This window comes from Streptomyces europaeiscabiei, assembly GCF_036346855.1.
Taxonomy (GTDB): Bacteria; Actinomycetota; Actinomycetes; order Streptomycetales; family Streptomycetaceae; genus Streptomyces; species Streptomyces europaeiscabiei.
Genome location: NZ_CP107841.1, coordinates 2,360,001 through 2,414,995 on the forward strand (window position 1 = coordinate 2,360,001; position 54,995 = coordinate 2,414,995).

Sequence of the window (54,995 nt, forward strand, 5' to 3'; positions counted from 1 at the left end):
ATCCAGCTGGGCTTCCGCTTCAAGAACGCGGACCTGGAGCGCGGTCACATCCGGGGTACGCGGCAGAAGCTGCCGTTCTACCAGGAGATCGAGTTCTACCCGCCGCAGCAGTACCACGGCCTGAACCAGGTCGAGTTGAGCTTCGTCGCCGACGACCGCGAGATGGACGTCGTGCTGGAGATGGACAAGAAGCCGGGGCTGTTCAGCGAGGGCAGCGACTCGTTCCGTTCGTTCAGGGTGGGGCTGCACGACTACCAGAGCACGGACTGGGCCGCGTACCTGAACCAGTGGCTGTCGGAGGTCGGCAGCAAGCGCAGCTGGTTCTAGGCTCGACGTATCTGGAACCACACCTACCCCGGATCCATCAGGAGGTACCGAGGTGACCGAGCCGAAGAGGCCGCCGCTCCCCCACGATTTCCACCCGGCCGTGCCGTCCTTCACGGTCACGAGCGAGGACGTCGAGGCGGGTGCGACGCTCAAGGACGCTCAGGTCCACGCGGAGGGGAACACCTCGCCGCAGCTGCGCTGGGAGGGCTTCCCGCCGGAGACCAGGAGTTTCGCCGTGACCTGCTACGACCCGGACGCCCCCACGGGCAGCGGGTTCTGGCACTGGGTCGTGTTCGACATCCCGGCGTCGGTGACGGAGCTGCCGACGGGCGCGGGCACGGGGAAGTTCGAGGGGCTGCCCGAGGGCGCCGTCCAGGTGCGCAACGACTACGGGACGAAGGACTTCGGTGGGGCCGCGCCGCCGCCCGGGGATCCGGCGCACCGGTATGTGTTCACGGTGTACGCCGTGGATGAGGAAAAGCTCGGCCCGGATGCGGATGTTTCGCCCGCCGTGGTCGGTTTCAACCTGCGCTTCCACACCCTGGCGCGCGCTCAACTCGTCGCCGAGTACGCCGCCGTGGCGGAATAGTAACGAAGCCGGACGTTCATAGAACGTTTGCCCGTCTCTGGTCTTGGAAGTGATCAGAGACGGGCATTTTTTATTGCGTTGTCCATCTCGGCGTGCCCGGCCAGAGTTGATCCAAGCCCGCCGGGGGGTGGGCTGGCACAGGAGGTGGGCTGGGATGCGGGACACGCTGGTACTGAACGCGAGCTTCGAGCCGCTGTCGACGGTGACGCTCAACCGAGCCGTCGTTCTGGTGCTGCAGGACAAGGCCGTCGTCGAGCAGACCCACCCCGAACTGCGCATGCGCGGGGCCGTGGTCGACATACCGGCGCCCCGGGTGATCAGGCTGTGCAGGTATGTGCGGGTGCCGTTCCGAAGACAAGCGCCGTGGTCAAGGCGGGGTGTCCTGGTACGGGACAGGCACAGGTGCGCGTACTGCGGCAGGCGGGCGACGACGGTCGACCATGTGGTGCCAAGGTCGCGGGGCGGTGGTGACACCTGGCTGAACACGGTCGCGTCGTGCGCCGAGGACAATCACCGCAAGGCCGACCGGACTCCGGAGCAGGCGGGTATGCCGCTGCTGCGGCAGCCCTTCGAGCCTACGCCGGCGGACGCGATGCTGCTGTCTCTGGGGCACGATGACTTCGACGCGCTGCCGGCCTGGCTCTCGCAGGGGGCCGCGTAACGGCGTTGGGGTTGCTGTGATGCGCGGACTGCGGGTGCGTTGTGGCTGATCGCGCAGTTCCCCGCGCCCCTGAAGACGTCTGGGCCCGCCCTTCTTGCGAAGGCGGGCCCATTGTCGTGTGCTCAGTCGATGGCCGGCTTCTCACGGCGCTCGCTGTTGCCGTCGGCGGGCCTGGGCACCGACGGGCCGCCGCCGCCGAAGTTGCCGAAGTTGCCCATGGCGCCGGAGAGGCCCTTGAGGGCGTCGCCGATTTCGCTGGGGACGATCCAGAGCTTGTTGGCGTCGCCCTCGGCGATCTTCGGGAGCATCTGGAGGTACTGGTAGGAGAGGAGCTTCTGGTCCGGGTCGCCGGCGTGGATGGCCTCGAAGACCGTACGGACGGCCTGGGCCTCACCCTCGGCGCGCAGGGCGGCGGCCTTGGCCTCACCCTCGGCGCGCAGGATCTGGGACTGCTTCTCGCCCTCGGCGGTGAGGATGGCCGCCTGGCGCGTACCTTCGGCGGTGAGGATCGCGGCGCGCTTGTCACGGTCGGCGCGCATCTGCTTCTCCATCGAGTCCTGGATGGAGGTGGGCGGCTCGATCGCCTTCAGCTCGACGCGGTTGACGCGGATGCCCCACTTGCCGGTGGCCTCGTCGAGGACGCCGCGCAGGGCCGCGTTGATCTCCTCGCGGGAGGTCAGGGTCCGCTCCAGGTCCATGCCACCGATGATGTTGCGGAGCGTGGTGACGGTGAGCTGCTCGATGGCCTGGATGTAGCTGGCGACCTCGTAGGTGGCGGCGCGGGCGTCGGTCACCTGGTAGTAGATGACCGTGTCGATGTTCACGACCAGGTTGTCCTGGGTGATCACCGGCTGGGGTGGGAACGGCACGACCTGTTCACGCAGGTCGATGCGGTTGCGGATGGAGTCGATGAACGGGACCACGATGTTGAGGCCCGCGTTGAGTGTGCGCGTGTAGCGGCCGAACCGCTCGACGATCGCGGCGCTTGCCTGTGGAATCACCTGGATGGTCTTGATCAGGGCGATGAAGACCAACACCACCAGAATGATCAGGACGATGATGATCGGTTCCATCGTTTGCTCCCCGTGCCCTTCTCTGCCGTGGCGCTTCCTGAAGATCTTATGCCTGTCGGGACTGTTGAAGATCTTGCTGGTCGAGTCTGGCAGAACACCGCCTGCCAGGTGGGTCGTTCAGGTCATAGCGTCATCGCGTCGTGACCACGTCGTGCGAGGTCACATGACGATCGCCGTGGCTCCCTCGATCTCCACGACGTCCACTTCCTGACCCACCTCGAAGGCCTGGCCGGTGTCGAGCGCGCGGGCGGACCAGACTTCGCCGGCCAGTTTGATACGACCGCCCGAGCCGTCGACCCGTTCCAGGACGACGGCGTGTCTGCCCTTCAACGCGTCGATTCCGGTCGCGAGTTGGGGCCGTTGGGATCTGTGCCGGGCCGCGATGGGCCGGACGACGGCGAGGAGCGCGACGGAGACGACCGCGAAGACGATGACCTGGAGTACGACTCCGCCTCCCAGCCCCGCGGTCACGGCGCCTGCGACGGCGCCCAGGGCGAGCATTCCCAACTCGGGCATCGCGGTCACCACCAGGGCGATCCCGAGCCCGGTCGCGCCGATCAGCCACCACACCCATGCGTCGATGCTGTCCACATCGGCCATGGTAGAACCGCGATCGGGCCGCCGAACAGGGCGCACGGTCAAAGATCGCGTACTGAAAGCTCCCAAGTCGGGTGCTCCTGGGCCCTGTTGTTGTCCCGGGGCGCCCGACCGGCGGGATATCGGGAGAAGTTGGAGGTCAGTTGAGCGGCAGGCCGTGGGCGGTCCAGCGCTCGCCGAGCTGATCGACGACGAGCGGGAGGCCGAAGCAGAGGGAGAGGTTGCGGGAGGTGAGCTCCAGCTCCAGCGGGCCCGCGGCGAGGACCTTGCCCTGGCGGATCATCAGGACGTGGGTGAAGCCCGGGGGGATCTCCTCGACATGGTGCGTGACCATGATCATGGAGGGGGCGATCGGGTCGCGGGCCAGGCGGCCGAGACGGCGTACGAGGTCCTCGCGGCCGCCGAGGTCCAGTCCGGCGGCGGGCTCGTCGAGGAGCAGCAGCTCGGGGTCGGCCATCAGGGCGCGCGCGATGAGGGTGCGCTTGCGCTCGCCCTCGGAGAGGGTGCCGAACTTGCGGTCGACGAAGTCGGTCATGCCGAGGCGGTCGAGGAAGGCGCGGGCGCGCAGCTCGTCGACCTCCTCGTAGTCCTCGTTCCAGGTGGCGGTCATGCCGTACGCGGCGGTCAGCACGGTCTGCAGGACGGTCTGGCGCCTGGGGAGCTTCTCCGCCATGGCGATGCCGGCCATGCCGATGCGGGGGCGCAGCTCGAAGACGTCGACCTTGCCGAGGGTGTCGCCGAGGATCGTGGCGGTGCCCTTGCTGGGGTAGAGGTAGCTGGACGCGATGTTGAGGAGGGTGGTCTTGCCCGCGCCGTTGGGGCCGAGGATGGCCCAGCGCTCGCCCTCCTTGACCGACCAGGAGACCTGGTCCACCAGAGCCCGGCCCTCGCGGACCACGGATACGTCCTCCAGCTCCAGAACATCGCTCATGAGCGCGCTGTCTCCCCTTGCAGTGTCGGCCTGTCTCGGCTGGCGCGTACGCCTGTGGTCGGAGCCACCGCCGGATGGGCGCAGCCCTCAGGGAAATCTACGCCACCGGTCGGGCCGTCCATCCCCTCGGTCGGTCCTTAGGGTGGGGGCATGCTCTCGGAACCACGCTCAGGGCGCCTCGCCCCATGGGGTAATGCCCTTCTTGCCGGACTTGTCTCTCCGGATGACGCGGTGCTCGCGATCGTCGGGACGGACTCGGTGCACCGGGTGGAGGGGTTGCCCGGCGAGTCGGGGCCGGTCGGACTGACGCTCGCGCTGGGGCGGTTGCGGGCGCTCGGGGTGACCGGGCTGCGGGTCGCGCTGCCCGCGGCGGGGCATCCGCTGGGGCTGAGCGGGCCGCCGGAGTTCAACAAGCGGGCGCTGGAGGCGGAGGAGGCGGTCGTCTGCCACGGGGGTGCGCTGGGGCTGGTGCCGGAGGTGTACTCGGTGGGGCCCGCCGGGGACGAGCATGTGGAGGTCGTCTGGCACTGCCTGGAGGTGCGGGAGGCTCCGCCCGCCGATGTGCCGTCCCTCGGGGAGGCCGAGCGGGAGTTGGCCGAGGCGTTGCGGGATGCCACCGCGGTGTTGTCGCGGCTGGACATCGCGGCGTCCGGGCCGGTGGCCGAGGCGGCGATCGACGCGTACCGGGCGCGGGCCGAGCGAGGGCGCGAGGTGCTGGCGCCCGGGTATCCGCCGCGTGCAGTACGGGTGCTGGAGCTGGCGCAGCGGGTGGGGTTGCTGGTCTCCGTGGCGTTCGAGAACGGCCACGGTGGCGCCGTGAGCGCCTCCGAGATGGCCTCCCGGACCGCCGCGCTGCGTCCGGTCGAGCGGACGGCTCGGCGGGCGCAGGTGGCGGCGTACAACGCGTTCGTGGAGGAACGGGAGCGGGGGCGCTAGCCGACCGGGGGTGCACTGCCCTCTTCCGGTGCGCTGTCGCCCGGCGGCTGCGCTGGACGCCTGGCGGCTGCGCTGGACGCCTGGCGGTGTGCCGCCCCGGCGGCCGGGCCCGGGAGAGCGGGGTTTCGCTCACCGGCGCCTGCCGGGTGCCGCCGCGCCCACCCGTGCCGCCCCAGCGACAGGACTGCCCGCAGCCAGGACCTCCGGTGGCACGGCCGCCCGCGGCTGGGCACGACGGAGGGCGGCGAACGGGCGCAGCCCTTTCAGGGGCGCGGGGAAACCCGTGCGATCGGCCACCTACGAGCCGCAGTCGCCGAACGCACCGCAGCCCCGAGCCATCAGGCGCTCCGGCACTGCCGCCGCCGCACGGCCGAGGGCTACACGAACCCGGAAGGCTCGCGGGGCCCTCGATCACAGCGCGGCGCGGCTCAGTGGTCGGCCGTGCTGTTGCCGCATGTGGGGTTGGGTGCCGCGACAAGATTGCCGCTGAGGCCCGTGACCCTGAAGGGGTCGTCGACGGGGTCCTGGACGTGGAGGCCGGAGGCGGCGCCCGGGGAGCCCACGGCCTCGCTGTCCGGCGATAACTGACGAGTCGGCGACGGCGGCACCGGACGAGGCCTCTGCGGCGAGACCGGCGGCACTGAAGGTCGGGGCGCCTTCTCGGCGAGGTTCATGAGTTGCGCTCCTCCCGCGTCGTGCGTGTCCGACCCGCCCGCGGGCCGTGCGCTGATCAACGCCGGGCGGGGACGCGCTGGCACCAACGAGGGGCGGGAACTGCTCGTTCGCGCATCGGGCGGTGGAACGACGACACGGGGAACTGGAGAGGCGAGAGCCTGACCGGCCTCCCAGGAGCGCCTGGAAGGCCGGTGGTCACTGTGCTCCGGGGCGGGAACGTCAGTGGTTGACACCCAGGTTGCCGAAGGCCGGGTTCAGGATGCCGACGACGTTCACGCTGTTGCCGACCGCGTTCACGGGGATGTGGACCGGGGCCTGGATGACGTTGCCCGAGACGACGCCCGGCGAGCCGATGGCCTTGCCGTCGGCGTGCGCCCCACCGTCGGTGGCGGATGCCATGCCGGCACCGGCGGCGACGAGGCCACCGGCCACCATCGTGACAGCGGCGGCCTTCTTCAGGTTCTTCACTTTAAGCCCTTCCTTGCGATCACTGCGGCGGTCGCACGCAGCACGCACTGAAGAACGACGGGGATTCCCCGAGGATGCGCCATCCGGGGGACATACACCCGACAGTATGAATCTCAGCCCGGAGAGGAACCCTCCATGTTGCCGGACAATCCGCATGTCATCCGGCCACACCGTGGCGTACCGCCCAGAGCGCGGCCTGGGTGCGGTCCGCCAGGTCGAGCTTCATCAGGATGTTCGAGACATGGGTCTTCACCGTCTTCTCGGAGAGGACCAGGGCGCGGGCGATCTCGCGGTTGGAGCGGCCGTCGGCTATCAGGCCGAGCACCTCGCGCTCCCGCTCGGTGAGTGAGCCGCCTCTCCCCTGGCCGGAGTTGGCCACCTCCTGGGACAGGAGCGCGTCGGCGACCTCCGGCTGGAGGAGGATGTGGCCGGCGTGCACCGAGCGGATGGCGCCGGCGAGGGCGTCGGGGTCCACGTCCTTGTAGACGTACCCGGCGGCGCCGGCACGCAGGGCCGGGACGACCGTGCGCTGCTCGGTGAAGCTGGTGACGATGAGCACACGCGCGGGGTTGGCGAGTTCGCGGAGCTTGCGCAGCGCGTCGACGCCGTCCATGCCCGGCATCTTGACGTCCATGAGGACGACGTCGGGCCGGAGCTCCTCGGCGCGGGCGACACCTTCGGCGCCGTCGGCGGCCTCTCCCACGACCTCTATGTCGTCCTGAACCTCCAGGAAGGTGCGCAGGCCGCGTCGGACCACCTGGTGGTCGTCGACGAGGAGCACCTTGATTGCGTCAGCCACCGGGGACCTCCATCTCGATCGTGGTGCCCTTTCCGGGCGCCGATTCCACGGTCAGCCGGCCACCGACCCCGCTCGCCCGGTCACGCATGGAGACCAGGCCGAGGTGGCGTCCGGCGCGGCGTACACCCAGGGGGTCGAAGCCGGCGCCGTCGTCCGTGACCCGCAGGACGGCTCCGCCGCCGTGCCGGTCGAGGGTGACGTCGACCCGCTCGGCTCCCGAGTGGCGCAGGGCGTTGTGCAGGGCCTCCTGGGCGACGCGCAGCATGGCCTCCTCCTGGGCGGCGGGCAGTGCGCGGGCTCCGCGGCCGGAGAAGGTGACGCGGGCGCTGTGGGCGCGGTCCAGGACGTGGACCTGGGTGCGCAGGGTGGCGACCAGACCGTCCTCGTCGAGCCCTGCGGGGCGCAGCTCGACGACGGCTGCGCGCAGCTCGTCGGCTGCCTCGGCGGCGAGGGCGGCCACCTGGTGCAGTTCGCCCTTGGCGCGGGAGGGGTCGCGGTCGACGAGGGCGGCGGCGGCCTGGGCGGTCAGGCGCAGGGAGAAGAGCTTCTGGCTGACCGCGTCGTGCAGTTCGTGGGCGAGCCGGGAGCGCTCCTCGGCGATGGTCAGCTCGCGGCTGCGTTCGTAGAGGCGGGCGTTGGTCAGGGCGATCGCGGCGTGCTGGGCGAGGATCGACAGCAGGTCCTCGTCCTCCTCGGTGAAGCCGAAGCCGCCCTCGGGCCCGGGGCAGCGCTTGTTGGCGAGGAAGAGGGCGCCGATGACCTCGTCGCCGTCGCGGATGGGCAGGCCCAGGAAGTCGACGAGGTCGGGGTGGGCGCTCGGCCAGCCCTCGAAGCGCGGGTCCTTGCGGACGTCGGCCAGGCGCTCCGGGGTGGCCTCGTGGAGCATCGCGGCGAGGATGCCGTGCTGGCGCGGGAGGGGGCCGATGGCCTTCCACTGGGCGTCGCTGACGCCGTCGACGACGAACTGGGCGAAGCCGCCGTGGTCGTCGGGGACGCCGAGCGCCGCGTACTCCGCGTCGAGCAGCTCGCGCGCGGAGGCGACGATCGTCTTGAGGACGTCACGCACCTCCAGGTGCCTGCTCATGGCCAGCAGCGCGGAACTCACCGCGGCGAGACCGGACCGTGGACCTTGGCTCATGACCTCACCGTACCGGCGGGGTCCGACACCGCGGATCGGACCGCCGGAGGCCTCGTCCGGGCCGTCGGACCTAGGCCAAGGGCCTACGACCGGTCCTAGGACCCCGGGCAGGTCCGGTGACCTAGGGCGAAGGGCCCCGGCGTTCTGCGGCCCGCGGACGAGGCGGTGGGGGTGGTCCCGTTCCTACGTTGGGATCACCGCCGGCCGGTTCGGGAGGCGGTCGAGGACGAGGGGACGGATGTCATGCCGGTAGCGATCATCACGGGGGCTTCGAAGGGGCTGGGCCGGGCGCTCGGCGCGGCGCTGGCGGAGCGCGGGTGGGACCTGGTGCTTGACGCCAGGACCGCCGAGGTGCTGAAGGAGTCGGCGGCGGAGCTGTCGGCGTACGGGACGCGGGTGGAGGCCCTGCCGGGGGATGTCACGGACGCCGGGCACCGGGCCGACCTGGTGGCGGCGGCGCGGGGGCTGGGCGGGGTCGATCTGCTGGTGAACAACGCGAGCGCGCTGGGCGCCGAGCCGCTCGTACGGCTGGAGGGGCTGGCGCTGGACGGGCTGCGGCGGGCCCTGGAGGTCAATGTGGTGGCGGCGCTGGGGCTGGTCCAGGAGGCGCTGCCGCTGTTGCGGGCCTCCGGGGCGGGCGCGGTGATCGGTGTCACCTCGGACGCGGCGGCCGAGGCGTACGCGACGTGGGGCGGGTACGGGGCCTCGAAGGCGGCGCTGGACCAGCTGTCGGCGGTGCTGGCCGAGGAGGAGCCGGGGCTTCGGGTGTGGGCCGTCGATCCCGGGGACATGGGCACGGACCTGTACGCGGCGGCCGTACCGGACGACGACGATCCACGGCCGAGCCCGAGGAGTGTGGCGGCGGCCTTTCTGCGGTTGCTCGACGAGCGGCCGGCCAGTGGCCGCTACGGGGCGCCGTCCCTGCTGGAGGGGCGATGACGAAGGCGGCGGTGCGTGTCCCGGACGAGCTGCACGCGCGCGTGCCCGCCGAGCAGCGCGGGCCGGGCCTCGACCGGGACGGCGTACGGCTGCTGGTCTCGCGCGGGACGGAGGTGTCGCACCACGCGTTCACGGCGCTGCCGGGGTTGCTGAGGGCGGGGGATCTGCTGGTGGTGAACACGTCGCCGACGCTGGCGGCGGCGGTGGACGGGACGGTCGGGCAGGTGCGCGTGGTGGTGCATTTCTCGACGCGGGGTGATGACGGGCGGTGGGCCGTGGAGCTGCGGGATCCGGACGGACGCGGCACCACGCGCGCGCGTGCGGGCGGCCCGGCGGGGACGGAGGTGCGGCTTCCCGGGGACCTGCGGCTGGTTCTGGAGGAGCCGCTGAGCGAGCGGGGTGAGCGGCTGTGGTGGGCCCGGGTGTCCTCCGCGGCTGTCGTCGGGGTGCTGCGGGAGTACGGGCGGCCCATCCGTTACTCCTATACGGAGCGGGATCAGCCGTTGTCCGTGTACCAGACGGTGTTCGCGTTGCCGTCGCAGGACGGGGCGGGGAGTGCGGAGATGCCGAGTGCGGGACGGCCGTTCACGGCGCGGCTGGTGGCGGAGCTGGTGAGCCGGGGTGTGCAGTTCGCGCCGGTCGTGCTGCACACGGGGGTGGCGTCGGCGGAGGCGCACGAGCCGCCGTATCCGGAGCGGTTCGCGGTGCCGGAGGCGTCGGCGCGGCTGATCAACAGCGCGAAGGCGGGCGGCGGGCGGGTGGTCGCGGTGGGGACGACGGCGATACGGGCGGTGGAGTCGGCCACGGGGCCCGACGGCGTCGTAAGGGCGCGGGCAGGGTGGACGGATCTGGTGGTGACGCCGGGGCGCGGGGTGCGCGGGGTGGACGGGCTGCTCACGGGGCTGCACGAGCCGGAGGCATCGCATCTGCTGATGCTGGAGGCGGTCGGGGGGCGGGCGGCGATCGACCGCGCGTACGAAGAGGCGGTCCGGGGGCGTTACCTGTGGCACGAGTTCGGGGACGTGCACCTCGTCCTGCCACCGGAGGGGCCTCACGGAGAGCATTGCGACAGCAACTACCTGTAAGACAGACGCCCGGCCGGTGTGAGCCCGCCCATAGGGTGCGCATCACGTACGAACACGCCTAGGAGACGGATAAGGGCGGTTTGAGCGGGACGGACGGGTTGTTCTGTCCCGTTTTGCCGTTTCCGGTTCAACTAAGCGGGATCGTACGTCACACCTTTGCCACCCGATTTTGCGGCCGCTAAGAATGGTTTCAGTCGCTCGACGCCGTGGGTTCTCCCGCGGCGTTTGTGCTGGAAGAGAAGTGTCCCCCCGCGGCACGAGAGCGACCTCCGCGCTATTCGAAGAGGTCCATCACTCATGCCCAAGAACGCCAACATCCTCCGCAACCGTCTCGCTCTGACCAAGACCCACAAGCTGTCGTTCGCCGGAGTGGCCGCCGTCGGCGCCGCCTCCCTCGCGTTCTCGCTGGTGCCGGCCGAGGCTCAGACCTCCGCGAAGACAGTGTCCGCGGCGCCGGTGGCGTTCAGTCAGAGCGCGGCCCAGTCGGCGAAGGCGAGCGTCACCGACCAGGCCGCCGACGCCGACAAGAAGGCCGCCGCGGCCGCCGCGAAGAAGAAGGCCGAGCAGGAGCGTGCGAAGAAGGAGGCCGCGAGCCGGTCCGCCCAGCGCGCCAAGATCGCCAAGGCCGCCGCGAAGACCTACCCGAACAACCTCGACGGCTGGATCCGTGAGGCGCTCGACATCATGAAGAAGCACAAGATCCCGGGCACCTACAACGGCCTGCACAAGAACATCATGCGGGAGTCCTCGGGCAACCCGAACGCCATCAACGACTGGGACATCAACGCCATCAACGGCGTCCCGTCGATCGGTCTGCTGCAGGTCATCAAGCCGACCTTCGACGCCTACCACGTCCCGGGCACGGCCAAGAGCCAGTACGACCCGGTCGCCAACCTGACGGCCGCCGCGAACTACGCCGCCGACCGCTACGGCTCGATCGACAACGTCAACAGCGCGTACTGAGGTCGGCGCGGACCTCTGAGAACGCGGAGGGGCGGCACCCGGTACGGGTGCCGCCCCTCGTACGTCCGTGCCCGGCCCGTGGGCCGCGGGGCTACTTCCGCATGACCTCCGGCTCGTGACGGCGCAGGAAGCGGGCCACGAGGACACCGCAGATCACGCCGAGCACGATGAGGGCGATCATGTCGAGGCTGTAGGCGCCGACCGTGTGGTCCCACAGCGGGTCCGTGTCGCCCGCCTCCTTCGGCGGGCTGATGTTGTTGAAGTCCAGCGTGGCGCCCGCGGCGGCCACCGCCCAGCGCGACGGCATCAGGTACGAGAACTCGTTGACGCCGGGGCTGCCGTGCAGGGCGAAGAGGCAGCCGGTGAAGACGACCTGGACGATCGCGAACATGACCAGCAGCGGCATCGTCTTCTCGGCGGTCTTCACCAGCGAGGAGATGACCAGGCCGAACATCATGGACGTGAAGCCGAGCCCCATGATCGGGATGGAGAGTTCGAGCATGACGGCGAACTTGCCCTCGCCGAAGATCAGCGCCTCGTCCGGGATCGTCCGGGTGGAGAAGCCGATCGCGCCGACCATGGCGCCCTGGAACACGGTGACCGCGCCGAGGACGATCACCTTGGACATCAGGTACGCCGAGCGCGACAGGCCGGTGGCCCGCTCCCGCTCGTAGATCACGCGTTCCTTGATCAGCTCTCGGACGGAGTTGGCGGCGCCGGCGAAGCACGCGCCGACCGCGAGGATCAGCAGCACCGTGGTGGCCGTGCCGTTCGGGACGGGCAGGCCCGTCGCCTTGTTCACCCCCCGCACCAACAGGTCCTTGTCCGGGTCGATGAGCAGGCTCACCGCGCCGAGCACGGCCGGCAGGATCACCGTCAGCGCGAGGAAGCCCTTGTCGGACGCGATGACGGAGACGTAGCGCCGGACCAGGGTGCCGAGCTGGGAGAGCCAGCCCTGCGGCTTCGGCGGGCGCATCGACTGCGGCGGCGGCATGTGCACCGACTGCGGGGCGACGGCGTCGATGTCCGCGGCGTACATCTGGTAGTGCTGCGAGCCCTTCCAGCGGCCCGCCCAGTCGTAGTCGCGGTAGTTCTCGAAGGCGGAGAAGACGTCGGCCCAGGTGTCGTAGCCGAAGAAGTTCAGGGCCTCCTCGGGCGGACCGAAGTACGCCACCGAGCCACCCGGGGCCATCACCAGGAGCTTGTCGCAGATCGCCAGCTCGGCCACGGAGTGGGTGACCACCAGGACCGTACGGCCGTCGTCGGCGAGGCCGCGCAGCAGCTGCATGACGTCGCGGTCCATGCCCGGGTCGAGACCGGAGGTCGGCTCGTCCAGGAAGATCAGCGACGGCTTGGTCAGCAGCTCCAGGGCGACCGACACGCGCTTGCGCTGGCCGCCGGAGAGCGAGGTGACCTTCTTGTCCTTGTGGATGTCGAGCTTCAGCTCGCGCAGCACCTCGTCGATACGGGCGTCGCGCTCCTGGGCCGTGGTGTCGGCCGGGAAGCGGAGCTTGGCCGCGTACTTGAGGGCCTTCTTGACGGTCAGCTCCTTGTGCAGGATGTCGTCCTGCGGGACCAGACCGATGCGCTGGCGGAGCTCGGCGAACTGCTTGTACAGGTTCCGGTTGTCGTAGAGGACGTCACCCTGGTTGGCGGGGCGGTAGCCCGTGAGTGCCTTCAGCAGGGTGGACTTGCCGGAGCCCGAGGGGCCGATGACCGCGATGAGCGACTTCTCCGGGACGCCGAAGGAGACGTCCTTCAGGATCTGCTTGCCGCCGTCGACGGTGACCGTCAGGTGACGTGCGGAGAAGGAGACGTCACCGGTGTCGACGAACTCCTCGAGCCGGTCGCCGATGATGCGGAACGTCGAGTGACCGACGCCGACGATGTCGTTCGGGCCGAGGAGTGCCGTGCCGCCCTTGGCGATCGGCATACCGTTGACGAACGTGCCGTTGTGCGAGCCGAGGTCGCGGATCTCGAAGCGCCCGTCGGGCGTCGCGTGGAACTCGGCGTGGTTGCGCGAGACCTGCAGGTCGGAGACGACCAGCTCGTTCTCCAGGGCACGGCCGATGCGCATGACGCGGCCGAGCGACAGCTGGTGGAACGTGGTCGGGCTGCGGTCGCCGTAGACCGGCGGCGCCCCCGCGCCACCACCGGGGCCCTGCTGCGGGAAGCCCTGCTGCTGCGGGACCTGTGCCGCTTGCGGCTGCTGCCAGCCCGCCTGCGGCGCCTGCTGCTGCGGGGCCTGCTGGCCCGCGTGTCCGGCGCTCACGCCCTGCGCGGCGTACGGCTGCTGCTGGGGCTGCGCGACGGACGCGGCGGTGCCGGAGAGGTTGAGTCTCGGGCCGTCGGTCGCGTTGCCCAGGTGCACGGCCGAGCCGGGGCCGATCTCCAACTGGTGGATCCGCTGCCCCTGCGCGAAGGTGCCGTTGGTGCTGCCGTGGTCCTCGATCACCCAACTACGGCCGCCGAAGCTGATCGTGGCGTGACGCCAGGACACCCTGGCGTCGTCGAACACGATGTCCCCCTGCGGATCACGTCCGAGGGTATATGCCCTGGACGGATCGAGCGTCCAGGTTTGTCCGTTCAATTCCAGTACGAGTTCCGGCACTCCATGCCCCACTGAGTTGTCCCCCGAATTACCCCCATCACAGGGAGTCTAGGGATGTCGAACATCGGGGGGAACTATTTCAGGCTCGACCCCCTGACCGAAAGTCGGGCCTTGTGAAGAGTGCGTACGGGGGCATCGGCCGGTCCCGTTGACGGGGTTGAAACCGGGCCGGAGAGTGGTAATCCCACGCGAGGGGGACATCAGCGGTACAACACCGCGATGCGGATCGGGGGGTCCGACCATGAGCGACCGGAAAGTTGGCCATGGCAGGAGCGTGCCGTGGGGGGACGTAACGTTCTCCGCGATCGCCGCCGTGAGCTGGGCGTTGATCGGAATGGCGGGTACGGCGGCACTCGGCCTGCATCTGCTGGAGGCCGACTCCGCGGGCGAACTCGGGCCCATGACGGCGGCGGTTGTGGCGCTCGGGACGGGTGGGTCGGTGACCCCGTCCGGCGATGTGTCCGCCTTTGGCCTGGAAGGAGCACAGGCCACCACCGCCATCGAGATCACGCCACTGGGTGTCGGCCTGGTGGGAGCGCTCCTGCTGTCCTGGTTCTTCCTGCGGTCCCTGCGCGGCGCGGGAGTTGTGATCACCCCCGTCGAACTCCTCGCGCGGGCGGGCTCGGTGCTCGCGCTCTTCGTGGCGCTGATGGGCGGACTGGCCTGGGCCGGGAACGCCGTCATCACCCTCGACGGGACCCGGCTGGGGATCGACGAACGACTGCCGGGCGGCGGCGACCTCGACGGCGTGGAGATCCCCGGGCTCGGCGACATCGGGGACATCGGCGGCGGCCTGCTGCCGGACCGGCTCGGCGACCTGGCGGACGCGAACGCCAAGGTCGGTTTCACGGTCGACACCGTGCCGACCCTGCTCGGCGGCCTGGCCTGGTGCCTCGGCGTGCTGCTCATCGCCCTGCTGGCCTCGCGCCGCACTCCCCTGCCTCCCGCCCTCGACGCCCTGCACCGGGTCGTACGGCCGGCCGTGTCCGCGGTGGTGACGGTACTGCTGGTGGCGGTCCTGGCCGGGCTCGCGGCGGCGGCGTACGCGGCGATCAGCGACCCCCACCCCGAGCGGATCGCCGGCGCGGCCCTCCTCGGCGCGCCCAACGGTGTCTGGCTGGGCGTCCCCATCGGCCTCCTCGTCCCCTGGGACGGCAGGGCCACCGGCGCACTGGCCGATCTCCTGCCCGACCCGCTCGACGAGCTGCTGCGCATCGACGCGAGCGAACCCGTCACGCTCGGGCGCCTGGCCGAACTGGACAGCAGGGTCTGGCTGTTGGGCCTCGCGGCCGCGCTGATGATGGTGTTCGCGGGTGTCCTGACCGCCGTACGTACGCCTTTTGTACGGGAATCGACTGCCGCCGCTGCCGGGGGTGCGTCCGGTGCTGCGGTACGGGGCGGAAGCGCGCTCGGCTTCGTGGGGCGCTGCGCTCTTCGGCTGGGTCTCGCGACAGCGGTGGCGCTGCCGCTGCTCGTACGGCTGACGGAGGTGTCGGTGGACGCCTCGCTGGCCGTCTTCGGCTTCGACGCGTTCGACGCGGGGATCGAGTTGCGCGGGCAGGCTGTCATGGCCCTGGTGCTGGGCGCACTGTGGGGCGCGGGTGCGGGGGCCGCAGGGGCGCTGCTGGCGTGCGCGATGCGGGCCGCCGGGCTGCGGGCCTCGCCGCTGGCGCGGGAGGACGCGGGTGGCGGCGGGGCGGCAGCCGCCGAGCCCTACGAGACATCGGCCTCCTCCTCGGGACCGTACACACCGGGCGCGCCGTACCGGCCGCCGAACCCGGACACCAATCCGTATCTGCGGCTGCCGGACGAGCTGCGGAGGCCGCAGGGCCCGCCGGGGGCGCGGGAGCCCCGGGAGTCCCAGGTGCCTCGGCCGCCCGACGTGAACGGGGCACCCACGGTGGCGCGGCGGTTCACGCCTCCGCCGCGACGGCCGGGGCAGCGGCCGGGAACGGGGGCGGGGTCCGGTGCAGGGTCCGGGCCGGGTGCAGGGCCCGGATCGGGTGCAGGGTCCGGGTCGGGTGCAGGGTCTGGGTCGGGGCCGGGTGCATGGCCGGCTCCGCCGCCTCCACCGGAGGAGGGGCCGCCACCGCCACCGCCTCCTCCGCGAGGGCCCCGGGGGCGTTGAGACACCCGATGACGAGGGGTGATCAGAGGCGCTCTCCGGGGCGTCGTACACGATCCGGGTGCGCTTCAACCGCTGGTAACCCAGTGTTCTCCGTCCGCTGGGCGGACCTCAGGGGCAAAAGGCACGGGGCGCCGGATACGGTTGGCACATCATGAGCGCTTCGCAGACCTCCTCTGACGTCCCCACCATCCTCGTCAAGATCTTCGGCAAGGACCGGCCGGGCATCACCGCCGGGCTGTTCGACACCCTCGCCGCTTACTCCGTCGACGTGGTCGACATCGAGCAGGTCGTCACCCGTGGCCGGATCGTGCTGTGCGCGCTCGTGACCGAGCCGCCCGCCGGGCAGGAGGGCGACCTGAGGGCGACCGTCCACAGCTGGGCGGAGTCGATGAAGATGCAGGCGGAGATCATCTCCGGCCTGGGCGACAACCGGCCCCGTGGCCTCGGCCGCTCGCACGTCACCGTCCTCGGCCACCCGCTGACCGCCGAGTCCACCGCCCGCATCGCCGCCCGGATCACCGCGACCGGCGGCAACATCGACCGTATCTTCCGGCTCGCCAAGTACCCGGTGACGGCAGTGGAGTTCGCGGTGTCCGGCACGGAACCGGAGACGCTGCGGACCGCGCTGGTCACCGAGTCGGTGGCGCTGGGCGTGGATGTGGCCGTGGTCGCGGCGGGGCTGCACCGGCGGGCGCAGCGGCTGGTGGTCATGGACGTGGACTCCACGCTCATCCAGGACGAGGTGATCGAGCTCTTCGCCGCGCACGCCGGGTGCGAGAAGGAGGTCGCCGAGGTGACGGAGGCCGCGATGCGCGGCGAGCTGGACTTCGAGCAGTCGCTGCACGCGCGCGTGGCACTGCTGGAGGGGCTCGACGCCTCGGTGGTGGAGAAGGTGCGCAGCGAGGTGCGGCTCACGCCGGGGGCGCGCACGCTGATCCGCACGCTGAAGCGGCTCGGTTTCCAAGTCGGTGTCGTCTCGGGTGGGTTCACCCAGGTCACGGACGACCTCAAGGAGCGGTTGGGGCTCGACTTCGCCCAGGCCAACACGCTGGAGATCGTCGATGGCAGGCTCACCGGCAAGGTCGTCGGGGAGATCGTGGACCGTGCGGGCAAGGCACGGCTGCTGCGCCGGTTCGCCGCCGAGGCGGGGGTGCCGCTGGCCCAGACCGTGGCCATCGGCGACGGCGCCAACGACCTCGACATGCTCAACGCCGCCGGCCTCGGCGTCGCCTTCAACGCCAAGCCGGTCGTCCGCGAGGCCGCGCACACCGCGGTGAACTTCCCCTTCCTCGACACCGTGCTGTACCTCCTCGGCGTGACCAGGGAAGAGGTCGAGGCGGCGGACACGCACGACGAGTGACGGGGTGTACGCCCCGGCGCTGAGCGTGCGAAGAGCGGCGCACGCCCCCGTACGCACGGCGGAGGCCCGCCACCGAAGGACGGCACGGAGGCCCGGCACCGAAAGGGTGCCGGGCCTCTGCCGTGCCGGGTGCCTGTGGGGCTGCGCGGCCGGGGTTATTCCGACGGCGCCCAGTAGTCGGCCAGCGTGGTCGCGCCCGGCTCCAGGCTCTTCCAGGCTCCCTCGAAGGAGAGCACGGCGAAGGCGGCGGCCGGGAAGCCTCGGCGGTTCATACGCTCGCGGGCGTCGCCCTCGGCGCTGCCGGCGAGGATGTCGGCGAGGCCCTGGATTCCGGGGTTGTGCCCGATCAGGACCACGTTCTGCGCGTCGTCCGGGGTCTCGTTGAGCAGGGCGATCAGCTCGCCGGGCGAGGCCTCGTAGATCCGCTCCTCGTAGACCGTTTTCGGCCGCTCGGGCAGCTCGTGGACGGCGAGCTTCCAGGTCTCGCGGGTTCTGACGGCGGTGGAGCAGAGGGCCAGGTCGAGGGGGATGCCGGAGTCGACCAGCTTGCGCCCGGCGACGGCGGCGTCCATGCGGCCCCGGTCGGCGAGCGGCCGCTCGTGGTCGGAGACCTGTGGCCAGTCGGCCTTCGCATGCCGGAAGAGGACGATCCTGCGGGGTTCTGCGACGCTCATGTGTCCCAGCTTCGCACGAAACAGGCCATGGGGCGCAGGGAGTTGAAGTGCGGATACCCGGCACCCGTACATGCGCTTCCGGTGGGCTGGCCGCCCGTCACAGCGCGTGGCTCAACAGTGCCTGCTGTATGCGCTCCATGAGGTGGCCGATCATGGGGTCGCCGCTCGCCGCCTGGGCCTGCGCGGGATTCAGGATCAGCAGGAGAAGAGCGACGAAGGCGAGGGCGGGCAGGGCCACCGCCCACCAGGGGAGCCGGATGTCGACACCGCCCATGGTCGCCGGGTGGGGTCGGGTGTGCGTAGGGGCCGACATGCCGCCTCCGTGGTCTCCGGGTGGTCTGTGGCCCGTCCTCGCTGCCACATCTCGAAGCTACGGAATCCGAGCGCTTCGACCCATCCGGTGATCCACCCACTTCACCCTGAGACTCGCCCCCTAGGGGACGGGGGGATATCCCCACCACTCAGCACTCAGCACTCAGCACTCAGCACTCAGGGTGACGCGATGGCCGCGATGATCCCGATGACGACGAAGATGGCGAGGAACGAGCCGAAGACCAGGAGCATCTTCTTCTGACCGTTCTGGGGGTTCGGGTCGAGCACTGGCATACGCACAGTCTCGCACCCCCGGCCGCGGTGGAGCCGCCGGGGTGCGGCTCAGCGGGCCGCCTCGTCCTCCACCACCCGGTCGCGGCCCGCCAGGATGCCCGCCACGATCTGCGGGAGCATCAGGGCGGCCATGAGGGCGAGGGGCAGGCCCCAGCCGCCGCTGTGCTGGTAGAGGACGCCGACGACGAACGGGCCGGGGATCGAGATCAGGTAGCCCGTGCTCTGTGCGAAGGCGGACAGCTTGACCACCCCGGCGCCGGTGCGGGCCCGCATGCCGACCATGGTGAGCGCCAGCGGGAAGGAGCAGTTGGAGATGCCGATGAGCAGCGCCCACGCCCAGGCTCCCGCCGCCGGGGCGAGGTGGAGGCCGCCGTACCCGAGGAGCCCGCAGACGCCCAGGACGACCACGATCGGCCCCTGGCGGGGCAGCCGGGTGGCAAGCCGGGGGATCACGAAGGCCAGCGGGACGCCCATCACCATCGTGACGGCCAGCAGCAGCCCCGCCCTGCCGGCCGGGACCCCCGCGTCCCGGAAGATCTGCGCCATCCACCCCATCGTGATGTAGGCGGCGGTCGCCTGGAGCCCGAAGTACACGGCGAGCGCCCAGGCGGTACGGCTCCGGGTGATGCGCGGCGCGGGCCCTGCTTCGCGTGCGGGTGCCGCCGCTCCCCCGGCCCGCTCGGCGGAGCGGGCGCCGCGATCCCGTACGAACGGCAGCCACGGCACCACGGCCGCCGCCGCGAGGACCGCCCATACGGCCAGGCCCGCCCGCCAACTCCCGTCCAGGGCGGCGGTCATGGGCACGGTGACGGCCGCGGCGGACGAGGTGCCGAGAGCGAGAGCCATGGAGTAGAGGCCCGTCATGGAGCCGACCCGGTCCGGGAACCAGCGCTTGACGATGACCGGCATCAGGACGTTGCTGACGGCGATGCCCATCAGGGCGAGGGCGCTCGCGGCCAGAAAGCCGGCCGTTCCGCCGACGTACGGCCGGATCAGCAGACCGCCGGCTATCGCGACCATGCCTGCGCAGACGACGGCGGCCGGGCCGAAGCGGCGGGCGAGCCGGGGTGCCATGGCGCCGAAGACGGCGAAGCAGAGCGGCGGTACGGAGGTGAGAAGCCCGGCGACGCTGCCGCTCATGCCGAGCCCGACGCGCACCTCTTCGAGGAGGGCCCCGAGGCTGGTGATGGCGGGACGGAGGTTGAGGGCCGTCAGGACGATGCCCACGACCACCAGGCGCGTCGTCCACGCGCGCATGTCCCGCGCCGCAGGTTTGGCCTGCGCCTCGACCCGGGCCTGGGCGGATGCGGCGCGATCGGATGCGCCTCGATGGGATGCGGCCCGATGGGATGCGACGCGTTCGGGCGCGACTGCCGGCGTCAGGGTTTCCTCGCTCACCATGACACCCATCATAGAATCATAGGATGATTGGTTGTCCATGGCCCGGCCTCTCCCGGTCGGCCCGTCCGTGCGAAGGTGTGCCATGCCGCTGAGCCATCCCCGCCGATCGGCGCTGTCCGAGCAGGTCATCGCCGCGCTGCGGAACCAGATCACCTCGGGCGAGTGGCCGGTCGGCTCCCGCATCCCCACCGAGCCCGAGCTGGTCGAGCAGCTGGGCGTCGCCCGGAACACGGTCCGGGAGGCCGTCCGCGCGCTCGCGCACAACGGTCTGCTGGACATCCGCCAGGGTTCCGGCACCTATGTCGTCGCGACCAGCGAGCTCGCGGGCGTGATGCACCGCCGCTTCGCGGGCGCCGACCCGACCCACATCGCCGAGCTGCGCTCCGCCCTGGAGTCGAGCGCCGCGAAGCTGGCCGCCGAGCGCCGCACGGAGAAGGATCTGAAGCAGTTGGACGCGCTCCTGGCCCGGCGTGAGCAGGCGTGGGCGTCGGGCGACGCGGAGGCGTTCGTGACCGCCGACGCGACCTTCCACATGGCAGTTGTGGCCGCGTCCCACAACGACGTCGTGACGACGGTCTACGCGGACCTCGGCGAGGTGCTGCGGGACTGGCTGCGCGGTGACGTGGGCGAGGAGCTGACCCCGGAGACGTACATGGACCACGCCCGGCTCGTGGACGCCATCCGCGCGGGCGACGCGGAAACCGCCGCGGCCGAGGCTGCCGGGTATCCGTTCCACTGCCGTCCGGGACGGGTCAGCTCTCCACCCGCTGGTGGCTGAACCACACCGATCGGACTTCCTTCCAGCAGCGCCCGGTGAGCCGTACGGTCCGCGCCGGCGCCGTCGCGACCGCGGCGCTGTCACTGTCGATGTCCCACCACCGCGCGCACTCGATGTGCAGCCGGACGCGGTCGACGGCGACGTAGGGGTTGTAGCAGTGCGCGATCACCTGGGAGCCGGTGACGGTGCTGCGGCAGGCCGCCCCGAACGGATCGGGCTTGTCGTCCACCACTACGCGCGCGTGCCGCTCTCCGGTCTCCACGCGCGCGTGCGGTGCCGACTCGGACGGCAGGGTGAGTACGAGGGCCAGGGCGACGACCGCTGGGGCGATGCTGCGGGAGATGCGCACAAGGGGGACCTCCTCAGGCCGAGCGGCTGGGCGGTGTAGGTCCAGCGTGCGCGGCACCCGGCCCCGGCGGCCCGCCGGATGAGCCGAACGAGTGATGATCCCGGCGCGGAGGAGTACGACGAGGGCGCGCACCCGAATGGATGCGCGCCCTCGTACCGTCGTGGAGCCTTCAGCCGGAGCGCTCAGGCGCCGATCGCGTGCAGCCCGCCGTCCACGTGGATGATCTCGCCGGTGGTCTTCGGGAACCAGTCGCTGAGCAGCGCGACGACACCGCGGCCGGCCGGCCCGGGGTCCTTGAGGTCCCACTCCAGGGGGGAGCGGTCGTCCCACACGGCGGCCAGCTCGCCGAAGCCCGGAATGGACTTGGCGGCCATGGAGGCGAGGGGGCCGGCGGAGATGAGGTTGCAGCGGATGTTCTGCTTGCCCAGGTCGCGGGCGACGTAGCGGCTGGTGGCCTCCAGGGCGGCCTTGGCCGGGCCCATCCAGTCGTACTGCGGCCAGGCGAACTTCGCATCGAAGGTGAGGCCGACGACGGAGCCGCCGTTCTGCATCAGCGGCAGGCAGGCCATGGTCAGCGACTTCAGGGAGTACGCCGAGACGTGCATCGCGGTGGCGACGGACTCGAACGGCGTGTTGAGGAAGTTGCCGCCGAGGGCGTCCTGCGGGGCGAAGCCGATGGAGTGGACGACGCCGTCGAGGCCGCCGAGCTCCTCCCCGACGATGTCGGCCAGGCGTCCGAGGTGCTCGTCGTTGGTGACGTCGAGCTCGATGACCTTGGTGGGCTTGGGGAGCTTCCTGGCGATGCGCTCGGTCAGCGTGGGCCGCGGGAACGCGGTCAGGATGATCTCGGCGCCCTGCTCCTGGGCCAGCTTGGCGGTGTGGAAGGCGATGGAGGACTCCATCAGCACACCGGTGATCAGGACGCGCTTGCCCTCGAGGATTCCGCTCATGGTGATCAGTGACCCATTCCCAGTCCGCCGTCTACGGGGATGACGGCTCCAGTGATGTACGAGGCGTCGTCCGAGGCGAGGAACCGCACCGTCGCGGCGATCTCCTCGGGCTGCGCGTAACGGCCGAGCGGCACCTGCTTCACGATGCCCGCGCGCTGCTCGTCGGTGAGCACCTTGGTCATGTCGGTGTCGACGAAGCCGGGGGCGACGACGTTGAAGGTGATGTTGCGCGAGCCCAGCTCACGGGCGAGGGAGCGCGCGAAGCCGACCAGGGCGGCCTTGGAGGCGGCGTAGTTGGCCTGGCCGGGCGAACCGTAGAGGCCCACGACCGAGGAGATGAGGACCACGCGGCCCTTCTTGGCGCGCAGCATGCCGCGGTTGGCTCGCTTGACGACGCGGAAGGTGCCCGTGAGGTTGGTGTCGATGACCGAGGTGAAGTCCTCCTCGGACATGCGCATCAGGAGCTGGTCCTTGGTGACGCCGGCGTTGGCGATCAGGACCTCGACCGGGCCGTGCTGCGCCTCGATCTCCTTGTAGGCCTGCTCCACCTGCTCGGGGTCGGTGATGTCGCACTTGACGGCCAGGAAGCCGGCCGGCGGCTCCCCCGAGCGGTACGTGACGGCGACCTTGTCGCCGGCGTCGGCGAACGCGCGGGCGATGGCGAGGCCGATGCCCCGGTTGCCTCCGGTGACGAGAACCGAGCGGCTCAACGGATCACCCTTTCGTTCTGAGGTCTGGTACCCCTCGAACCTATCCGCCCGCCGCACCGGGTACCGATTACGACAGCGACAGGGCGATGGGGTGCTGTCTGTGGGGTTCCCACAGACAGCACCCCGTCTGGAAGATGTCCGTGTGATGCGTCACCGGACGATCACACGAGCGCGGAATTCCCGCAGCACTTCTTGTACTCGCGTTGCACTCGCGCTCCGAACCCCACCAGCAGGGCCCGTTGCGTGGGGCGGCCAGTCGGTCGCCTGCGCCCGGCGGCCAGTCGGTCGCCTGCGCCCGGCCGGCCAGTCCGCCGGCGTATGCGGACCGGGCCGCCGAGGTGTCGGGGGAACCGGTTGCCTCCGCCTCCGTGTACGCCGTGAGGCCGTCCACCGAGGCCCAGTCCGACCGACAGACGCGGGGCACCCTCGTCCGACAGCTCGCGCAGCGTGCGCCCGACCTGCCGGCGATGACCGGCACGGTCGTCGGGTTCGCCGAGCAGGCGCGCCGCACGCGGTGGCGGCCGATGACGAGTTCTCCAGGCCGAAGGAGTCCGGGGAGTCGGCGACCGCGTCCTCCGTCACGGGAGCACCCACGCCCGGAGCGTGCGCGCTGATACGCACACATCGACGAGGTCCGGATCCCGGCAGCCGCCCGGAGCAGCTCCTCCCGCTCCTCGGGGTGCCGCTCCGCGAGCCGTTCGCTCTCCTGGGCGAACCGTGCGTGGCACGACGGGTCTCCTCCTGTACGCGGAGGAGGTTTCCAGCGTGCACTCCGCCCGCGGCTCCGGAGACCTTGGGCGCCTCGGACGCCTGTCGGACACCTGGACGAACACACTTACGGTGACGGCCTCTTGAGCCGGTGGCGTCGGCATGCGCCCAGGGGTGCGGCCCCTTCCGCCCCGCCAACAGGTACGACGCCCGTACAGACCCGGCTGTACCGGTGCACGCTCTGGACTGGGTGACTAACTCCCCGTGACGCTGGGCGGATTGGGCGGATTGGGCGGATGGGCGGGTTGGGCCGGTGAGGGCGGGGACACGTGATGAGTACGGGAGGCGCGCGGCGATGACGGCGGACCAGGGCGCGGGCAACGGCACCAACGGCACCGAGGCGGCGGTCCGCATCCGCGACTCCAAGGACAAACGGCATCCGCCCACTCGTCGTCACACCGACCGCCTGGACGGCGTTCACGGCACTCGCGGCGGGCTCATCTCCGGGCCGCTGAGGCCACGTCGTACGCGATGTTCGCGGCGGGCACGGGAGTTGGTTTCCCGTGCCCGCCCGCTTGTCCGTGCCCCATGATTCACTGCCTCCGACGGTCACCACAGGCAAGCCCCGAAGGGAACCCCGCCCGTGCCCCATGAAATCGATCAGTCGTTCCTGGCACTCCCCCTACGTGCCCTGGCCGACGCCGCGCTGGCCCGCGCCCGGGCCCTCGGCGCCGACCACGCGGACTTCCGGTTCGAGCGGGTGCGCAGTGCCTCCTGGCGGCTGCGGGACGCGAAGCCGGCCGGGTCGTCGGACACGACGGACCTCGGGTACGCGGTGCGGGTGGTGCACGGCGGGACCTGGGGGTTCGCGTCCGGGGTGGACATGACGATGGACGCCGCAGCGAAGGTCGCCTCGCAGGCCGTGGCGATGGCCAAGCTGTCCGCGCAGGTCATCAAGGCCGCCGGGTCCGACGAGCGGGTCGAGCTGGCGGACGAGCCGGTGCACGCGGAGAAGACCTGGATCTCCGCGTACGGGATCGATCCCTTCAGCGTCCCCGACGAGGAGAAGTCGGCGCTGCTCACGGAGTGGAGCACGCGGCTGCTGGCGGCCGACGGGATCAACCATGTGGACGCCTCGCTGCTCACCGTGCACGAGAACAAGTTCTACGCGGACACCGCCGGGACCGTGACCACCCAGCAGCGCGTACGGCTGCACCCTTCGCTGACCGCCGTTTCGGTCGACGAGTCCAGCGGCGAGTTCGACTCGATGCGGACGCTGGCGCCGCCGGTCGGGCGCGGCTGGGAGTATCTGACGGGCACCGGCTGGGACTGGGACGACGAACTGGCGCGGATCCCGGAGCTGCTCGCTGAGAAGATGCGCGCGCCGAGCGTCGAGGCGGGTGTCTACGACCTGGTCGTCGACCCGTCCAACCTGTGGCTGACCATCCACGAGTCCATCGGCCACGCCACCGAGCTGGACCGCGCGCTCGGCTACGAGGCCGCCTACGCCGGGACCTCCTTCGCCACCTTCGACAAGCTCGGCAAGCTGCGTTACGGCTCCGAGCTGATGAACGTCACCGGTGACCGCACCGCCGAGCACGGCCTGGCGACCATCGGGTACGACGACGAGGGCGTGGCGGGGCAGAGCTGGGACCTCGTCAGGGACGGCACTCTGGTCGGCTACCAGCTCGACCGCCGTATCGCGAAGCTGACCGAGTTGGGCCGCTCCAACGGCTGCGCGTACGCCGACTCCCCCGGGCATGTGCCGGTGCAGCGCATGGCCAACGTGTCGCTGCGGCCGGATCCTGCCGGGATGTCCACCGAGGATCTGATCGGCGGGGTGGAGCGGGGGGTCTATGTCGTCGGGGACCGGTCGTGGTCCATCGACATGCAGCGGTACAACTTCCAGTTCACCGGTCAGCGGTTCTTCAGGATCGAGAACGGGCGGATCACCGGGCAGCTGCGGGACGTCGCCTACCAGGCGACGACGACGGACTTCTGGGGTTCCATGGCGGCCGTGGGCGGGCCGCAGACATACGTCCTGGGCGGTGCCTTCAACTGTGGGAAGGCCCAGCCGGGCCAGGTCGCCGCGGTGTCGCACGGCTGCCCTTCGGCCCTCTTCAAGGGCGTCAACATTCTGAACACGACGCAGGAGGCGGGTCGATGAGCGCTCACCACGGAATCTGCTGGGGGTCCGGGGGTCATCTCCCGGGCGAGCACAGCCTGAACACGACGCAGGAGGCCGGTCGATGAGCGCTCACCACGGAATCCGCAGGGGGTCCGAGGGTCATCTCCCGGGCGAGCACAGCCTGAACACGACGCAGGAGGCAGGTCGATGAGCGGGCGGAACAACAGCGCGCGGAACAACAAGGCGCACAAGCCGCACGAGATCGTCGAGCGGGCTCTTGAGCTGTCCCGGGCCGACGGCTGTGTGGTGATCGCCGACGAGTACTCGACGGCGAACCTGCGCTGGGCGGGCAACGCGCTGACCACGAACGGGGTCACCCGGGGCCGGTCGGTGACGGTCGTCGCCACCGTCGACGGCAAGGAGGGCACCGCCTCCGGGGTGGTGTCGCGGTCCGCCGTCACCGCCGAGGAGCTGGAGCCGCTGGTGCGGGCCGCCGAGGCCGCCGCGCGTGGCGCCGGACCCGCCGAGGACGCCCAGCCGCTGGTCACAGGTGTGGAGCACTCCCCGGACTTCACGGACGCGCCCGCCGAGACCTCCTCCGCAGTGTTCGCGGACTTCGCGCCGGCGCTCGGGGAGTCGTTCGCACGCGCGCGTGCGGGCGGCCGGGAACTGTACGGCTTCGCCAACCACGAACTGGTGTCGAGCTACCTCGGTACGTCCACGGGGCTGCGGCTCCGGCACGACCAGCCGAACGGCACGCTGGAGCTGAACGCCAAGTCCCCGGACCGCAAGCGCTCCGCCTGGGCGGGGCGCTCCACGCGGGACTTCAAGGACGTCGACCCGGCGGCCCTGGACGCGGAGCTGGCCGTACGGCTGGGCTGGGCCGAGCGGCGGGTGCCGCTGCCCGCCGGCCGGTACGAGACGCTGCTGCCGCCGACGGCGGTGGCGGATCTGCTGATCTACCAGATGTGGTCGGCGTCGGCGCGGGACGCGGCCGAGGGCCGGACGGTGTTCAGCAAGCCCGGCGGCGGTACCCGGATCGGCGAGCGGCTGACCGAGCTGCCACTGACCCTGCGCAGCGACCCGAACGAGCCGGGCCTGGAGTCCGCTCCGTTCGTGCTGGCCCACTCCTCCGGCGGCGACAGCTCGGTGTTCGACAACGGCCTGCCGCTGAAGGAGACGGAGTGGATCAGCCGGGGCGAGGTCGCGCACCTGCCGACCACCCGGCACAGCGCGGGGCTGACCGGGCTGCCGGTGGTGCCGACGATCAGCAACCTGATCCTGGACGGCGGTGAGGACCGCTCCCTGGAGGAGATGGTCGCGAACACCCGGCGCGGGCTGTTGCTGACCTGCCTGTGGTACATCCGCGAGGTCGACCCGGCGACGCTGCTGCTGACCGGGCTGACCCGGGACGGCGTCTACCTCGTGGAGGACGGCGAGGTCACGGGCGAGGTCAACAACTTCCGGTTCAACGAGTCCCCGGTGGACCTGCTCGGCCGGGCCACGGAGGCCGGGCGCACGGAGAAGACGCTGCCGCGCGAGTGGAGCGACTACTTCACCAGGGCCGCGATGCCCGCGCTGCGGGTGCCGGATTTCAATATGAGTTCTGTCAGCCAGGGCGTATAACCTCGTACCTGATTACGAGGTACCTGGTTCACGAGGTACCTGGTTACGAGCTCGATCAAGGAGACACGAGAACCGTGACGGACATCGTCGACGAGCTGAAGTGGCGGGGACTGTTCTCCCTGTCCACCGACGAGGACGCTTTGCGCAAGGCGCTCGCGGACGGTCCCGTCACGTTCTATTGCGGTTTCGACCCGACCGCGCCGTCGCTGCACGTCGGACACCTGGTGCAGGTGCTCACCGTGCGCCGCCTCCAGCAGGCCGGGCACCGGCCGCTGGCGCTGGTCGGCGGCGCGACGGGCCTGATCGGCGACCCCCGCCCGACGGCGGAGCGCACGCTGAACGACCCGGAGACGGTCGCGGGCTGGGTCGGCAGGCTGCGCGCCCAGATCGAGCCGTTCCTGTCCTTCGAGGGTGAGAACGCGGCCGTCATGGTCAACAACCTCGACTGGACCGAGGGCCTGTCCGCCATCGAGTTCCTGCGGGACATCGGCAAGCACTTCCGCGTCAACAAGATGCTGACGAAGGACTCCGTCGCCCGTCGGCTGGAGTCCGACCAGGGCATCAGCTACACCGAGTTCAGCTACCAGATCCTCCAGGGCATGGACTTCCTCCAGCTCTACCGCAGGTACGGCTGCACCCTCCAGCAGGGCGGCAGCGACCAGTGGGGCAACCTCACGGCCGGCCTGGACCTGATCCACCGGATGGAGCCCGGCGTGCAGGCGCACGCTCTGGCCACGCCGCTGATGACCAAGGCGGACGGCACGAAGTTCGGCAAGACCGAGGGCGGCGCCGTCTGGCTCGACCCGGAGATGACGACGCCGTACGCGTTCTACCAGTTCTGGCTGAACGTGGACGACCGCGACATCACCCGGTACATGCGGATCCTGTCCTTCAGGTCCCGTACGGAGCTGGAGGAGTTGGAGCAGCAGACGCAGGAGCGGCCGCAGGCACGTGCCGCGCAGCGCGCGCTGGCCGAGGAGCTGACGACGCTGGTGCACGGGGCCGAGCAGACCGCCGCCGTGATCGCCGCGTCCCGCGCGCTGTTCGGACAGGGCGACCTGGCCGAGCTGGACGAGAAGACGCTGGCCTCGGCGCTGTCCGAGCTGCCGCACGCGAAGGTCGCCGAGCTGGCGACGGTCGTGGATCTCCTCGCGGAGGTCGGGCTGGTGCCGAGCAAGTCCGCGGGGCGGCGGACCGTGAAGGAGGGCGGGGCCTACGTGAACAACGTCAAGGTCACCGCCGAGGACGCGGTTCCCTCCCGGGAAGAGCTGATTCACGGGCGGTGGCTGGTGCTGCGGCGCGGGAAGAAGAACCTGGCCGCCGTCGAGGTGACCGGGGCCTAGGTGCCGTAGGGGCGTGGGGGATCTGACGGTTGCCGCTTCGTGGTGGCATGTCGCGCAGTTCCCCGCGCCCTTGTCGGGGCTCAGGTTCGTTGTTTGTTCTTGCCCAGGGTCGCCATGTAGGCCATGTCGCCCAGAGCCACGATGACGATCGCGGCGATCAGCTGGAAGGCGTGGCGGGTCCAGTCGATGCCGGAGGTCTCCTCGACCCCGAAACCACGAGCGATCGCGTTGCCGACGACGGCGCCCAGCATGCCGAAGATCGTCGTCAGCCAGAGCGGGCTGTGCTGCTTGCCCGGAATGATCGCCTTGGCCAGCAGGCCGAGCACGAATCCCACGATGATCGCCCACAACCAGCCCATGGCTGCCTCCTCGTACGGCTCGACGTGAGCATTACGCCCAGTGTCGGCCCGCCTGCGATACGCCGCATGTCGGGCACGGCCGTACGCGCTACGGCGGATCGCCTCCGCTCCCCGTGGGAGGTGACCCGGTCTCGTAGGCGGCGCAGACGCGGCGTAACGTGGAGCTGGTTCGGACCGCGTTCCATGAAGCGGGCGCGGGCGGGGCACGGGCCGTGGAGCGTCCGATACAGGCGGGTGGTGGAACGTGATGCGGAAGCAGAGCAACGCCGAGGTCTTCCGGATCACAGGCGCCCGGCAGGGCCTCGCCGACGACGTTCGCGGGCGGCAGCGTCGCTACATCATCGCAATGTCCGTCCGCACCCTCGCGGTGATCGCCGCCGCGGTTCTCTGGAACGTCGAACGGCACGTCGCGGTTGTCGCACTGGTGCTCGGCGCGGTGCTGCCGTACATCTCCGTGGTGATCGCCAACGCGGGCCGTGAGAACGCGCCCTCGCTGCCGTCCACGTTCGTCCACGCCCCCACCCGTCCGATGATCACGCCGCCCCGGCGGACGGACGCCTCTTCCTCGGCCGAATTCGGGGCCGAGGGACGCTCCGCGGAATCCGTCCCGGAGGACGTCGCGCCCGGTCCCGCGGGCGGTCGGCGCAGTGAACCGCGGGAGCGGGCCTGAGCACCGGGAATCCGGACGAAGCGGAATGCAATCACCCGCCAAGCTCAAGAAATGCTCAGATCAATCATGAAGTTCCTGTGCCGGGCAGAGGCCTACCCGTGACATACTTCGTACGCGCTCCGCATCCCCCGTCGGAGCGACAGACCGACGCCGGGCAGCTCCCCCCGTGGCTGCTCGGCGTCGCCTTTTCTGCGGCTAGGGTCGACGTGTGAACATCCTCAACGTCCCCGGCTCCGATCCGTCCTCCCCCGTCTGTTCGGCCAAGGGCTGTCGTGCCGACGCGGTCTGGGTGCTCGCCTGGAACAACCCGAAGCTGCATACGCCGGAGCGCCGCAAGACATGGCTCGCGTGCGACGAGCATCGGGAGCACCTGTCGCAGTTCCTGGGGGTGCGGGGGTTCCTGAAGGATGTCGTCGAGCTGTCGGAGTGGGAAGCGCCCAAGGGGTAAAGGGCTCGGGGAGTCCTGCGAATGCGGCTCCGTCGTGATTCCTCACGCGGAGTCACCCGCGCCCTTTCACGGCGCGCCGGTCTCAGCCTCCGATGGCGGACATGGGGCGGTCCGGCTGCACGAACGACGGATCGTCCAGGCCTGCTCCCGCCTTCTTGCCCCACATCGCCAGGCGCCAGATGCGGGCTATCTCCTCGTCCGGGGCGCCGGAGCGCAACGCGGCCCTGAGGTCGGTCTCCTCGCGGGCGAAGAGGCAGGTGCGGACCTGGCCGTCGGCGGTGAGGCGGGTGCGGTCGCAGGCCGAGCAGAAGGGGCGGGTGACCGAGGCGATGACGCCGACGCGGTGGGGGCCGCCGTCGACCAGCCAGCGTTCCGCCGGGGCCGAGCCGCGTATCTCCGAGCCCTCGGGGGTGAGGTCGAAGCGGGTGCGGAGGGACGTCAGGATGTCGCCGGCCGTCACCATGCCGTCGCGCTTCCAGCCGTGCTGGGCGTCCAGGGGCATCTGCTCGATGAAACGCAGCTCGTAGTCGTGCTCGACGGCCCAGGCGAGGAGGTCGGGGGCCTCGTTGTCGTTCAGGCCCGGCATCAGGACCGAGTTGACCTTGACCGGGGTCAGGCCCGCGTCGCGGGCGGCGGCCAGGCCTTCGAGGACGTCCTTGTGGCGGTCCCGGCGGGTGAGGGTCTTGAAGACGTCCGGGCGGATGGTGTCCAGGGAGACGTTCACCCGGTCCAGGCCGGCCGCCTTCAGGGCCGTCGCCGTGCGCTTGAGGCCGATGCCGTTGGTGGTGAGGGACATCTGGGGGCGGGGGGCGAGGGCCGCCACGCGCTCCACTATGCCGACCAGACCGGGGCGCAGCAGCGGTTCGCCGCCGGTGAAGCGGACCTCCGTGACGCCCAGGACACGGACGGCTATGTCGATGAGGCGGACGATCTCGTCGTCGTCAAGCAGGTCGGGCTTCGCCAGCCACTGCAGACCCTCCTCGGGCATGCAGTACGTACAGCGCAGGTTGCACCGGTCGGTCAGCGAGACTCTCAGGTCGGTGGCCACCCGGCCGTAGGTGTCGATGAGCACGTGGGCCCCCTCCCTCGTAGCGGATCACAAATTTTCCGACACCTGCGAGCCTACGTGACGCCACTGACAACATCACCGGCCGAATCACACGAGACGCGACGCGGGGCCGCCGTAGGGATCTACGACGGCCCCGGGCGAAGCGAGCCGGATCAGTGGGCGCCGGTGCCCGTGAGGGACCGGACCTCCAGCTCGGCGTACTTGGCGGCGTCGGGCTCCTCCTTGGACAGGACGGTGCCCAGCCAGCCCATCAGGAAGCCGAACGGGATGGAGATGATGCCCGGGTTCTTCAGCGGGAACCATGCGAAGTCGACGCTCGGGAACATCGCCTTCGGGTCACCGGAGACGACGGGCGAGAACAGCACCAGGCCGACGGCGACGATCAGACCACCGTAGATCGACCACAGTGCGCCCTGGGTGGTGAACTTCTTCCAGAAGAGGCTGTAGAGGATGGTCGGCAGGTTGGCGGAGGCCGCGACCGCGAAGGCGAGGGCGACCAGGCCGGCCACGTTCAGGTCGCGGGCGAGGCTGCCGAGGCCGATGGAGACGATGCCGATGAAGACGGTCGCCCAGCGGGCCGCGCGGACCTCTTCGGCGCCGGAGGCCTTCCCCTTGCGGATGACGTTGGCGTAGATGTCGTGCGCGAAGGAGGACGACGAGGCGAGGGTGAGGCCCGCGACCACGGCGAGGATCGTCGCGAAGGCCACCGCCGAGATGGTGGCCAGCAGGATCGCGCCCCAGGCGGAGTCGACGCCTCCCAGGTGCAGCGCGAGCAGCGGGGCCGCCGTGTTGCCCGACGGGTTGGAGGCGATGATCTCGTCCTGGGAGATCAGCGCGGCGGCGCCGAAGCCGAGGGCGATGGTCATGAGGTAGAAGCCGCCGATGATGCCGATCGCCCAGTTCACGGACTTCCGGGCGGCCTTGGCGTTGGGCACCGTGTAGAAGCGGATCAGGATGTGCGGCAGGCCGGCGGTGCCGAGGACCAGGGCGATGCCGAGGGAGATGAAGTCCAGCTTGGAGGTGCCGGTCAAGCCGTACTGGAGGCCGGGCTCCAGGAAGGCGGCGCCCTTGCCGCTGTTCTCGGCAGCGGTGCCGAGCAGATCGGAGATGTTGAAGTTGAACTTCAGCAGCACCAGGAACGTAATGAGGAGCGTGCCGCTGATGAGCAGGACGGCCTTCACCATCTGGACCCAGGTGGTGCCCTTCATCCCGCCGATGGAGACGTAGACGATCATCAGGATGCCGACCAGGGCGACGATGAGGATCTTGCCCGCGTCGGAGGTGATGCCGAGGAGCAGCGAGACGAGGACGCCCGCCCCCGCCATCTGGGCCAACAGGTAGAAGATCGACACGACGATCGTGGAGGTGCCGGCGGCGGTGCGGACGGGGCGCTGGCGCATGCGGTACGCGAGGACGTCGCCCATCGTGTAGCGGCCGGAGTTCCGCAGCGGCTCGGCGACCAGGAGCAGGGCGACCAGCCAGGCGACCAGGAAGCCGATGGAGTACAGGAAGCCGTCGTAGCCGAACAGGGCGATGGCGCCCGCGATGCCGAGGAACGACGCGGCCGACATGTAGTCGCCGGAGACGGCGAGGCCGTTCTGGAAGGCGCTGAACTGGCGTCCGCCCGCGTAGAAGTCGGCGGCGTCCTTGGTCTGGCGGCCGGCCCAGACGGTGATGGCGAGGGTCGCCAGGACGAACAGCCCGAACAGGGTGATGATCAGTGGCCGGTGCTCACTGGCCTCTCCGGCCGCGAGGACTGTCTGCTGTACGGGGCTCATGCGCCGCCCTCCATCCGGGACTTGATCGCCTCGGCCTTGGGGTCGAGCTTCGCGGCGGCGTGCCGCGAGTACCACCAGGCGATGAGGAACGTGGTGACGAACTGGGCGACGCCGAGGACGAAGGCGACGTTGATGTTGCCGAAGAGCTTGGTGCCCATGAAGTCGCCCGCGTAGTTGGAGAGCAGGACGTACAGCAGGTACCAGGCGATGAAGGCCACGGTCAGCGGGAAGGCGAACGAGCGGTAGGAGCGGCGCAGTTCGGCGAACTCGGCGCTCTCATGGACCGCGGCGAACTCCTCGGGTGAGGGGAGATGATGCTCTGCCTTCGCTGGGGGCGGTGCGTCGGTTGCCACGGAGTCTCCTCGCGTCTCCGCCGCCGTCACGACGGCGGACGGTGACTTGTTCGCCGTCGGATCGGGGGACGGCTGGGGTACGGACATGGGTCGGCTCTGTTCCTTCGGTGACGGGGCGCACGATCGTGCTCGGGCTCCCTGCACAACGTCACGGCGGCGCGCGAGGACCGGTTCAACCGTGCGTGTTTCTTTCGAGAACCGATGCGGAACCGGCCGGGACGTGCGGTGGTCCCGAGGGTTACCCCTCTACTTCGGCCTCCCGCCCATGAAGTCATTGCTGGCCGACGACGACCAGAGATAGCTTCGGGCTGCACCACCAACGTCATGTACCTGCCCAGGCACCCGTGTGTCCCGGGCCGGTTTCTTTGAAAATGATGTGGAGATCCCATGGCTCATCTGCGCTCCAGACGACGGCTCGCCCTCGCGGTGCCGGTCGTCCTGTCGCTGACCGCCTCGCTCGGTTTCCTGCCGGGCGTCGCCTCGGCGGCCCCGCTCGCGGCGTCCACCGCCGCGACGGCGGAGGGCCCGAACCTCTCGTACGTCGTGAACACGAAGACGAACAAGCGCACGATAGCCGCCGTGCAGGAGGCGATAGCCGAGGCCGGCGGCAAGATCGTGATCACGTACGCCGAGATCGGCGTGATCGTGGTCCACTCGACCGACCCGACATTCGGCGCGACGATCCGCGCCGTGCGTGGTGTGGAGTCGGCCGGTGCCACCCGGACCTCCCCGCTGACGCCCGCCGGTACGACGGACGTGGGTGCCGTCGACTACCTGACGGCCGCGGAGGCCGCGAAGGTGAAGGCCGCCTCGGCGGACATGCCCGACGCCGAGCCCCTTGAGGCCGACCAGTGGGACCTGCGGTCGATCGGCGCCGACAAGGCCGCGAAGATCAACCCGGGCAGTGCGAACGTCACCGTCGCCGTGATCGACACCGGCGTCGACGACACCCACCCGGACCTCGCGCCGAACTTCTCCGCCGCCCAGTCCGCCAACTGCAACGGCGGTGTCGCGGACACCAGCGAGGGCTCCTGGCGGCCGTACACCCCGCAGGACTACCACGGCACCCACGTGGCCGGTGAGATAGCCGCGGCCCGCAACGGCGTCGGTGTCGCCGGCGTCGCGCCGGGCGTGAAGGTCTCCAGCATCAACGTGACCGACCGCAGCAGCGGCCTCTTCTACGCGGAGAGCGTCGTCTGCGCGTTCGTGTTCGCCGCCGACCACGGCGTGGAGATCACGAACAACAGCTACTACGTCGACCCGTGGCTCTACAACTGCATGGACGACCCGGACCAGCGGGCGATCGTCGACGCGGTCAACCGGGCCCAGGAGTACGCCACGAAGGAGGGCACGCTGCACCTCGCGTCGGCGGGCAACTCCAACCACGACCTCGCCTCCGACGCGATCGTGGACGCCTCCAGCCCCAACGACACCACGCCGGTCCAGCGCACCATCGACCCGAGCGAGTGCTTCGACGTCCCGACCCAGCTTCCGGGTGTCGTCACGGTGAGCTCGACGGGCGTGAAGAACGAGAAGTCGTACTTCTCCACGTACGGCAACGGTGTCGTCGACATCGCGGCGCCGGGCGGCGACGGCCGCTACCAGATCCCGGACACCCCGTCGAAGAACGGCCGCATCCTGTCCACGATGCCGAACGGCGCGTACGGCTACCTGCAGGGCACGTCGATGGCGTCGCCGCACGCCGCCGGTGTCGCCGCGCTGCTGAAGTCCACGCACCCGGGGGCCAACCCGGGCCGGCTGCAGCGGCTGCTGAAGGCCGAGGCGGACAAGCACGCCTGCCCGACGTCGTACGACCAGAACGGCGACGGCACTCAGGACGCGGTGTGTGAGGGCGACGCGAGCCTGAACGGCTTCTACGGGTTCGGCATCGTCAACGCCCTGAAGGCCGTCAAGAAGTAACCCTCGTCGCCGGGGAGCACAAGAATCTCGCGGGACCGGTTCCCGCACAGCTCACGGCACGCACATCGACACGTTGGACGCGGTGCACAGGCAGGGGTTCTCCTGCCGAGGTCGGGCCGGGCGGTGGCACACCGTCCGGCCCTTCCGTTGCATAGTGCGGGTCATGACAGAGATGAACCATGCGTGGGCGGCCCTGGGCGGCGACCCCGTCCTGTTGCCGAGGGTCTCGACCGTCGTGCGGGACGGGGTGCTGGACGCCCGGCTTCCGGTACGGGAGCTGGCGCGGGCCTGCGTGGGGGTGTGCGCCCTGGCGGCGGCCGAGTTGGGGGCGCGCCGGGCCGGGCTCGCGGAGGTACCCCGGGTACGGGTGGACGACGGGGCGGTCGGTACCGCCTTCGTGAGTGAACGGCATCTGCTGGTCGACGGGCGGGCGCCGGTCTCCTTCGCGCCGCTGTCGCGGTTCTGGCGGACGGCGGACGGCTGGGTTCGGACGCACGCCAACTATCCGCACCACCGGGGGCGGTTGCTGTCCGCGCTGGGGGTGCCCAGGACCTCTCCCGACCCGGTCGCCGCCGTCGGCGAGGCGCTCGCCGAACGGTCGTCCCTGGAGGTCGAGGAGACCGTGTACGCGGCCGGGGGCCTCGCGGTCGCCCTGCGGACGGCCGAGGAGTGGGCGGCGCACGAGCAGGCGGCGGCTGTGCGGGGCGGGCCGCTGGTCGAGTGGCAGCGGTTGGACGGTGTCGGCACTCCACGCGCGCGCGTGCTCGGCCCTTTGACCGAGGCGCCTTTGTCGCCCGCCGCCGGTGTGCGGGTCCTGGACCTGACCCGGGTCATCGCGGGGCCGGTCGCCACCCGGACGCTCGCCCTGCTGGGCGCGGACGTGCTGCGCGTCGACCCACCGGGAATGCCCGAGATCCTCGACCAGCACGCCGACACGGGCTTCGGGAAGCGGTCGGCGACGCTCGATCTGACGGTGCGGGCGGACCGCCGGGTCTTCGACGACCTGTTGGCGCAGGCGGACGTCGTCGTCCTGGGATACCGGCCAGGGGCGCTCGGCCGGTTCGCGCTCACGCCCGACGCGCCGGCCCTGCGACGGCCCGGACTCGTGGTCGCCCAGTTGTCGGCCTGGGGCGGGACCGGGCCGTGGGCCGAGCGGCGGGGCTTCGACAGCCTGGTGCAGGTGGCCACCGGGATCGCCGCGGCCGAGGGGTCGAGCCGGAAGCCGGGTGCCCTGCCCGCGCAGGCCCTCGACCATGGCACGGGGTATCTGCTGGCCGCGGCGGTCCTGCGCGCACTCACCGACCGGACCGAGGAGGGCGGAGCCCGGCTCGTCCGGCTGTCGCTCGCGCGAACGGCGGCCTGGTTGACGGACGGGATCGAGCGCCGTCCGGACGGGCACGAAGTCCGCGGCGGACCGGCGGCACGGCTCGCCGAGCGCGACAGCCCGCTGGGACGGCTGCGGTACGCGCCGTCGCCGGTCTCCTTCGAGGGCGGGCCGGGTGACTGGGCACGGCCGCCGGGGCGTTGGGGAGCGGACGAGGCGCGTTGGCGTTGAGTCACCGGAGGCCCTGAACCGTACGTATGGGAGGATTGTCGAACTGCCAGTTGTTTTCCGGCACTTGCCCTGGTCTGGTGCGACTGGTCAACTTTTCGGGGTGAACCTGACGAGACGCACGGTGGAGGCGACGGAAGCGGGGGCGAAGGCGGGGGCGGACGGCCCCGAGCCGAGTTCCGGGCGGCCCGGCGGTGGGGCCGGCCGGGCCGTCGCCGTACTCGTTCTGGTGGCCGTGGGCGCACTGATCCCCCTCCTCGGCCCGCGTGCCGCGCTGGACGGTACCGGTGAGGCCGGGGCGCCCGGGGCGGGTGGCATCGCCCTGCTGCGGGCGGTGCTGCTGGCGGCGTTGTGTGTGCCGGTGGGTGAGCTGTTCGTGGCGTGGCTGGTGCGGCGGGTGCCGGGCGCGCGCCGGGAGGCACCACGCAGTTGGGCTCCGTGGGCGGCGGGGGCCGGTTTCATGGCCTCGTTGGGGCTGGCCTCGGTCGTGGCCACGGGCAATCTGGTGCCGGACTCCCCCGCCGACATGGACGTGGGCGGCCTCTACGAGACCCGGGACGGCAGACTCGCGCTCCTGGAGGTCAACGCCTTCGCGGCGGCCGGTCTGCTCGCGCTCTCCCGCAGACCCGCCGCCCAGGCTCTGCCCCTGGCCGCGGTTGTCGTCGCGGAGGCGCTGCGCGCCCACCCCACCACGGAGTACAGCCCGCTCATCGGCACCGGTCTGACCCTGGTGCACCTGGCGTGCGCGGCACTGTGGGCGGGCGGACTGCTCCACGTCCTGCGGATGGTGCGCCTGCGCGCGTGGCGCTCGACGCAGGCAGGCGCCGCCGTGCTGGGCCGCTACGCGCGCGTGGCCGCCGTCCTGTTCGCCGGCATCACCGCCACCGGTGTGTGGAGCACACTGCGCCGGATGCCGCCGGGCACGGTCCTCGACCAGCTGACGGAGACGGCGTACGGGCGCGCCCTGCTCGCCAAGGTGCTCCTCGTGGCCGCCGTCGCCGCCCTCGCCCTCCGGGCCCGGCTGCGGCTGCGCCGCGCGAGCGACGACCGGCTCGACATCTGCGCTCCCGCGCGCGCCGAGGTGGCGGTGCTGGGCGCGGTCGTCGCGGTGTCGGCGCTGCTGACGGCACTGCCGGTGCCGATCCGCTGGTGAGTACGCGCGGGGGGTGCGGATCCTTCGTGCGGTCGGGCTGTTCGGCCTGGTCAGACCGTGTTCGTGGGCGCCTCGCCGTACGCCGGGGTGGAACGGGGACGCGCGCCTGGGGTGCCGAGGACTCCCCGGACCAGCAGGTACTGGGCCGCCAGGTAGGTGAGCATGATCCACAGGTCGGGGCGGGGCGGCTGCGGCCACTCGGCGACGCCGGTCGCGATGAGCATGTCCGACACCACGAAGAGCGCGCCGCCGAGCCCCGCGACGAGCCCCAGCCGCGCGGCGGCCCACGCCATCGTGGTCAGCAGGGCGCTGTATGCGGCGACGGGGAGCCGTAGATCCGTCGGCAGGCCGGGCCACAGACTCGCGACGGCAACGACCAGGGCGAAGGCGTACGCGACGCCGTGCACGAGGGGATTCTGAGCGGCACGCGCGCGTGGAGCACCGGTCCCGGGCTGCCCGAGCCTGCGGAAGAGCATGAGGTAGCAGACGTGCCCCACCGCGAAGGAGCCCATTCCGGCGAGGAAGGCCGGCTCGGCGTCGGAGAGGAGCAGCACGTCTCCGCCCCATCCGAACAGCAGGGCGGCGACCAGGGGTCCCGGCGCACCGCGCGTGTACGCGTACGCCGCGAGCAACGGCATCAGCAGGGGCTTGGCGACGACGTGCCCGGGAGCGGAACCGAGGGCGAGGGCCACGAGGTCGACGACGGCGGCGGCCCCGAAGGCGACGAGGAGGACCGATGCCCTGTCCGGTCTCACGCGGCCGTCCCCGGGACCGTGGCCGCGCCCTCGTCGGTCACCGCGGCCCGCTCGGACGGCTGTGCGGGCTTCCAACCGGGACCGCGGAGCACCCGCCCCGCTCGCTCGCCCCAGCTCCCGGCGGCCTTCAGGTCCTTGGCGATGGAGACGTACTCGTGGGTGGCGACCCGCAGCGGGTTGTACGTGTCGATGTTCTTCGTCAGCCCGTACACCGGCCGCTCGGTCTCCTCGACGAACGACCCGAAGAGCCGGTCCCAGACGATGAGGATGCCGCCGAAGTTACGGTCCAGGTAGCCGCCCTGGGAGGCGTGGTGGACCCGGTGGTGCGACGGCGTGTTGAAGACGAACTCGAACGCGCGGGGCAGCTTCCCGATCCGCTCGGTGTGGATCCAGAACTGGTAGACGAGGTTGGCGGAGGAGCAGAAGGCGAGCGCGGCCGGGTGCACGCCGAGGGCGATGAGCGGGACGTAGAAGGGCCACACGGTCAGGGTCGTCCAGGGCTGCCGCAGCGCGGTGGTCAGGTTGAACTTCCGGCTGGAGTGGTGGACCACATGGCAGGCCCAGAGGATCCGGATCACGTGGTGGCCGCGGTGCGACCAGTAGTAGAAGAAGTCCTGCGCGAGCAGCATCAGGGGGACCATCCACCACAGGACGGGGACGCGCAGCGGGGTCAGCTCGTGGATCGCCGTGTAGATCGCGACGATCGGGATCTTCCACAGGAAGTCGAAGACGAGACTCCCCAGCCCCATGCCGACACTCGTCGCGGCGTCCTTCGCCTCGTACCCCGCGGCATCGTCGTCCGGATGCATCCGGACACTGATCACCTCGATCACGGTGAGCAGCACGAAGGCGGGTATCGACCACAGCACGACATCGGGCAGGTTCGGCATGTGGGCACGGTAGATCCGCTGGTCGGCTGGGGCTAGACGTTGTTACTGACAAGTATTTCCGGGGGTACGCGCTTGCTTCTTGGAGTCCTCCACCAATACGAGGGGCCGCGGGAAGGGCATGGGAGGGGCGCGGGAAAGGCACGGGAGAAGCACGGGAGGGGCACGGCCAGTGGTCGGCCCACGATGCGCGCCCACTGACCAGTTGTTCAATATGCGCCGCGGGCCGAGGAGTTGAAGCCGCCAGGTTCCACCGAGCGGGCCAACGCCTCGGTGAGGGTGGGCGAGTCGGTGTCGGGGCGCGAGCGGCCTCCCTCGCCGAACCGTCCGAACCGTCCGAACTGGCATACGCCGCGCCGCCCTCCACCCCCCACACCGCCGCAGCCTCGGGTAACAGGCTGTCAGTCTCGGCCCGTATCCTCATGGACCATGCTCGAAGACCACACGACCGCAGCGTCGCAAGCGCCTTGGCCGGCCGCGTATCCACAGGGGTACGCGGTCGTCGACGTGGAGACGACCGGGCTGGCCCGGGACGACCGGATAATTTCGGCGGCTGTGTACAGACTCGACGCGCGGGGCGAGGTCGAGGACCACTGGTACACGTTGGTGAATCCGGAGCGGGACCCGGGGCCGGTGTGGATCCACGGGCTGACGAGTGACGTGCTCGAAGGAGCGCCGCTCTTCCAGGAGATCGCGGAGGAGTTCTCGTCGCGGCTCGCGGACCGTGTGCTCGTCGCGCACAACGCGGTGTTCGACTGGTCGATGATCGCCCGGGAGTACGCGCGCGCGGAGGCCGAAGCGCCGGTGCGACAGCGGCTGTGCACGATCGCGTTGTCGAAGGAGCTGGGGCTGCCTCTGCCGAACCACAAGCTGGAGTCGCTGGCCGCGCACTTCGGGGTCGTACAGCAGCGGGCGCACCACGCGCTGGACGACGCTCGGGTGTTGGCGGAGGCGTTCCGGCCGAGTCTGCGGGTCGCTGCCGCGAGCGGTGTACGGCTGCCGCTGCACGAGTGCCGGCCGCTGACCGAGTGGCGGGACAGCCCCGCCGCGTCCCGGATCGGGCAGCAGGCGGGCCCCGGCGGCTACGGCAGCTATCGACCGACCAGTTGGCGGCCCTCGCGGAAGCGGCCCGCATGCCCCCATCCCAATCCCGGTCGTTACGAAGACGGCAAACCGCTCAAGCAGGGCATGCGGGTCGCCTTCTCCGGGGACACGTCGATCGAACGCGACCTGCTGGAGGACCGCGCGATCGAGGCCGGGCTGCACGTCGCGACGAGCCTGTCCCGGGTGACCAGCCTGCTCGTCACCAACGACCCGGACTCGAACACGTCGAAGGTCGTCAAGGCCCGGCAGTACGGAACGCCGGTCGTGGACGAGGCGGGGTTCGGGCAGTTGCTCCGGGATGTCGAGCCCGCGGACGAGTGAGTCGGGGGCTCGCCTGCGGAGACGGCCGTACGGATGGGTGATTGGCGCGCGACTCGCCCGCCGCCCTCTCGCCCGCACGGTGGCGACGGCTCACCCTGTGGCGCATGGCGAGATGCGAAGTCTGCGGCAATGACTATGGAATGACCTTCGAGATTCACGCTCAGGGAGCGGTGCACGTCTTCGACTGCTTCTCCTGCGCGATCCACCGCATGGCCCCCATCTGCGAGCACTGCCGGGTGCAGATCATCGGCCAGGGCGTCGAGGTCGAGGGGCACTGGTACTGCGGCGCCCACTGCGCGCGGGCCGAGGGGAAGGCGGGGATCGTCGACAAGGTCTGACCACGCTCCGGGAAGGGCCCACGAGGTCCGAGCGCACACCCGCCCGAACACGCCCCACGACCGAGTTGTACGGTCGTGGGGTGTACCGCTTCCTGTTGTCCCGGCAGTGGGTGATCCTCACGCTGCTCTCGCTCGTCCTGATCCCGACCATGGTCAGGCTGGGTATTTGGCAGATGCATCGCTACGAGGAGCGCAGCGCGCGGAATCAGCTCGTCGCCGACGCGCTGGCCGCGAAGCCGGTGCCCGTGGAGCGGCTGACCTCCTCCGGGCACACCGTCACCAGCGGCGAGCGCTACCGCGCGGTGACCGCGAAGGGCCACTTCGACACCGACGACGAGGTCGTCGTCCGACGTCGCGTCAACGCCGACGACGAGGTCGGTTTCCATGTCCTGACCCCGTTCGTGCTCGACGACGGCAAGGTGCTGCTCGTCAACCGGGGCTGGATCCCCGCGGACGGCCCGAGCCAGACCGCGTTCCCCAGGATTCCCGCGCCCGCCCGCGGCGAGGTCACCGTCACGGGGCGGCTGATGCCGGACGAGACGACCGAAGCGAGCGGTATCAAGGATCTCCAGGGCCTGCCGGACCGACAGATCATGCTGATCAACAGCGAGCGGGAGGCGGACCGCCTCGGTGTCCAGGTGCTCGGCGGCTACCTCGCGCAGACAGCGCCCGAGCCCAAGGGCGACACCCCGGAACAGCTCGGCAGCCCCGGCGACGAGAACGCCGCGCTGAACTACGCCTACGCCCTGCAGTGGTGGCTCTTCGCCCTCGGCGTTCCCATCGGCTACGTCGTCCTCGTGCGCCGGGAGCGCCGCGACCGTGCGGCGGCCGCGGCCGCCGCGGCGGCGGCGGAAGAGAAGGAGGCGGCGCCCGCTCCGGCGTAGTCGGAGTCGGAACCGGAGCAGGAACCGGAGCCGGAACCACCGTCGGCCTCATGTCCGGCCACGGCCGCCCGTCGACCTCTCCCGCCAGTACGCGAACGTGCGTTCCGGCTCGGGCAGCAGGTCCCAGGGATGGTGTGTCATGTGACGGCCGAGGCGCTGGAAGACGGGGGCTGCCTCCGCGGGGCGGTGGGCGCGGGTCAGGGCGAACGCGAGGATGTTGAGGTCGGTGACGGCCTCGGCGTGGGATGCGGTGCCGGCATCGAACCAGCTCTTGAGGGCCAGGTCGATCTCGTGGACGGATCGGGGCTCGTTCCAGTTGCCGCCGCCCGAGCCGAGGGTCTCGAAGGGGGTCGCCTCCTGGCGGTGGGCCATGAGTTCGACGCGGGCCGCCACGGGAAGCAGGGCGAGCGGTGATCCGTGCGGTGCGCGGGCGGCGGCCTGCCAGGCGAAGTCCATCATGTCGGGGACCGTCCCGTGTCCGCGCGGCGACAGGTAGCGCAGCAGCCGGTGGTAGGACGTGCGGAGCCAGGGGGCCCGGTTGACGGCCTCGGTCCACGCGGGGACGGCGTCCCTGACCGGTACGGCACAGGTGTGCATCAGGGACAGCAGCGCCAGCCAGGGGGTGGGGTCCTCGGGGCAGGCCTCGGCGGCGCGGAGGCAGGAGTGTTCGGCGCGGCGGACTGCGGTGCGGTCGGTGGCGGGGGCGCGGTGCGATGCGGCAAAGGCGTGCAGGGTGAGGGCGTCGCCGTCCCCTGGGCGGTCGGCGGTCCAGCGCTGGGGGATCGCGGCGGGGAGGTGGTGGGCAAGTACGGCGATGCGGTGTGCCCGGCGGTCCCAGTCCCGGCCCGTGGCTTTCAGCAGGTCGGCCACCGGTTCCCATGGGGGGCGGGTGCGGCCCGCGCCCAGGCCGTGGAGCTGTTGGGCGGGGCGGAGTTCGGCCAGGGTGGTGTGCAGGGGGTCGTCGTCGAGTTCGGGGCGGATCAGCAGGGAGGGGCGGCGTCTCAGCATCTCTGGATCCGGTCGGGTCGAGGGTGGCCGGGGGTGGGCGCCGTGGGGTTGCCAGGCGCCTGGCGGCTGTGGCTGGGCGGGGGCGGGTTTCGCTCACCGGCGCTCGCCGGCGCTCGCCGGGTGCCGCTGCGCCCACCCGTACCGCCCCAGCGGCACGACTGCCCGCAACTGTGCACAAGCAGGTGGGCGATCACGTCGGCGGTATGGCTGGCCATAGCCAGGACGGTGGGTGGGATGCACGGGCAGGTGGGCGACCACGTCGGCGGCGGTGACCGTAGCCGGTCCGGCTGGTGGGTGACCGCCCCAGCTGCGGGGCTCCCCGCAGCCGTGCACGAGCAGGTGGGCGATCACGTCGGCGGTATGGCTGGCCACAGCCAGGACGGTGGGTGGGAAACCGCGCCGACAGCGGTGACCGTAGCCGGGACAGCGGGCAGGCAAGCGCCCCAGCGGCACCACTGCCCGCAACTGTGCACCAGCAGGTGGGCGACCACGTCGGCGGCGGTGACCGTAGCCGGGACGACTGGTGGGTGACCGCCCCAGCTGCGGGGCTCCCCGCAGCCGTGCACGAGCAGGTGGGCGATCACGTCGGCGGTATGGCTGGCCACAGCCAGGACGGTGGGTGGGAAACCGCGCCGACAGCGGTGACCGTAGCCGGGACAGCGGGCAGGCAAGCGCCCCAGCGGCACCACTGCCCGCAACTGTGCACCAGCAGGTGGGCGACCACGTCGGCGGCGGTGACCGTAGCCGGGACGACTGGTGGGCGACCGCCCCAGCTGCGGGGCTTCCCGCAGCTGGGGGCCGCCGGTGGGTGGCGGCGGTGCTGTGTGTCCTCGCGTCGTGGCCGGTGCCTCAGCAGCAGCGGCCCTCCGGGTGTTCCTCTCTGCGCAGGGTTCGCCAGACGTCGTACTCCCGGCGGGTCGGGACCGGTGTCCGCGGATGGTGGCGGCGGTGTCGGTCGCAGTAGCGGTCGTACTCCACCTCTCCGGTCAGCTCCCGCAGGTACCAGCGGACGGTCCGTACCCAGTGCCGGGCGGTGCGGGCCGTCACCGGCGGGCCCCCACCAGTTCCTCCTCGCCCCGCTCCGCCGCGTCGATGCGCGACTCGACGTACGGTGCCTCGGTCGACGGCAGCGGGACCGGGGAGCGTACGGCGCGGACGCACACCACGGCGCAGTTGACCAGGACCGTGAGGACGAGGACCAGGAAGATCGCCATGATCACGCCGTCGACCGTGTTGTTGAGGACGATCGTGTGCATGTCGTCCATGGTGGTGGCCCCCGGCAGGAGTTCACCCCTGTCGATGGCCGCCGCGTACTTGTCGCGAAGGGCGAAGAAGCCGATCGCCGGGTTGTCCGAGAAGATCTTCTGCCAGCCGGCGGTGAAGGTGACGGCCACGTCCCAGGCCAGCGGGATACCGGTGACCCAGGCCCAGCGCAGCTTGCCGGACTTGATCAGGACGGTGGTGGTGACGGCCAGGGCGACCGCGGCGAGCAGTTGGTTGGCGATGCCGAAGAGCGGGAACAGCTGCTTGATGCCGCCCAGGGGGTCGGTGACGCCGGCGTAGAGGAAGTAGCCCCAGGCGCCGACGACGATGGCGCTGGTGATCCAGATGCCCGGCTTCCAGGTGACGCGGCCGATCGGCTTCCAGACGTTGCCGAGCATGTCCTGGAGCATGAAGCGGCCGACGCGGGTACCGGCGTCCACCGTGGTGAGGATGAACAGCGCCTCGAACATGATCGCGAAGTGGTACCAGAAGGCCTTCATCCCGGCGCCGCCGAAGACTCCGGCGAAGATCTCCGACATGCCCACGGCCAGGGTGGGCGCGCCACCGGAGCGGCCGACGAGCGTCTCCTCCTCGACCGCCTTGGCCGCCGCGGTGAGCTGTTCCGGGGTGATGGTGAAGCCGAGGTTCTTGACCGCCTCGGCGGCGGTGTCGACGGTCGGGCCGAGCAGCGCGGCCGGGGAGTTCATGGCGTAGAAGAGGCCGGGCTCCAGCACACACGCGGCGATGAGTGCCATCACGGCGACGAAGGACTCCGTGAGCATGGAGCCGTAGCCGATGAGCCGGACCTGGGACTCCTTCTGGATCAGCTTCGGCGTGGTGCCGGAGGACACCAGGGCGTGGAAGCCGGACAGGGCGCCGCAGGCGATGGTGATGAAGAGGAAGGGGAAGAGGGAGCCGGCGAAGACCGGACCGGCGCCGGTGTGGGCGAACTCGGTGACCGACTCGGCGCGGAGGTTCGGGGCGGCGACCACGACACCGACGGCCATCAGGGCGATGGTGCCGACCTTCATGAAGGTGGAGAGGTAGTCGCGCGGGGCCAGCAGCATCCACACGGGGAGCACGGAGGCGACGAAGCCGTAGCCGACCAGACAGAAGACCAGGGTCTCGGGGCTCCAGACGAAGTACTCGGCGAGCGAGGAGTCCTGGATCCAGCCGCCGCCGAGGATGGCGAGCAGCAGCAGGGCGACGCCGATGAAGCTGGTCTCCACGACCCGGCCGGGGCGCAGATAGCGCAGGTAGAAGCCCATGAATAGGGCTATCGGGATGGTCATGGTGACCGAGAAGGTGCCCCAGGCGGACTCGGCGAGGGCGTTGACGACGACCATCGCGAGCACCGCGAGCAGGATGATCATGATGGCGAAGACGCCGATCAGCGCGGCGGCACCGCCCACCTTGCCGATCTCGTCGCGGGCCATCTGGCCGAGGCTCTTGCCGTCCCGGCGCATGGAGAGGAAGAGGACGATCATGTCCTGGACCGCCCCCGCGAAGATCACGCCCGCGATGATCCAGATGGTGCCCGGCAGATAGCCCATCTGGGCCGACAGCACCGGTCCGACCAGCGGGCCCGCACCGGCGATGGCCGCGAAGTGGTGGCCGAACAGCACCCGCTTGTCGGTGGGGTGGTAGTCGACGCCGTCCTCGAGCCGTTCGGCCGGTGTGGCCCGGGTGTCGTCGGCCTGGAGCACCCGTCGGACGATGAACCGCGAGTAGAAGCGGTAGCCGATCGCGTACGAACCGAGGGCCGCCATGAGCAGCCAGACGGCCGAGATCTCCTCGCCCCGGGACAGGGCGAGCACGGCCCAGCCGATCGCGCCGACGAGGGCGACCGCGATCCACAGCGCGATCGACCTGGGCGACATCCGGGATCTCTCCGGCGTCTCGGGACCGGATTCGGGCATGACTGATCGGGACATGGCGGCTCCTGAATTCAACGAGTGTTCGGCGGAGAGAAGCGGGGAGAGCGCGGGGCGTCAGTACGGTTCAGCGATGTCGGTCGGAGCGCCGTCCGTCCGAGCACTGCCCGTCCGGGCGATGTCGGTCCGTCAGCGCGTATGCGGCGAGCAGGCAGAGGGCGCATCCCGGGACCCAGGCGAGCTGGTACCAGTAGAAGAACGGCGTGCCCGCGAGCCGGGGCTCCGCGCCGGCGTACCAGGGGACCCAGAGCAGTCCCGCGGCGGGGGCGAGGAGCAGTACGGCGATCGCGACGCGCCGTAGCCGCCGGTGATCGTTGTGTGCCATGGGCTGTGCTCCTCTCCCGATCGCTGTGGGTCTGTGCAAGAGTTGCCCACTCGCCGGATCCGGTTGACAGCGAATTTCCAGAAGATTTCCCGCCGCTTCGTGTCCTCCGAACCGGCCACCCGGGCAACCAACACGCGAGGGCCCAGGCACACCAAGGACGGTGACCCATGGCGGACGCTGCCATGACCGCGACGTTCCTCGCCGTGATCGGCGGAGCGTCGCTGCTCGCCGTCACCGCGCGCCGGCTGCGCCCCACCGACCGGCTGCCCTCGCTGGAGAGCTGGGCGCTGGCCGACCGCAGCCTCGGCCCGGTGTGGACCTGGCTGCTGCTCGGCGGCACGATCTTCACCGCGTACACCTTCACCGCCGTGCCCGGACTGGCGTACGGCAACGGGGCGCCCGCCTTCTTCGCGGTGCCGTACACGGTGATCGTCTGCCCGCTGGCCTTCGTACTGCTGACCCGGCTGTGGGAGGTGGCCAGGCGGCACGGGTACGTGACGGCCGGGGACTTCGTGCGCGGGCGGTACGGTTCGGCGCCGCTCGCCCTGGTGGTCGCGCTGACCGGGATCCTCGCGACGATGCCGTATCTCGCGTTGCAGTTGCTCGGCATAAGGGCGGTGCTGACGGCCGGTGGTGTGTACCCGAAGGGCGCGGCCGGTGATCTCGTGATGGTCGCGCTGTTCGCGGGCCTCGCGGTGGCGACGTACCGGCACGGGCTGCGGGCGCCCGCCGTGATCTCGGCGCTGAAGGCGGTGGCCGTGTTCGTGTCGCTGACCGCCGTGTGCTGGCTGGTCCTCGAACGGTTCGGCGGTCCTGGCGCGGTCTTCGAGGGGGCGGCGGCGCGGCTGAGCGGAACCGGCGTCGAGGGGTCCGCCCTGCTGCTGGCCCCCGAGCAGCAGCCCGCCTACGCCACCCTCGCGCTCGGTTCGGCGCTGGCACTGATGATGTACCCGCATGTGCTCACCGCCGGGTTCGCCGCCGACGGGCCTCGCACGGTCCGCAAGGTCGCCGTGGCGCTGCCCGCCTGGACGGGACTCCTGGCCCTCTTCGGTTTCCTCGGCATCGCGGCGCTCGCTGCCGGGGTGCGGGCGCCCGAGGGGGGTGCCGAGGCGGCCGTGCCGATGCTGGTGGACCAGCTGATGCCGGGGCCGCTGGCCGGACTGGTGTTCGGTGCGATCACCGTGGGCGCGCTGATCCCGGCGGCGGTGATGTCGATCGCTGCCGCCACCGGCTTCGTCCGCAATGTGTACGTCGAGTACTTCCAGCCCACGGCCACGCCGAAGCGGCAGGTGCGTATCGCCAAGGTGGTGTCGCTGACCGCGAAGGTGGGGGCGGTGGCGTTCGTGTTCGGGCTCCGCGACCAGGACGCCATCAACCTCCAGCTTCTCGGCGGGGTGTGGATCCTGCAGATCTTCCCGGCGGTGGCGGTCGGCCTGTTCACCGGGCGGCTGCATCCCCGGGCGCTGCTCGCCGGGTGGGGTGTCGGCATGGCGACCGGCACCTTCCTGGTGGTGCGCGAGGGGTTCTCCTCGATCGTGCTCCTGGGCGGCGGCTCGCTGGAGATCTACGCCGGTCTGCTCGCCCTCCTGCTCAACCTGACCGTCGCCGTCCTCGGCACCACGGTCCTCGAACGGCTCGGTGTCCCGCGCGGCGCCGACGCGACCGACCTACCGTCCCGCCTGACCGTCAGGCGGCGCCCCGAGACGGGAGCGAGCAACACGTGAGACGCAGACAGCACATGCGTGTGCCGGTGGCCCCGGCGGCTTCGGCACCCGTGACCGCCGCCGAGCCACTGGGCCGGATACCGGCTCCGGCCGCCGCCGAGCCACTGGGCCCGAACGCCGCGCTCGCCGCCGACCCCGCGCCGGCCTCGAACCCCGCGCTGCCGCAGGGCGCCCTGGGCGACCCCTCCGACGTGGAGCGCGAGGTGGGTGTCGCCCGGCTGTTCGAGCTGCACTACTCCTCGATGCTGCGGCTCGCGGTGCTGCTGGGCGCCGACGATCCCGAGAACGTGGTGGCCGAGGCGTACTACCAGATCTACCGCAAGTGGCGGCGCCTGCGGGACGCCGAGGCGGCGGAGGCGTACCTCCGCTCCACGGTCTGCAACCTCACCAGGATGCGGATACGGCATCTCCAGGTCGCCCGCAGGCATGTGGAGGCCCCGGCCGCTCAGGAGCCGGTCGCCTCCGCCGAGAGCACCGCGCTGCTCCACGACGACCAGCGGGTGCTGATCGTCGCGCTCCAGCAGCTGCCCGCCCGGCAGCGGGAGGCGCTCGTGCTGCGCCACTGGCTCGGGCTGAAGGAGAGCGAGATCGCGGCCGCGATGGGCATCTCCTGCGGCTCGGTCAAGACCCACACCGCACGCGGCCTCGCCGCCCTGACCCAGGCGATGGAGGCCCGGCGATGAACGACACCACCGGCAACGACACGGGTCGGGACCGCACCGAGCGGGAGCTGGCCGAGGCGCTCGCCGCGCTGGCGGGCGGGGTCCACGCCGCCCCCGACGCCTACCGCACGGCCCGCGGCGACTGGCTCCGGCGCGAACGCCGCCGCCGCCTCGTCCTCGCGATCCTCGTCCTCCTGGTCTTCACCCTCGCCACCCTGCTCGGCCTCTGGGTCCTCAACCAGGCCCCGTCCGGTTCCGGGGTGATCTTCTCGGGGGTGGGAGGGACGACGGCGGGAGCGGGACCCGGCTGACAAGGACGAGAAGGGAACCGGGCCGGCCGAGGGGGTCGCCACCACCGTGCACATCTGCGGGCCGCGGTGACTGATCGCGCAGGTCCTCTCGCGCCCCTGAAGGGGCTGCGCCCTTTCCTCCCGCCCCGGCTCCGGGCCGTCGTGGCGCTGGGGCGGCACAGGTGGGCGCAGCGGCACCCGGCGAGCGCCGGTGAGTGAAACCCGCCCCCGCCCGGCCGCCGACGCCCCCGGATCCGTCGGATTGATCACCCCCGGCTCCGGGAACCCGATCCCCCGTGCACCCCCACATCGAGGACTACGCGCTCATCGGCGATCACCAGACGGCCGCGCTGGTGAGCCGCCAGGGTTCCATCGACTGGCTCTGCCTGCCCCGGTTCGACTCGGCCGCCTGCTTCGCCGCGCTGCTCGGCGACGAGGACAACGGCCACTGGAGAATCGCGCCCGCAGAGGGCGGAACCTGCACACGACGGGCCTACCGGCGCGACTCGCTCGTCCTGGACACCGAGTGGGAGACGGACGAGGGCGCGGTGCGGGTGACCGACCTGATGCCGCAGCGCGACCGCGCCCCCGACGTCGTACGCATCGTGGAGGGCCTGTCCGGCCGGGTGACCCTGCGCAGCACCCTGCGCCTGCGCTTCGACTACGGCTCGGTCGTGCCGTGGATGCGCAGGTCGGACGGTCACCGCGTGGCGGTCGCCGGCCCGGACTCGGTGTGGCTGCGCAGCGAACCCGGGGTGCGGTCGTGGAGCGAGGACCGGGCCACGTACGCGGAGTTCACGGTGGAGCCGGGTGAGAAGGTCGCGTTCGTGCTGACCTGGCATCCCTCGCACGAACCCCGCCCCCGTCTCGTCGACCCGTACCGGTCGCTGCGGTCGAGCCTCCACGACTGGCAGGCCTGGGCGGCACGCTGCCGGTACCACGGCCCGCACCGGGACACCGTGGTCCGCTCCCTGATCACCCTCAAGGCCCTCACCTACGCCCCGACCGGCGGCATCGTCGCGGCCGCCACCACCTCCCTGCCCGAGGAGATCGGCGGCGTCCGCAACTGGGACTACCGCCACTGCTGGCTGCGCGACTCCACCCTCGCCCTCGGCGCGCTGCTGGCCTGCGGCTACCAGGAGGAGGCCGAGGCCTGGCGCGACTGGCTGCTCCGCGCGGCCGCGGGCGACCCGGCCGATCTGCAGATCATGTACGGCCTGGCCGGCGAGCGGCGGATCCCCGAGTACGACCTGCCCTGGCTGTCCGGTTACGAGGGCTCACGCCCGGTCCGGGTCGGCAACGACGCCGTGCACCAGCTCCAGCTGGACGTGTACGGCGAGGTCATCGACTCCCTGTTCCTGTCCCGGCGTTCGGGCCTGCCCGACAAGCCGGACATGTGGCGGATGGAGTGCGCGCTGATGGAGTATCTGCGGTCGGCCTGGCGGAAGCCGGACGAGGGGCTGTGGGAGGTGCGCGGGCCGCGCCGCCACTTCACGCACTCCAAGGTGATGTGCTGGGTGGCCGCCGACCGTGCCGTCCGCACCCTGGAGGACGACCCGACGCTGACCGGCGGCGACCTCGACGGCTGGCGGGCCCTGCGCGACGAGATCCACCGCGAGGTCTGCGAACGCGGCTACGACGCCGACCGCAACACCTTCACCCAGTCGTACGGCTCCCGCGAACTCGACGCCGCGCTGCTGCTCATCCCCCTCATGGGCTTCCTGCCGCCGGACGACCCCCGGGTCATCGGCACGGTCGACGCGATCCGCGAGGAGCTGAGCCATGAGGGGCTCGTCCGCCGCTACGGCGCGGAACACCTCACGGCCGCGACCGGCTCCGTCGACGGGCTGCCGGGCGGCGAGGGCACGTTCCTCGTCTGCTCGTTCTGGCTGGCGGACGCCCTGCACCTGACCGGCCGTACGGCCGAGGCGCGCGAGCTGTTCGAACGGCTGGTGGGGCTGGTCAACGACGTGGGACTGCTGGCGGAGGAGTACGACCCCGTCGCGGGCCGGCAGCTCGGGAACTTCCCGCAGGCGTTCAGCCATGTCGGTCTCGTGGGCACCGCCCTCGCCCTCTTCGACGGGGAGGAGGCAGGATAGGTGTCATGGATCTTGGGCTGAAGGACCGTGTCTACATCGTCACCGGGGCGACCCGCGGACTGGGCAACGCCGTCGCGCGGGAACTCGTCGCCGACGGCGCGAAGGTGGTCGTCACGGGCCGCGAGGAGGAGAGCGTGGGTGCGGCCGCGGCCGCGCTCGGAGTGAACGCGGTGGGGGTCGCCGTGGACAACGCCGACCCCGAGGCCGCCGGGCGGCTCATCGCCACCGCCCGTGAGTACTTCGGGGGCTTCGACGGCATTCTGGTCAGCGTGGGCGGGCCGGCGCCGGGGTTCGTCGCCGACAACACGGACGAGCAGTGGACCGCCGCGTTCGAGTCGGTGTTCCTGGGGGCGGTCCGCCTGGCGCGGGCCGCGGCCGAGGAGCTGAGCGAGGGTGGCGTCATCGGGTTCGTGCTGTCGGGGTCCGTGCACGAGCCGATTCCGGGGCTGACCATCTCGAACGGGCTGCGGCCGGGGCTGGCCGGGTTCGCCAAGTCGCTGTCCGACGAGCTGGGGCCGCGGGGGATCCGGGTCGTGGGTCTTCTTCCCGCCCGCATCGACACGGATCGGGTGCGTGAGCTGGACGGGATGTCGGCGGATCCGGAGGCGACCCGGACGGCGCACGAGTCGCGGATTCCGTTGCGGCGGTATGGGCGGCCGGAGGAGTTCGGGCGGGCCGGGGCGTTCCTGTTGTCCCCTGCCGCGTCCTATCTGACGGGGATCATGCTGCCGGTGGACGGCGGCATGCGGCACGGGTTCTGACGGTCGGGTCGCCGGGGGCGCGTCGTCAGGGGCTGTTCGTCGAGGGCGGGCCGCCAGAGGCAGGTCTTCAGGGCGGGCCGCCGCAGCCAGGTCCTCAAGACGGGCCGCGCCCATGCGGCGGAGCCGCAGGGCGGGACGGGACGGGCCCGTCGAGGAGCCGGGGCGAGACCGGCTGTCAGCTCACCCTCTCCGCACGGTGTCTGGCTCCTTGCAGCCGGACCTCCGCCGGAAGCGCGGCCAGTCCCGCTGAGTCCCTGGCGTGGGCCAATGCCTCCGTGGTCAGGGTGTGCAGGGCGTCGCCGGGGTTCACGTGGGGCTGGAGGAGGAGGCTGACCCTGGCCTCGGGAGCGTTGCGGCGGCCGGTCAGTCGGGTGCGGGCCCGATCGACGCCGTCCGCCTCGGCCGCCTCGGTGGTGAGTACGCCCTCCAGCGCCCGCCCCCGCAGCAGTGCGCCCTCTCCGTCGCCGGTGTCGACGAGTACCTCGTCGAGGCGGTGGCGGCGTAGGACCGCCGTCAGCCACCACAGCGCGAGCAGGACGAGGAGCGCGAGCACGGCGATGACGGTGGGCCACCACCAGCCGGAGTCGTGCCAGCGCGTCCGCTCCGCGTCGCTGAGCAGCACGTCCTTCCGGCCGTCGTGCGGCCACCACGAGGGCGGGTCCACGCCGAGTCCGACGGCGAGGACGGCACCGCCGACCACGAGCAGGACGAGCCCCACGGTTGCGAGCAGCACCCGGTTGACGATCCTCAGCACCGTGCCTCACCCCTTCCGGCCGGGCCGGCGGACATGCACCGACAGGGCGGGCGGCCGGGCTAGGCCCAGTCCCCGGATGCCGTCGGCGAGCGTGACGCCCAGGTCGGCCCGTACCTCGTCGAGTTCCCGGAAGTGGGACACGGCCCGGACGTCGACCCGCTTCCGTCCCGCCCGGACCCGCACGGAGCGCACGCCGTACACCTCCATGGCCCGGTCGCGCAGGGCCAGCGCGGCGGCGCCCCGGTGCAGTCCGGCCCGTACGTGGGGATGGACGCGCCGCATGGGCAGGACGTCGCGCAGCCCGGGGGTCACGGCGAGCACGAGCAGCCAGAGGCCGAGGAGTACGGCGACCGCGGCGCCGACAAGCACCCAGGTGTCGTCGAGGGGCCGCTCGGCGAGCTGCCTGGCCAGCGAACGGCGCCACTCCATGGCGGGCCGGTCGGCGCGGACGGCGGCGACGTCGTACAGGAAAAGGCCCGCGCCTGCGAGCAGCAGTACCGCGAGGATGCCGGCGGGAGTTCTGCGCGCGGACCAGAAGCGCTTCTCCCTGCCGTTCTCACCGTCGAGGACGGGCAACGGGTCGTAGGCGGCGGCGGACGCCGACTGGTCCGGCTCACGGTCGGCCGCCCTGCCGTCGGCCGACGCGCCGACCGTGTCGTCGGCCTTCTCGATGACAGGCAGTCGTCGAGTGCTGCCGTCGGAGCGCTGGGGTCCGCTCATCGCGCCCTCCCCTGTGCCACGTCGTGTGCGTGCGCCGGGTGCAGCCGTTCCACCTGGACGGCCACCTCCGACACATGCATTCCCGCCAATGTCCCTACCCGCTCGGTGACATGACGACGCACCGCAGCGCATTGGCCACCGATGTCCGAGGGGTAGGGGAGCCCGAGACTGACGCTGACGCGCGCGGTCTCGTGACGTACCACGACAGTGGCGTTCGGGGGCGCGGAGTCCGGCGTCGGCGCCACCAGTGCCTCGCGCGCCGCCTGCGCGGCGATCTTCGCGACCACCCGGTCGGCGATCCGGGTCGCCCCGCGCTCACCGGACGGAACGGCCTTCCTCTCCGCGGGACGGCCGCTGTCCACGGGGTTCATCGGCGTCGGTCGTCACGCCGGCGGAAGAAGTCGCCCAGCTCCAGGTCCCCCTCCAGCAACCGGCCGGCGACGAAGCCGACGGCACCCAGCGCGGCCACCAGCAGAAAGGCGCCGAATCCGCCGAAGTACCCGGCGAAGCCGAGCGCCATCCCGGCGATCATGCCGATCACGGCCAAGCTCATCCTGCGCTCCTAGGGACTCAAGGACTCCTGTCGCGTTCCATCGGGGCCGAGGCTCCGCTCACTGCAGCCGGGAGTCCGGCTCCTCGTCCTCCTCGTCCGGCAGCTTCACATCGCTGACGGCGATGTTGACCTCGACGACCTCCAGACCGGTCATCCGCTCGACGGCCGCGATGACGTTCTCGCGCACATCACGGGCCACGTCGCTGATGGACACCCCGTAGTCGACGACGATCTCCAGGTCCAGCGCGGTCTGCACCTCACCGACCTCGACCTTCACGCCACGGGTGGCCGCCTTCGACCCGCCGGGCACCCGGTCCCGCATGGCCCCGAAGGTCCGTGACAGCCCACTGCCCATGGCATGCACGCCCAGCACTTCCCGCGCGGCGAGCCCGGCGATCTTCTCCACGACGCCGTCGGCGATGCTCGTACGCCCCCGTTCCGCCGGATCTCCGCCGCCGCGCCGGGCGGTCTTCCGCCCGACCTGCGTCGGCTCCTTGGTGGTGTCGGGCCCTTCCGTCCGGTTCCGCTCCGTCACGTCAGTCATGCCGTACGTCCCTTCCGGTCATCCCCCTCAAACCCACAGTAAGCGCGGTTGCGGCGCCGCGCGCCGGGGATGCGGCAGGCTGGAGGAATGACGGCGGACGGATGGACGAAGGCGGTGCGCCGGCAGCTCGGGCTCGGACGCCTGCTCCCCCTGGGCGGCCCGAACGACGGCGCGTGGATCACGGAGAGGGCCGCCGAAACGGTGTTGCGCCGCG

The 54,995-nt window shown here is 71.2% G+C and carries 58 protein-coding genes (2 of these 58 cut by a window edge); 27 read left to right on the forward strand and 31 right to left on the reverse strand.

The genetic code is table 11. The annotated features are described in order from the left end of the window. The 3 genes from OG858_RS10125 to OG858_RS10135 form a co-directional block, all read left to right on the forward strand. Window positions 1–327, forward strand: partial view of a sporulation protein gene (locus OG858_RS10125; protein WP_319067966.1) — the end only. The gene continues 456 nt to the left of window position 1, outside the view; the window shows 327 of its 783 coding nt (coding positions 457–783); its start codon lies beyond the left edge, outside the window; the stop codon is at window positions 325–327. A 52-nt stretch (window positions 328–379) separates the two neighbouring features. Next, window positions 380–916, forward strand: a complete 537-nt coding sequence (locus tag OG858_RS10130) for a YbhB/YbcL family Raf kinase inhibitor-like protein (RefSeq protein ID WP_086749943.1) — start codon at window positions 380–382, stop codon at window positions 914–916. 154 nt (window positions 917–1,070) lie between these two features. Further along, the gene (locus OG858_RS10135) at window positions 1,071–1,577 is read left to right on the forward strand and encodes an HNH endonuclease (protein ID WP_086749942.1); all 507 of its coding nucleotides are present in this window, start codon (window positions 1,071–1,073) and stop codon (window positions 1,575–1,577) included. Window positions 1,578–1,699: 122 nt separating this feature from the next. Here OG858_RS10135 and OG858_RS10140 read toward each other — a convergent pair whose 3' ends face one another. From OG858_RS10140 to OG858_RS10150, 3 genes are all read right to left on the reverse strand, one after another. Continuing rightward, a complete protein-coding gene (locus OG858_RS10140; protein WP_037691219.1) occupies window positions 1,700–2,650 on the reverse strand; it encodes an SPFH domain-containing protein in 951 nt (316 codons plus the stop codon). A gap of 159 nt (window positions 2,651–2,809) precedes the next feature. After that, a complete protein-coding gene (locus tag OG858_RS10145; protein WP_086749946.1) occupies window positions 2,810–3,241 on the reverse strand; it encodes an NfeD family protein in 432 nt (143 codons plus the stop codon). Window positions 3,242–3,386: 145 nt separating this feature from the next. Next, window positions 3,387–4,178, reverse strand: coding sequence for an ABC transporter ATP-binding protein (locus tag OG858_RS10150; RefSeq protein WP_037691221.1), 792 nt, complete (start codon window positions 4,176–4,178; stop codon window positions 3,387–3,389). A 150-nt stretch (window positions 4,179–4,328) separates the two neighbouring features. Between OG858_RS10150 and OG858_RS10155 the strand changes: the two genes are divergently transcribed. Beyond that, a complete protein-coding gene (locus OG858_RS10155) occupies window positions 4,329–5,114 on the forward strand; it encodes a hypothetical protein (protein ID WP_319067969.1) in 786 nt (261 codons plus the stop codon). A 428-nt stretch (window positions 5,115–5,542) separates the two neighbouring features. Here OG858_RS10155 and OG858_RS10160 read toward each other — a convergent pair whose 3' ends face one another. The 4 genes from OG858_RS10160 to OG858_RS10175 all read right to left on the reverse strand — a co-directional run bounded on the left by OG858_RS10160 (window position 5,543) and on the right by OG858_RS10175 (window position 8,194). Beyond that, window positions 5,543–5,788 (reverse strand): chaplin, encoded by a 246-nt coding sequence (locus OG858_RS10160; RefSeq protein WP_328544978.1) that lies wholly within the window; start codon window positions 5,786–5,788, stop codon window positions 5,543–5,545. A 220-nt stretch (window positions 5,789–6,008) separates the two neighbouring features. Then, the gene (gene chpE, locus OG858_RS10165; protein WP_033529228.1) at window positions 6,009–6,257 is read right to left on the reverse strand and encodes a chaplin ChpE; all 249 of its coding nucleotides are present in this window, start codon (window positions 6,255–6,257) and stop codon (window positions 6,009–6,011) included. Window positions 6,258–6,414: 157 nt separating this feature from the next. Continuing rightward, window positions 6,415–7,056, reverse strand: a complete 642-nt coding sequence (locus tag OG858_RS10170) for a response regulator transcription factor (RefSeq protein WP_319067973.1) — start codon at window positions 7,054–7,056, stop codon at window positions 6,415–6,417. Continuing rightward, entirely contained in the window at window positions 7,049–8,194 is a 1,146-nt protein-coding gene (locus OG858_RS10175) for a GAF domain-containing sensor histidine kinase (RefSeq protein WP_319067975.1), read from the reverse strand. The genes OG858_RS10170 and OG858_RS10175 overlap by 8 nt, the downstream gene beginning before the upstream one ends. Window positions 8,195–8,437: 243 nt before the next feature. Between OG858_RS10175 and OG858_RS10180 the strand changes: the two genes are divergently transcribed. The 3 genes from OG858_RS10180 to OG858_RS10190 all read left to right on the forward strand — a co-directional run bounded on the left by OG858_RS10180 (window position 8,438) and on the right by OG858_RS10190 (window position 11,181). Beyond that, the gene (locus OG858_RS10180; protein WP_327749079.1) at window positions 8,438–9,133 is read left to right on the forward strand and encodes an SDR family NAD(P)-dependent oxidoreductase; all 696 of its coding nucleotides are present in this window, start codon (window positions 8,438–8,440) and stop codon (window positions 9,131–9,133) included. Beyond that, window positions 9,130–10,218, forward strand: coding sequence for an S-adenosylmethionine:tRNA ribosyltransferase-isomerase (locus OG858_RS10185; RefSeq protein WP_319264956.1), 1,089 nt, complete (start codon window positions 9,130–9,132; stop codon window positions 10,216–10,218). Before OG858_RS10180 ends, OG858_RS10185 begins: the two co-directional genes overlap by 4 nt. A gap of 297 nt (window positions 10,219–10,515) precedes the next feature. Next, window positions 10,516–11,181 (forward strand): transglycosylase SLT domain-containing protein, encoded by a 666-nt coding sequence (locus tag OG858_RS10190; RefSeq protein ID WP_319319746.1) that lies wholly within the window; start codon window positions 10,516–10,518, stop codon window positions 11,179–11,181. Between the two features lie 91 nt (window positions 11,182–11,272). Here the strand turns inward: OG858_RS10190 and OG858_RS10195 are convergent, their stop codons facing one another. Then, window positions 11,273–13,792: an ABC transporter ATP-binding protein/permease gene (locus tag OG858_RS10195; protein ID WP_086753379.1), complete on the reverse strand. Its 2,520-nt coding sequence runs from the start codon at window positions 13,790–13,792 to the stop codon at window positions 11,273–11,275. 241 nt (window positions 13,793–14,033) lie between these two features. Here OG858_RS10195 and OG858_RS10200 point away from each other — a divergent pair, with 241 nt between their 5' ends. Together OG858_RS10200 and serB are read left to right on the forward strand one after the other, a co-directional pair. Continuing rightward, window positions 14,034–15,920: a streptophobe family protein gene (locus OG858_RS10200; RefSeq protein ID WP_328544977.1), complete on the forward strand. Its 1,887-nt coding sequence runs from the start codon at window positions 14,034–14,036 to the stop codon at window positions 15,918–15,920. A gap of 151 nt (window positions 15,921–16,071) precedes the next feature. After that, the gene (gene serB / locus OG858_RS10205; protein WP_086747889.1) at window positions 16,072–17,280 is read left to right on the forward strand and encodes a phosphoserine phosphatase SerB; all 1,209 of its coding nucleotides are present in this window, start codon (window positions 16,072–16,074) and stop codon (window positions 17,278–17,280) included. Window positions 17,281–17,435: 155 nt separating this feature from the next. Here the strand turns inward: serB and OG858_RS10210 are convergent, their stop codons facing one another. From OG858_RS10210 to OG858_RS10225, 4 genes are all read right to left on the reverse strand, one after another. After that, on the reverse strand, window positions 17,436–17,954 hold the full coding sequence (locus OG858_RS10210; protein WP_037691240.1) for a SixA phosphatase family protein: 519 nt from the start codon (window positions 17,952–17,954) through the stop codon (window positions 17,436–17,438). A 97-nt stretch (window positions 17,955–18,051) separates the two neighbouring features. Beyond that, window positions 18,052–18,267: a hypothetical protein gene (locus tag OG858_RS10215; protein ID WP_328544976.1), complete on the reverse strand. Its 216-nt coding sequence runs from the start codon at window positions 18,265–18,267 to the stop codon at window positions 18,052–18,054. A 176-nt stretch (window positions 18,268–18,443) separates the two neighbouring features. Further along, window positions 18,444–18,560, reverse strand: a complete 117-nt coding sequence (locus tag OG858_RS10220; RefSeq protein ID WP_005477623.1) for an SGM_5486 family transporter-associated protein — start codon at window positions 18,558–18,560, stop codon at window positions 18,444–18,446. Between the two features lie 48 nt (window positions 18,561–18,608). After that, complete coding sequence (locus OG858_RS10225; RefSeq protein ID WP_086747887.1) at window positions 18,609–19,973, reverse strand: CynX/NimT family MFS transporter; 1,365 nt, start codon at window positions 19,971–19,973, stop codon at window positions 18,609–18,611. Between the two features lie 70 nt (window positions 19,974–20,043). Between OG858_RS10225 and OG858_RS10230 the strand changes: the two genes are divergently transcribed. After that, window positions 20,044–20,739 carry a FadR/GntR family transcriptional regulator gene (locus tag OG858_RS10230; protein WP_086747886.1) on the forward strand — a complete coding sequence of 232 codons (696 nt, stop codon included), beginning with the start codon at window positions 20,044–20,046 and terminating at the stop codon, window positions 20,737–20,739. Here OG858_RS10230 and OG858_RS10235 read toward each other — a convergent pair. The 3 genes from OG858_RS10235 to fabG form a co-directional block, all read right to left on the reverse strand. After that, the gene (locus OG858_RS10235; protein WP_086747885.1) at window positions 20,714–21,088 is read right to left on the reverse strand and encodes a hypothetical protein; all 375 of its coding nucleotides are present in this window, start codon (window positions 21,086–21,088) and stop codon (window positions 20,714–20,716) included. The two genes, OG858_RS10230 and OG858_RS10235, sit on opposite strands and share 26 nt — an antisense overlap. A 182-nt stretch (window positions 21,089–21,270) precedes the next feature. After that, window positions 21,271–22,038: an enoyl-ACP reductase FabI gene (gene fabI, locus OG858_RS10240; protein ID WP_086747884.1), complete on the reverse strand. Its 768-nt coding sequence runs from the start codon at window positions 22,036–22,038 to the stop codon at window positions 21,271–21,273. A gap of 5 nt (window positions 22,039–22,043) precedes the next feature. Then, window positions 22,044–22,748 carry a 3-oxoacyl-[acyl-carrier-protein] reductase gene (gene fabG / locus OG858_RS10245; RefSeq protein ID WP_086747883.1) on the reverse strand — a complete coding sequence of 235 codons (705 nt, stop codon included), beginning with the start codon at window positions 22,746–22,748 and terminating at the stop codon, window positions 22,044–22,046. A gap of 1,351 nt (window positions 22,749–24,099) precedes the next feature. On the opposite strand from fabG, the gene OG858_RS10255 reads away from it, so the two are divergent. From OG858_RS10255 to tyrS, 3 genes are all read left to right on the forward strand, one after another. After that, complete coding sequence (locus OG858_RS10255; RefSeq protein WP_319264969.1) at window positions 24,100–25,623, forward strand: TldD/PmbA family protein; 1,524 nt, start codon at window positions 24,100–24,102, stop codon at window positions 25,621–25,623. Between the two features lie 168 nt (window positions 25,624–25,791). After that, window positions 25,792–27,210: a metallopeptidase TldD-related protein gene (locus tag OG858_RS10260; protein WP_086751375.1), complete on the forward strand. Its 1,419-nt coding sequence runs from the start codon at window positions 25,792–25,794 to the stop codon at window positions 27,208–27,210. Window positions 27,211–27,284: 74 nt separating this feature from the next. Next, a complete protein-coding gene (tyrS, locus tag OG858_RS10265; RefSeq protein ID WP_086751377.1) occupies window positions 27,285–28,553 on the forward strand; it encodes a tyrosine--tRNA ligase in 1,269 nt (422 codons plus the stop codon). 80 nt (window positions 28,554–28,633) lie between these two features. Here tyrS and OG858_RS10270 read toward each other — a convergent pair whose 3' ends face one another. Beyond that, window positions 28,634–28,912: a GlsB/YeaQ/YmgE family stress response membrane protein gene (locus OG858_RS10270; protein WP_037691268.1), complete on the reverse strand. Its 279-nt coding sequence runs from the start codon at window positions 28,910–28,912 to the stop codon at window positions 28,634–28,636. Between the two features lie 247 nt (window positions 28,913–29,159). On the opposite strand from OG858_RS10270, the gene OG858_RS10275 reads away from it, so the two are divergent. Both OG858_RS10275 and OG858_RS10280 read left to right on the forward strand, forming a co-directional pair. After that, window positions 29,160–29,582, forward strand: coding sequence for a DUF3099 domain-containing protein (locus OG858_RS10275; RefSeq protein ID WP_086751379.1), 423 nt, complete (start codon window positions 29,160–29,162; stop codon window positions 29,580–29,582). A gap of 208 nt (window positions 29,583–29,790) precedes the next feature. Further along, window positions 29,791–30,030 carry a hypothetical protein gene (locus OG858_RS10280; protein ID WP_327346677.1) on the forward strand — a complete coding sequence of 80 codons (240 nt, stop codon included), beginning with the start codon at window positions 29,791–29,793 and terminating at the stop codon, window positions 30,028–30,030. A gap of 82 nt (window positions 30,031–30,112) precedes the next feature. On the opposite strand, the gene moaA is transcribed toward OG858_RS10280, so the two are convergent. The 3 genes from moaA to OG858_RS10295 all read right to left on the reverse strand — a co-directional run bounded on the left by moaA (window position 30,113) and on the right by OG858_RS10295 (window position 33,230). Continuing rightward, window positions 30,113–31,102: a GTP 3',8-cyclase MoaA gene (gene moaA / locus OG858_RS10285; RefSeq protein WP_086751383.1), complete on the reverse strand. Its 990-nt coding sequence runs from the start codon at window positions 31,100–31,102 to the stop codon at window positions 30,113–30,115. Between the two features lie 149 nt (window positions 31,103–31,251). Further along, complete coding sequence (locus OG858_RS10290) at window positions 31,252–32,877, reverse strand: solute symporter family protein (protein ID WP_086751385.1); 1,626 nt, start codon at window positions 32,875–32,877, stop codon at window positions 31,252–31,254. Continuing rightward, window positions 32,874–33,230 (reverse strand): DUF485 domain-containing protein, encoded by a 357-nt coding sequence (locus tag OG858_RS10295; RefSeq protein ID WP_037691600.1) that lies wholly within the window; start codon window positions 33,228–33,230, stop codon window positions 32,874–32,876. The genes OG858_RS10290 and OG858_RS10295 overlap by 4 nt, the downstream gene beginning before the upstream one ends. Window positions 33,231–33,617: 387 nt before the next feature. On the opposite strand from OG858_RS10295, the gene OG858_RS10300 reads away from it, so the two are divergent. From OG858_RS10300 to OG858_RS10310, 3 genes are all read left to right on the forward strand, one after another. Beyond that, window positions 33,618–35,150, forward strand: a complete 1,533-nt coding sequence (locus OG858_RS10300) for a S8 family serine peptidase (RefSeq protein ID WP_327723794.1) — start codon at window positions 33,618–33,620, stop codon at window positions 35,148–35,150. A 163-nt stretch (window positions 35,151–35,313) separates the two neighbouring features. Further along, a complete protein-coding gene (locus OG858_RS10305; protein WP_328544975.1) occupies window positions 35,314–36,705 on the forward strand; it encodes a CoA transferase in 1,392 nt (463 codons plus the stop codon). A 100-nt stretch (window positions 36,706–36,805) separates the two neighbouring features. Continuing rightward, window positions 36,806–37,855, forward strand: coding sequence for a CopD family protein (locus OG858_RS10310; protein WP_408059383.1), 1,050 nt, complete (start codon window positions 36,806–36,808; stop codon window positions 37,853–37,855). A 50-nt stretch (window positions 37,856–37,905) separates the two neighbouring features. Here OG858_RS10310 and OG858_RS10315 read toward each other — a convergent pair whose 3' ends face one another. Continuing rightward, a complete protein-coding gene (locus OG858_RS10315; protein ID WP_319264985.1) occupies window positions 37,906–38,610 on the reverse strand; it encodes a lysoplasmalogenase in 705 nt (234 codons plus the stop codon). After that, a complete protein-coding gene (locus OG858_RS10320) occupies window positions 38,607–39,500 on the reverse strand; it encodes a sterol desaturase family protein (protein WP_328544974.1) in 894 nt (297 codons plus the stop codon). The genes OG858_RS10315 and OG858_RS10320 overlap by 4 nt, the downstream gene beginning before the upstream one ends. Before the next feature lie 426 nt (window positions 39,501–39,926). Here OG858_RS10320 and OG858_RS10325 point away from each other — a divergent pair, with 426 nt between their 5' ends. From OG858_RS10325 to OG858_RS10335, 3 genes are all read left to right on the forward strand, one after another. Beyond that, a complete protein-coding gene (locus OG858_RS10325; protein WP_086750446.1) occupies window positions 39,927–40,922 on the forward strand; it encodes a DEDDh family exonuclease in 996 nt (331 codons plus the stop codon). Window positions 40,923–41,026: 104 nt separating this feature from the next. Further along, window positions 41,027–41,260, forward strand: coding sequence for a hypothetical protein (locus OG858_RS10330; RefSeq protein ID WP_078531414.1), 234 nt, complete (start codon window positions 41,027–41,029; stop codon window positions 41,258–41,260). Between the two features lie 80 nt (window positions 41,261–41,340). Beyond that, a complete protein-coding gene (locus OG858_RS10335; RefSeq protein ID WP_319264991.1) occupies window positions 41,341–42,144 on the forward strand; it encodes an SURF1 family cytochrome oxidase biogenesis protein in 804 nt (267 codons plus the stop codon). Window positions 42,145–42,192: 48 nt separating this feature from the next. Here the strand turns inward: OG858_RS10335 and OG858_RS10340 are convergent, their stop codons facing one another. The 5 genes from OG858_RS10340 to OG858_RS10360 form a co-directional block, all read right to left on the reverse strand. Beyond that, on the reverse strand, window positions 42,193–43,152 hold the full coding sequence (locus OG858_RS10340) for a hypothetical protein (protein WP_319067988.1): 960 nt from the start codon (window positions 43,150–43,152) through the stop codon (window positions 42,193–42,195). A gap of 347 nt (window positions 43,153–43,499) precedes the next feature. Continuing rightward, window positions 43,500–43,757, reverse strand: a complete 258-nt coding sequence (locus tag OG858_RS10345; RefSeq protein WP_328544973.1) for a hypothetical protein — start codon at window positions 43,755–43,757, stop codon at window positions 43,500–43,502. Window positions 43,758–44,001: 244 nt separating this feature from the next. Next, window positions 44,002–44,199 carry a YbdD/YjiX family protein gene (locus OG858_RS10350; RefSeq protein ID WP_319264995.1) on the reverse strand — a complete coding sequence of 66 codons (198 nt, stop codon included), beginning with the start codon at window positions 44,197–44,199 and terminating at the stop codon, window positions 44,002–44,004. Further along, the gene (locus tag OG858_RS10355; RefSeq protein ID WP_319264998.1) at window positions 44,196–46,349 is read right to left on the reverse strand and encodes a carbon starvation CstA family protein; all 2,154 of its coding nucleotides are present in this window, start codon (window positions 46,347–46,349) and stop codon (window positions 44,196–44,198) included. The genes OG858_RS10350 and OG858_RS10355 overlap by 4 nt, the downstream gene beginning before the upstream one ends. 67 nt (window positions 46,350–46,416) lie before the next feature. After that, window positions 46,417–46,674 (reverse strand): DUF3311 domain-containing protein, encoded by a 258-nt coding sequence (locus OG858_RS10360; protein ID WP_319265001.1) that lies wholly within the window; start codon window positions 46,672–46,674, stop codon window positions 46,417–46,419. A gap of 167 nt (window positions 46,675–46,841) precedes the next feature. Here OG858_RS10360 and OG858_RS10365 point away from each other — a divergent pair, with 167 nt between their 5' ends. The 5 genes from OG858_RS10365 to OG858_RS10385 all read left to right on the forward strand — a co-directional run bounded on the left by OG858_RS10365 (window position 46,842) and on the right by OG858_RS10385 (window position 52,210). Further along, window positions 46,842–48,398, forward strand: a complete 1,557-nt coding sequence (locus OG858_RS10365) for a sodium:solute symporter family protein (RefSeq protein ID WP_086749720.1) — start codon at window positions 46,842–46,844, stop codon at window positions 48,396–48,398. After that, window positions 48,395–49,081 (forward strand): sigma-70 family RNA polymerase sigma factor, encoded by a 687-nt coding sequence (locus tag OG858_RS10370; protein ID WP_319067990.1) that lies wholly within the window; start codon window positions 48,395–48,397, stop codon window positions 49,079–49,081. Before OG858_RS10365 ends, OG858_RS10370 begins: the two co-directional genes overlap by 4 nt. Continuing rightward, the gene (locus OG858_RS10375; RefSeq protein WP_086754469.1) at window positions 49,078–49,371 is read left to right on the forward strand and encodes a hypothetical protein; all 294 of its coding nucleotides are present in this window, start codon (window positions 49,078–49,080) and stop codon (window positions 49,369–49,371) included. The genes OG858_RS10370 and OG858_RS10375 overlap by 4 nt, the downstream gene beginning before the upstream one ends. A gap of 275 nt (window positions 49,372–49,646) precedes the next feature. Next, window positions 49,647–51,449, forward strand: coding sequence for a glycoside hydrolase family 15 protein (locus OG858_RS10380; RefSeq protein WP_328544972.1), 1,803 nt, complete (start codon window positions 49,647–49,649; stop codon window positions 51,447–51,449). 5 nt (window positions 51,450–51,454) lie between these two features. Continuing rightward, on the forward strand, window positions 51,455–52,210 hold the full coding sequence (locus OG858_RS10385) for an SDR family oxidoreductase (protein WP_319067993.1): 756 nt from the start codon (window positions 51,455–51,457) through the stop codon (window positions 52,208–52,210). Window positions 52,211–52,385: 175 nt separating this feature from the next. Here OG858_RS10385 and amaP read toward each other — a convergent pair whose 3' ends face one another. The 5 genes from amaP to OG858_RS10410 are packed head-to-tail and all read right to left on the reverse strand — an operon-like array spanning window position 52,386 to window position 54,781. Continuing rightward, window positions 52,386–52,964 (reverse strand): alkaline shock response membrane anchor protein AmaP, encoded by a 579-nt coding sequence (gene amaP / locus OG858_RS10390; protein ID WP_328544971.1) that lies wholly within the window; start codon window positions 52,962–52,964, stop codon window positions 52,386–52,388. A 6-nt stretch (window positions 52,965–52,970) separates the two neighbouring features. After that, window positions 52,971–53,684, reverse strand: a complete 714-nt coding sequence (locus OG858_RS10395; protein ID WP_328544970.1) for a DUF6286 domain-containing protein — start codon at window positions 53,682–53,684, stop codon at window positions 52,971–52,973. Beyond that, window positions 53,681–54,055 (reverse strand): Asp23/Gls24 family envelope stress response protein, encoded by a 375-nt coding sequence (locus OG858_RS10400; RefSeq protein ID WP_319067997.1) that lies wholly within the window; start codon window positions 54,053–54,055, stop codon window positions 53,681–53,683. Before OG858_RS10400 ends, OG858_RS10395 begins: the two co-directional genes overlap by 4 nt. After that, window positions 54,052–54,237, reverse strand: coding sequence for a hypothetical protein (locus OG858_RS10405; RefSeq protein WP_328544969.1), 186 nt, complete (start codon window positions 54,235–54,237; stop codon window positions 54,052–54,054). Before OG858_RS10405 ends, OG858_RS10400 begins: the two co-directional genes overlap by 4 nt. Window positions 54,238–54,295: 58 nt before the next feature. Further along, the gene (locus OG858_RS10410) at window positions 54,296–54,781 is read right to left on the reverse strand and encodes an Asp23/Gls24 family envelope stress response protein (protein ID WP_328544968.1); all 486 of its coding nucleotides are present in this window, start codon (window positions 54,779–54,781) and stop codon (window positions 54,296–54,298) included. A gap of 87 nt (window positions 54,782–54,868) precedes the next feature. Between OG858_RS10410 and OG858_RS10415 the strand changes: the two genes are divergently transcribed. Next, window positions 54,869–54,995, forward strand: partial view of a nucleopolyhedrovirus P10 family protein gene (locus OG858_RS10415; protein ID WP_328544967.1) — the 5' end (the start) only. It continues 671 nt past the right edge of the window; only the first 127 of its 798 coding nucleotides appear in the window; the start codon lies at window positions 54,869–54,871; its stop codon lies off the right edge, out of view.

Bases quoted from the DNA above. Each gene is read 5' to 3' on its own strand.
- OG858_RS10135 (WP_086749942.1), top strand. From the start codon at position 1,071: ATGCGGGACACGCTGGTACTGAACGCGAGCTTCGAGCCGCTGTCGACG.
- OG858_RS10140 (WP_037691219.1), bottom strand. From the start codon at position 2,650: ATGGAACCGATCATCATCGTCCTGATCATTCTGGTGGTGTTGGTCTTC.
- OG858_RS10150 (WP_037691221.1), bottom strand. From the start codon at position 4,178: ATGAGCGATGTTCTGGAGCTGGAGGACGTATCCGTGGTCCGCGAGGGC.
- OG858_RS10155 (WP_319067969.1), top strand. From the start codon at position 4,329: ATGCTCTCGGAACCACGCTCAGGGCGCCTCGCCCCATGGGGTAATGCC.
- OG858_RS10160 (WP_328544978.1), bottom strand. From the start codon at position 5,788: ATGAACCTCGCCGAGAAGGCGCCCCGACCTTCAGTGCCGCCGGTCTCG.
- OG858_RS10175 (WP_319067975.1), bottom strand. From the start codon at position 8,194: ATGAGCCAAGGTCCACGGTCCGGTCTCGCCGCGGTGAGTTCCGCGCTG.
- OG858_RS10180 (WP_327749079.1), top strand. From the start codon at position 8,438: ATGCCGGTAGCGATCATCACGGGGGCTTCGAAGGGGCTGGGCCGGGCG.
- OG858_RS10185 (WP_319264956.1), top strand. From the start codon at position 9,130: ATGACGAAGGCGGCGGTGCGTGTCCCGGACGAGCTGCACGCGCGCGTG.
- OG858_RS10190 (WP_319319746.1), top strand. From the start codon at position 10,516: ATGCCCAAGAACGCCAACATCCTCCGCAACCGTCTCGCTCTGACCAAG.
- OG858_RS10200 (WP_328544977.1), top strand. From the start codon at position 14,034: ATGAGCGACCGGAAAGTTGGCCATGGCAGGAGCGTGCCGTGGGGGGAC.
- serB (WP_086747889.1), top strand. From the start codon at position 16,072: ATGAGCGCTTCGCAGACCTCCTCTGACGTCCCCACCATCCTCGTCAAG.
- OG858_RS10210 (WP_037691240.1), bottom strand. From the start codon at position 17,954: ATGAGCGTCGCAGAACCCCGCAGGATCGTCCTCTTCCGGCATGCGAAG.
- OG858_RS10215 (WP_328544976.1), bottom strand. From the start codon at position 18,267: ATGTCGGCCCCTACGCACACCCGACCCCACCCGGCGACCATGGGCGGT.
- OG858_RS10220 (WP_005477623.1), bottom strand. From the start codon at position 18,560: ATGCCAGTGCTCGACCCGAACCCCCAGAACGGTCAGAAGAAGATGCTC.
- OG858_RS10225 (WP_086747887.1), bottom strand. From the start codon at position 19,973: ATGATGGGTGTCATGGTGAGCGAGGAAACCCTGACGCCGGCAGTCGCG.
- OG858_RS10230 (WP_086747886.1), top strand. From the start codon at position 20,044: ATGCCGCTGAGCCATCCCCGCCGATCGGCGCTGTCCGAGCAGGTCATC.
- fabI (WP_086747884.1), bottom strand. From the start codon at position 22,038: ATGAGCGGAATCCTCGAGGGCAAGCGCGTCCTGATCACCGGTGTGCTG.
- OG858_RS10260 (WP_086751375.1), top strand. From the start codon at position 25,792: ATGAGCGGGCGGAACAACAGCGCGCGGAACAACAAGGCGCACAAGCCG.
- OG858_RS10270 (WP_037691268.1), bottom strand. From the start codon at position 28,912: ATGGGCTGGTTGTGGGCGATCATCGTGGGATTCGTGCTCGGCCTGCTG.
- OG858_RS10275 (WP_086751379.1), top strand. From the start codon at position 29,160: ATGCGGAAGCAGAGCAACGCCGAGGTCTTCCGGATCACAGGCGCCCGG.
- OG858_RS10290 (WP_086751385.1), bottom strand. From the start codon at position 32,877: ATGAGCCCCGTACAGCAGACAGTCCTCGCGGCCGGAGAGGCCAGTGAG.
- OG858_RS10300 (WP_327723794.1), top strand. From the start codon at position 33,618: ATGGCTCATCTGCGCTCCAGACGACGGCTCGCCCTCGCGGTGCCGGTC.
- OG858_RS10305 (WP_328544975.1), top strand. From the start codon at position 35,314: ATGACAGAGATGAACCATGCGTGGGCGGCCCTGGGCGGCGACCCCGTC.
- OG858_RS10320 (WP_328544974.1), bottom strand. From the start codon at position 39,500: ATGCCGAACCTGCCCGATGTCGTGCTGTGGTCGATACCCGCCTTCGTG.
- OG858_RS10325 (WP_086750446.1), top strand. From the start codon at position 39,927: ATGCTCGAAGACCACACGACCGCAGCGTCGCAAGCGCCTTGGCCGGCC.
- OG858_RS10330 (WP_078531414.1), top strand. From the start codon at position 41,027: ATGGCGAGATGCGAAGTCTGCGGCAATGACTATGGAATGACCTTCGAG.
- OG858_RS10340 (WP_319067988.1), bottom strand. From the start codon at position 43,152: ATGCTGAGACGCCGCCCCTCCCTGCTGATCCGCCCCGAACTCGACGAC.
- OG858_RS10355 (WP_319264998.1), bottom strand. From the start codon at position 46,349: ATGTCCCGATCAGTCATGCCCGAATCCGGTCCCGAGACGCCGGAGAGA.
- OG858_RS10360 (WP_319265001.1), bottom strand. From the start codon at position 46,674: ATGGCACACAACGATCACCGGCGGCTACGGCGCGTCGCGATCGCCGTA.
- OG858_RS10365 (WP_086749720.1), top strand. From the start codon at position 46,842: ATGGCGGACGCTGCCATGACCGCGACGTTCCTCGCCGTGATCGGCGGA.
- OG858_RS10375 (WP_086754469.1), top strand. From the start codon at position 49,078: ATGAACGACACCACCGGCAACGACACGGGTCGGGACCGCACCGAGCGG.
- OG858_RS10385 (WP_319067993.1), top strand. From the start codon at position 51,455: ATGGATCTTGGGCTGAAGGACCGTGTCTACATCGTCACCGGGGCGACC.
- OG858_RS10395 (WP_328544970.1), bottom strand. From the start codon at position 53,684: ATGAGCGGACCCCAGCGCTCCGACGGCAGCACTCGACGACTGCCTGTC.
- OG858_RS10400 (WP_319067997.1), bottom strand. From the start codon at position 54,055: ATGAACCCCGTGGACAGCGGCCGTCCCGCGGAGAGGAAGGCCGTTCCG.
- OG858_RS10405 (WP_328544969.1), bottom strand. From the start codon at position 54,237: ATGAGCTTGGCCGTGATCGGCATGATCGCCGGGATGGCGCTCGGCTTC.
- OG858_RS10410 (WP_328544968.1), bottom strand. From the start codon at position 54,781: ATGACTGACGTGACGGAGCGGAACCGGACGGAAGGGCCCGACACCACC.